Raw genomic sequence first — 56,566 nt, 5'->3', positions numbered from 1 at the left:
GGCACGCTCAACGCCGACCGCTCGAACGCGGTGCTGATCTGCCACGCGCTCAACGCGTCGCACCACGTCGCCGGCGCCTACGCCGGCCAGCCCGGCTCGGAAGGCTGGTGGGACACGATGATCGGCCCCGGCAAGCCCGTGGACACCGATCGCTTCTTCGTCATCGGCGTCAACAACCTGGGCTCGTGCTTCGGTTCCACCGGGCCGATGCACGTGAACCCGGACACCGGCAAGGTGTACGGCGCCGATTTCCCGGTGGTCACGGTCGAGGACTGGGTCGATGCGCAGGCGCGGCTGCTCGATGCGCTGGGCATCCACCAGCTCGCCGCCGTGATGGGCGGCAGCCTCGGCGGCATGCAGGCCCTGTCGTGGACGCTGCGCCATCCGCAGCGCGTGCGGCACGCCGCCGTGATCGCCAGCGCGCCGAACCTCACGGCCGAGAACATCGCCTTCAACGAGGTCGCGCGGCGCGCGATCGTCACCGACCCCGACTTCCACGGCGGCCACTTCTACCAGCACGGCGTCGTGCCCAAGCGCGGGCTGCGCATCGCGCGCATGGTCGGCCACATCACTTACCTGTCCGACGACGTCATGAACGAGAAGTTCGGAAGGCAGCTGCGGGAAGGCCTGGACATCCGCTACACGACCCAGGACATCGAGTTCCAGATCGAGAGCTACCTGCGCTACCAGGGCGACAAGTTCAGCGAGTACTTCGACGCCAACACCTACCTGCTGATCACGCGCGCCCTCGACTACTTCGACCCGGCGCGGGCGTTCGGGGGCAACCTGTCCAAGGCGCTGGCGGCGGCGACCGCGCGCTTCCTGCTCGTGAGCTTCACCACCGACTGGCGCTTCTCGCCCAAGCGCAGCCGCGAGATCGTCAAGGCGCTGCTGGACAACCAGCGCGCCGTCACCTACGCGGAGATCGATGCGCCGCACGGCCACGACGCGTTCCTGCTCGACGACGCGCGCTACCTCTCGCTGGTGCGCGCGTGGTTCGCCCGCATTGCCGGCGAGCTGGGAGCCGCCGCATGAGCCGCACGGCCGCTCCGAAGGCTCATTTCACCGCAGCCCGCAGGGCGGAGGTATTCCTGTGAGCGATCGCGCCACCATGGACTCCATCGCGCGGCTCGTGCCCGAGGGCTCGCGCGTGCTCGACCTCGGCTGCGGCGACGGCGCCCTGATGGACCTGCTTCGGCGCGAGCGCGGCTGCACCGGCTACGGCGTCGAGATCGACGACGCCAACCTGCTCGCGTGCGCCAGGCGCGGCGTCGACGTGCTCCAGCTGAACCTGGACGAGGGGCTGTCGATGTTCACCAACGGCAGCTTCGACGTCGTGCTGCAGATCGACACGCTGCAGAACCTGCGCAATGCCGAAACCATGCTGCGCGAGACGGCGCGCGTGGGCAAGATGGGCATCGTCGCCTTCCCCAACTTCGCGCATTGGCCGAACCGGCTGGCGATCCTGCGCGGGCGCATGCCGGTGACCAAGCGGCTGCCCTACCAGTGGTACGACACGCCGAACATCCGCGTCGGCACGTTCAAGGACTTCGAGGTGCTGGCCACGCGCAACCGGCTGGCGATCCTCGATGCCTTCGGCCTGCAGGAAGGCGAGGAAGTGCGGGTGCTGCCGAACCTGCGCGCCGGCACGGCCGTCTTCAAGTTCGAGCGCGGCTGATGGAGCGACCGGCGCCCGTCCCCTTCGGCGAGGCGCTGCGGTTCTGGCTGCGCCTGGGCTGCATCAGCTTCGGCGGCCCCGCGGGGCAGATCGCGATCATGCATCGCGAGCTCGTCGAGCAGAAGCGCTGGATCTCGGAATCGCGCTTCCTGCATGCGCTGAACTACTGCATGGTGCTGCCCGGTCCGGAGGCGCAGCAACTGGCCACCTACATCGGCTGGCTGCTGCACCGCACGTGGGGCGGCATCGTCGCGGGCGCGCTGTTCGTGCTGCCGTCGGTCGTGCTGTTGATCGCGCTCAGCTGGGTCTACGCCGCGCATGGCCAAGTGCCCTGGATCGCGGCGATCTTCTACGGCATCAAGCCCGCCGTCGCGGCGATCGTCCTGCAGGCCTTGTGGCGCATTGGCGGGCGCACGCTGAAGGACCCGCGCCGCGTGCCGTGGCTGTGGGCGATCGCGTTGTTCGCGTTCGTCGCCATCGCCTGGCTCGGCGTGCCGTTTCCGCTGGTGATCCTTGCCGCTGCCGGCGTCGGTGCGCTCGGCGGCCGTCTGGTGCCCGGCCAGTTCGGTGGCGCGGGCGCCCACGCAGCCACCTCGGCGCCGCATCCGCCGGCGGTGATCGACGACGACACGCCGACGCCTGGACACGCTTTGTTCAGCCGTTCGCGCCTTGCGGCCGTGGCGGGGGCAGGCGCCGCGCTGTGGATCGCGCCGATGGCCGCGCTGGTGGCGCTGCACGGCCGCGACGGCACGCTCGCGCAGATGGGCTGGTTCTTCACCAAGGCCGCGCTGCTCGGGTTCGGCGGCGCGTATGCGGTGCTGCCGTACGTGTACCAAGGCGCGGTGGAGAACTTCCACTGGCTCACCGGCGCCCAGATGATGGATGGCCTCGCCTTGGGGGAGACGACGCCAGGGCCACTCATCATGGTGGTGGCCTTCGTTGGCTTCATGGGTGGCTGGACGCGCGAGGTGCTCGGCCCGTCGCAGCTCTTCGCCGGCGGGGCCCTGGCGGCCTGCGTGGTGACCTGGTTCACCTTCCTGCCCTCGTTCGTCTTGATCCTGGCCGGCGGCCCGCTGGTGGAATCGACGCATGGCCAGTTGCGATTCACGGCGCCGCTGACGGGTGTCACCGCGGCGGTGGTCGGCGTGATCGCCACGCTGGCGCTGTTCTTCCTGGCGCACGTCGCGCAGCCGGTCGCCGGCGGGCCGGTCGACGTGCCCGCGCTGCTGATCGTCGCCGCGGCGTCGGTCGCCTTGCTGCGCTTCAAGGTCGGCGTCATCCCGGTGATCGCAGGCTGCGCGGTGGCAGGGTTGCTGCTACGGGCCGCCGGGCTGGGCTGACGCTATGCTGCCCGCATGAACATCCTGATCACCGGCGGCGGCGGCTTCCTGGGCGCGCGGCTCGCCCGCGCCCTCCTGCAACAAGGCTCGCTGGCTGTGGCCGGCGCCCCGGCCCAGCGCATCGAAAAGCTCACGCTCACGGATCGCGTGGCGCCGCCCGATGACCTGAAGAACGACCCGCGTGTCACCGCGGTCGTCGGCGACTTGAACGACCTGCTGGCGAGCAGGCAGGTGCCGGCGGCGGGCACGACGGTCGTGTTCCACCTGGCCGCCGCCGTCAGTGGTGAGTGCGAAGCCGACTTCGACCTGGGCATGCGCAGCAACTTCGCGGCCACGCACGCGCTGCTGGAGGCCTGCCGCGCGCTCGGCACCAAGCCGACCGTCGTGTTCTCCAGTTCCGTCGCCGTGTTCGGCAAGCGCCCCGGCTTCGCGATGCCCGACCCGATCGAGGACGACACGCTGCCGACGCCGCAATCGAGCTACGGCTCGCAGAAGGCGATCGGCGAAGCCATGATGGCCGACTACGGGCGCAAGGGGTTCATCCGCGCGCGCACCGTGCGGCTGATGACGGTCAGCGTGCGGCCCGGGCGGCCGAATGGCGCCGCCTCCAGCTTCTTCTCGGGAATGATCCGCGAGCCGCTCGCCGGCGTGCGCGCGCAAGTGCCCGTGCCGCCGGAGACCGAACACCCGATCCTGTCGCCGTCGCGCACGATCGCGTCGCTGATCCGCTGCGCCGAAGCCACCGATGCCGAGTGGGGCCCGCTCACGGGCCTGAACCTGCCGGCGCTGCGCTGCACCGTGCGCGAGATGGCGCAGGCACTGGAGCGCGTCGCCGGCCCCGAGGCCACCGGCCTGCTCGACTGGCAGGTCGATCCCGACATCATGAAGCTGGTGAGCACCTGGCCCGGGCACGTGAAGTCCGCGCGCGCCAACGCGCTGGGCCTGCACGCCAACGAGAGCTTCGACGAGGTGATCCGCGAGTACGTGCGCGAGAACCCGCAAGCCATCAAGCTGCCCGTGCGCTGACGCCATGCCGCGCTTCGCCGCCAACCTGTCGATGCTCTACCCGGAGCGCCCGTTCCTCGAGCGGTTCGAGGCGGCCGCGGCCGACGGCTTCGACGCCGTGGAATACCTGTTCCCGTACGAGCACCCCGCGGCCGAGCTGGCGGCGAGGCTGCGCGCCAACGGGCTGCAGCAGGTCCTCTTCAACGGCCCGCCCGGCCGATGGGAGCAGGGCGAACGCGGCCTCACGTGCCTGCCCGGCCGCGAACAGGAGTTCCGCGCCGGCGTCGTGGAGGCGCTGCGCTATGCCGACGCTCTGGGCTGCACGCGCATCCACATGATGGCCGGCCTGGTGCCCGCCGGCGCGTCGCGTGACCAGCTGCGCCCCACCTACGTCGCGAACCTGCGCTGGGCCGCTGCGGAGGCGCAGCGCAGTGGCGTCAAGCTGCTGATCGAACCGATCAACCTGCGCGACATCCCCGGCTTTTTCCTCAACCGCCAGGACGACGCACACGCGCTGGTGGCAGAGATCGGCGCGGCCAACGTGCAGGTGCAGATGGACCTGTACCACTGCCAGATCGTCGAAGGCGACGTGGCGATGAAGATCCGCCAGTACCTGCCCACGGGACGCGTCGGCCACTTCCAGATCGCCGGCGTGCCGCAGCGGCACGAGCCCGACGTCGGCGAGATGAACTACGACTATCTCTTCGAGGTCATCGACGAGCTGTCGGCGCAGGTGGGCTGGGACGGTTGGGTCGGATGCGAATACCGCCCCGCGCGTGGCGCCACGCCTGGCGGCACCAGCGAAGGCCTGGGCTGGCTGCGCCGCTGGCGCGAGCGCTCGCGCTGAGCGCGCGCATGCTGACGCTGCGCACGGCCGTCCACAGCGACCTCACGATCCGCAAAAGCCGCTTCCTCGGCTGCGTCGAGCCCATTGCGGGCCGGCCGGGGGCGTTGGTGCGCGTCGAAGAGTTGCGGGCTCTGCATTCCGGTGCCGCGCACGTGTGCTGGGCGTTGATGGCCGGCGGCCAGTCCGCGGCCAACGACGACGGCGAGCCGGGCGGCACGGCCGGGCGCCCCATGCTGGAGGTGCTGCGCCGCCAGCAGCTCGACGGCGTGCTGGCGACGGTCGTGCGCTACTTCGGCGGCGTGAAGCTCGGAGCGGGCGGGCTGGTGCGCGCTTACACGGATGCGGTCGCGCAGGCGCTGCTGGGCGCGGAGAAAGTCGAGTTGGAAGTCGCCGTGCAGGCGACGTGCGAACTGCCGCTCGCACTCGAGCCGTGGGCGCGCCGGCTGGTGAAGACGCATGGCGTCACGCTGCTGGACGCCGACCACGGCGGCACGCAAGCGCACCTGCACCTGGCCGGGCCGGCTTCGGCCATGGCTGCGTTGCGAACGCACCTGGACGCCGGCGGCCAAGGGCGCGTGCGCTGGCCCGCGCCCGGCGTCACACGGTGAGGATGTACTCCTGGCCGTCGAGCAGCTGCTCGACCTGCGCGGCGTTGGGCCCCACCTGCTCCACGGCGTCCCGCAGTTGGGTCTCGTTGCAGGCGAACCGTTTGGTCCACCAGCTGACCTCGCGCGGATTGCTCATGTCGATCCGGCCACGATCGGCCGGCACCGTGTCGAAGGAAAGGCTCATCGCAGGACTCCCGAAGCGTGTTCTTTGTGACTGCCGACATTGGGCCCCGGACCCAACGCCGGGCTTGCCCGCTGGCGGCGGAACACGCTGTCATCCGGCTCCTACTCCTGCCGAGCCAGTGCGCACCGCCGCAGGAATTCGACCGCGGCGCCCGGCGCGCGTTCCTTCGCCCCGTTGATGAAAAACACCCAGGCGTCGCGGCCGCGCGCGGTCCACGCGCGTGCGCCGGTCGCCCAGTCATCGAGCGCTTCGGGCGGGTAGCCGGTCGCACGCTCGGGCTCGCTGCGCATCAGGCGCAGGTAGGCGAACGGCCCCTGCTCGTCCACGATGTTCGGGTACTTGGGCGAGTCGGTGTGCACGACCACGCAGCCGTGCCGGCGCGTGATGGCGAGCGCCTCGGGCACCTCGAACGTCGGATGGCGCAGGTCCAGCACATGCTGCAGCGGCCGGCCTTCGAGTTCGCGCGGCAGCAGCCGCACGAACGCCTCGAAGTCGATGGCGTCGAACTTCTTGGTCGGCATGAACTGCCACAGGATCGGGCCGAGCTTGTCGCGCAGTTCGACGACGCCGGAGCCGAGGAAGCGCTCGATCGCCTCGCCGGCCGTGCCGAGTTCGCGGCGGTTGGTGGTGGAGCGGTGCGCCTTCAGCGCAAACCGGAAGCCGTCGGGCGTTTCGTCGCGCCACTTCGCAAAGGTCGAGGGGCCGAAGGTGCTGTAGAAGGTGCCGTTGACTTCCACCGCCGTCACCTGCCGGCTCATGTGGTGCAGCTCGCGGCTGTGCGACAGGCCCTGCGGGTAGAAGGTCTGGCGCCACGGCTCGAAGGTCCAGCCACCGACGCCGACGCGGATCGATCCTGCTGCTGTGCTCATGTCCATGCTCCCTGGGCCGGCCTCGGCGGGGGCGTAGAGTAGCGGACTTCCCGCACCGCATCCGACCCATGAACGCTCCCCTGCACCGTGAACTGCCCGCTTCCGTGCTCGACGCCGCGCAGGCGCTCTCGCACGTCAGCACCCAGTGGGACGGCGACATCCTGCGCCAGCTCACCGACTACGTCGCCATCCCCGCCAAGTCGCCCGGCTTCGACAAGGACTGGGCCCGGCACGGCCACATCGACACCGTGCTGCGCAACGCGGCCGGGTGGGTCGAGGCGCAGAAGGTCGAAGGCCTGAAGCTCGAGGTCGTCCGGCTCGAGGGCCGCACGCCGGTGCTGTTCTTCGAGGTGGCGGCGACCAAGCCCGACGCGAAGCAGACCGTGCTGATGTACGGCCACCTGGACAAACAGCCCGAGTTCAGCGGCTGGCGCAACGACCTCGGCCCGTGGACGCCCAAGTACGAGGACGGCAAGCTGTATGGCCGTGGCGCGGCCGACGACGGCTACGCGGTCTACGCCAGCATCGCCGCCGTGCAGGCGCTCAAGGCGCAGAAGGTGCCGCACCCGCGCATCGTGGGCCTGATCGAAACCTGCGAGGAATCCGGCTCGTACGACCTGCTGCCCTACGTCGACGCGCTGCGCCCGCGACTGGGCGACGTCGGCCTGGTGATCTGCCTGGATTCGGGCGCCGGCAACTACGACCAGCTGTGGCTGACGACGTCGCTGCGCGGCATGGCGTCGGGCGTGCTGAAGGTGCAGATCCTCACGGAAGGCGTGCACTCGGGCGACGCGTCGGGCCTGGTGCCCTCGAGCTTCCGCATCATGCGGCAGGTGCTCGATCGCCTGGAGGACAGCGCCAACGGGCGGCTGCTGCCCGCCAGCTTCCATTGCGAAGTGCCGAAGGACCGCCTCGAGCAAGCCAAGGCCACGGCCGCCATCCTCGGCGACGAGGTCTACAAACGCTTCCCGTGGGCGCATGCCGACTGCGGCGGCTCGGTGCAGACCGCGCTGCCCACCACCACCGACCCGGTGCAGGCGCTGCTGAACCGCACCTGGACGCCGACGCTGTCCGTGACGGGCGCCGAAGGCTTCCCGGCGCTGCAGGATGCAGGCAACGTGCTGCGCCCGTACACGGCGTTCAAGCTGTCGCTGCGCCTGCCGCCGCTGGTCGACGCGGCGCAGGCCGTGCAGCAGCTGAAGGCGCTGCTCGAGGACAACGCGCCCTACCAGGCCGTGGTGACGTTCGAAGGCGACCATTCGGCCACCGGTTGGAACGCTCCAAGCACTGCGCCTTGGTTCGAGCAAGCGCTCAACGCCGCGTCGATGGCGCACTTCGGCGCGCCCTGCGGCTACATCGGCCAGGGCGGCACGATCCCGCTGATGAACATGCTCAGCCGGGGCTTCCCGACCTCGCAGATGATGGTCTGCGGCGTGCTGGGGCCGCGCAGCAACGCGCACGGGCCGAACGAGTTCCTGCACGTGCCCTACGCCAAGCGCCTGACCGCAGCCGTCGCCGAAGTCATGGCGCGCATGCCCTGACCGCGCACCTCCGACCTCCGGACGAATCGCGCCGCGGCGCGATTCGCGAAGATGCCGGTGCCATGCACGAGGCGTCCGCGTCGACCCTGTCCACCTACACCGCCAGTGACGGCGAGAACCTCGCCGTCCAGGACTGGCCGTTGCCCGACCGCACGCAGCCGCGCGGGCTTGTCCTGCTGGTGCATGGCCTGGGGGAGCACGCCGGCCGCTACGACCAGGTGGCCGAGCGGCTCAATGCATGGGGCTATGCCGTGCGCGGCTACGACCAGTACGGCCACGGCGAGTCCGGCGGACCGCGCGGCGGACTCACGACGCGCACGCGGCTGGTCGACGACCTGGCCGACCTGGTGGCCAACGCGCGCCAGCGGCAGCCGGGCGTTCCCATCATCGTGCTGGGGCACAGCATGGGCGGGCTGGTGGCGGCGCTGTTCGCGCTGGACAACCCGGGCCAGCTCGATGGCCTGGTGCTGTCCTCGCCTGCGCTCGGCACGCGGGTGCAGGGCGTGCAGAAGCTGTTGCTGCGCACGCTGCCGCGCGTGTTGCCCAACCTGCGCGTGGGCAACGGCCTCGACACGCAGTACCTTTCGCACGACCCGGCCGTCGTGCAGGCCTACCGCGACGATCCACGCGTGCACGATCGCATCAGCGCCCGGCTCGCCGCGTTCCTCACCGGCGAGGGATCGAGTGTCGTCGAGCAGGCGCCGAGGTGGCGCGTGCCTACCTTGCTGCTGTACGCCGGGCAGGACCAGCTGGTGGATCCCGCTGGCAGCCGGCGGTTCGCGGAGTTGGCGCCGCCCGGCGTGGTCAGCGCGCGCTGCTTCGAGCCGCTGTACCACGAGATCTTCAACGAGCTGGATGCGCAGCCGGTGTTCGACGCGCTGCGCAACTGGCTCGACGCGCGCTTCTAGGCCGCGGCGGCGACCGGGGGCCGGCGCGCCAGCCACAGCAGCGCGAGGGTGACCAGCGTCACCGGCAGCAGGGAGCCCCAGTTCAGCAAGGTCCAGCCCTGCGTCGTCACCAGCACGCCGCTGGCCAGCGAGGTGACCGCCAGCGTCGCCATCACGAGAAAGTTGAGCGCGCCCTGCGCCTTGTCGCGCTCCTCGGGCCGGTAGGTGGCGAGCGACAGGGTCGTGCTGCCGGTGAACAGGAAGTTCCAGCCGACCCCCAGCAGCAGCAAGGCGGCCACGAACTGGTGCAACTCGACGCCGGACAGCGCGATGGCGATGCATGCCAGCGTCAGGACGATGCCCGCCGCCATGATTGGCAGCGCGCCCCAGCGCTTGATCAGGTGGCCGGTGAAGAAACCGGGCGCGAACATGCCCACCACGTGCCATTGGAGGACGACGGCGGCGTCGCCGAACGGCAGGCCGCACTGCTGCATTGCGATCGGCGTCGCGGCCATCAGCAGGTTCATCACCCCGTAGCTGAGCGCGCCGGAAGCGGCCGCGACGATGAAGACGGGCTGCCGCATGATCTCGGCGAGCGGCCGGCCTTCGCCGCCGCTGGTGCGGGCGGGTGGCGGCGGGAACCGCACGACGGCCATCAGCAGCATCGCGAGGGCCGCAACGCCGGCGAGCGCCAGGTAGGCGGCGGCGAACGGCGTGGGCAGCAGGTCGCGCGTGCGGGCCGCGAGGTTCGGCCCGGCGACGGCGCCGATCAGGCCACCGGCCATCACGAGGGACACGGCCTTCTCGCGCGCCGCGGCCGGCGCGAGTTCCGCCGCCGCGAAGCGGTACAGCGCGGCGTTCGCGCTGTAGTAGCCGGCCAGGACGGTGGCCGCGCACAGCAGCCAGAAGTTGCGGGTCACCGCCGCGTACGCGCACAGCAGCGCTGCCAGCAGGGCGACGAGCAATCCGGCCTGGAACGAGAGCTGGCGGCCCCAGCGGCGCTGCGTACGCGCGACGATGGTCGTCGACAGGGCGCCGCCGACGACATAGCCCATCACCGGCAAGGTCGCCATCCAGCCGGACGGCGCCAGCGCGAGGCCGACCAGGCCGTTGATGGCGATGAAGGTGACGTTGTTGGTGAGGAACAGGCCCTGGCACACGGCAAGCAGGACGAGCTGCCGGTTCATCGCGCCGCCCCGGCCAGCGTCAGGGCCGCGAGCGCGGCCAGCGGTGCGGTTTCGGCGCGCAGCACGCGCGGGCCGAGCGTCACCGGGGCGAAGCCCGCTTGCCGCGCGGCCGCTTCTTCCTGCGCCGTCAAGCCGCCCTCGGCGCCGGACAGCAGCAGCACCGGGGCATCTCCCGTGGCTGCCTGCAGCAGTGGCACGCCCTCGCGGGCGAGCGAAAGCACCAGGCGCACGACGTCCGTCGGCGGCTGCCACTGGGTGAGCGCCACGGGCGCATGCACGACTGGCACGCGGTTGCCACCGCATTGCTCGCAGGCGGCGATCGCGACGCCCTGCCAATGCTCGCGGCGCCGCGCGGCGCGATCGGCCGCCAGCCGCACGACCGCCCGCTCGGTCACGAGCGGCTGGATGCTCGCCACGCCCAGTTCGGCGGCCTTCTCGACCAGCCAGTCCATGCGGTCGTTCGCGGGAATGCCGAGAGCCAGGTGGACGGCACGCGCGGGCTCGCGCTCGACCGGTTCATGCGCTTGCACGCGCACGTCGACGTCCGACCGGCCCATCTTCACGACGTGCGCGGACCACTCGCCCCCGTTGCCGTCGAACAGCGTGACTTCGTCGCCCGGCTGCAGCCGCAGCACCTGCACGTGGCGCGCCGGTCCCGTCGGCAGCGCCAGCACCTGCCCCTCGCGCAGCGGCCCCGGGCAATGCAGGCGGGCCGGCATGCGGTCAGCCGCGGCCGATGGTGAAGGCGCTGACCAGCTCGGTGCCTTCGACCTGGTCGACCAGCTGCAGCAGCGGCCCGAGCTCGCGGTAGCGGCCCGCGGTGGCGCGGATGTAGGCGATGAAGCGCGGCGCGTCGGCGAGGTACTTGGGCTTGCCGTCGCGCAGCGTCAATCGCGCGAAGATGCCGGCGACCTTCAAATGGCGCTGCAGGCCCATCCACTCGACGCCGCGGTAGAACTCGCCGAAGTCCGGGTCGACCGGCAGCCCGGCCTTGCTGGCCTTCTCCCAGTAGCGCACGGTGATGTCGAGGACGAACTCCTCGTCCCAGCTGAGGAACGCGTCGCGCATCAGGCTGGCGATGTCGTACGTGATCGGGCCGTGCACCGCGTCCTGGAAATCGAGCACGCCCAGGCGCTGCTCGCCGGCGTCCAGCGGCAGCATCAGGTTGCGCGGCATGAAGTCGCGGTGCACGTACACCGCCGGCGACGCCAGGTTGCGCGCCACGATCAGGCCGAACTGCTGCTCGAGCGTCTCGCGCAGCTTGCCTTCGACCGCAACGCCGCGGTGGCGCGCAAGGTACCAGTCGGGAAACAGAGCCAGTTCGCGCCGCAGCAAGGCCTCGTCGTAGGGCGGCAGCACCCCCGGCCTGGAGGCGAATTGCCACGCCACGAGGGCGTCCACCGCACGCATGTACAGCGCCTGGTTGGCGTGCGGCCGCTCGGCGTCGACCACCTCGATCATGGTCTGCCGCCCGAGGTCGTCCAGCAGCATGAAGCCCTGCGGCTCATCCCAGGCGAGCACGCGCGGCACGTGCAGGCCGGCGTCGCGCATCAAGGCGGCGACCTGGACGAAGGGACGGCAGTCCTCCTTGTCGGGCGGCGCGTCCATCACGATGCGGCTGCCCTGCGCGCCGTCGACACGCAGGTAGCGGCGGAAGCTGGCGTCGGCCGAGGCGGGCCGGACGGTGGCGGGATCGAGGCCGTGCGGGCCGGCCACGTCGTGCAGCCAACGGTGGAAGGCGCGCTCGCGCTCGGGATCGGACCAGGCCACGACGGGCCGGTCGCCGGCGGCAGGCGCCGGGGAAAACGCAGAGTCGCTCATGGATAATCGATTCTACAAACGCGCCTGCGGCCGACCTCGGGTCGATGCCAAGGACCCGACCCATCGAGCCTGAACCCACCGGATCTTGCGCAGACGCTTCGAGTTGACTCCCTTGGCGCTGGCGGCCATCGCCGCGCTGCAGGCCGCGCCATCGGCGGCGCAGGTGAATGCCGCCGCGCCGGCCGCCGCCAGCGCGCCAATCGGCCTGCGCACCAGCCCGCTGTTGCGTGAGGACATCCCGTCCGTGGTCCGCAAGGAGCTGCCCACCTTCGTCTACGGCGACCGCATCTCGGGCCGCACCAACCTCGACACGACGATCGAAGGCCATGCGGAACTGCGGCGCGCCGACACCGTCATCCGCGCGGACCGGATGGAGTACTACCAGCCGGACGACCTGGCCAAGGCGCGCGGCAACGTGCGCATCAACCGCGCCGGCAACGTCTACGAAGGCCCGCTGCTGGAGCTGAAGATCGACTCGTTCGAAGGCTTCTTCAGCCAGCCGAGCTACCGGTTCCTGAAGAACAACGCCTACGGCAACGCGTCGCGCGTGGACTTCATCGACGACAAGCGGGCCATCATCCGCGACGTCAGCTACACGACCTGCCAGCGCGCCGACTATCCGGGCTGGGCGCCCGACTGGGTGCTGCGTGCCAACGGCATCCGCATCGACCAGGAAGAGGACGTGGGCGTCGCCAATGGCGCGCTGCTCACCTTCTTCGGCGTGCCGGTGCTACCGGTGCCGCAACTGAGCTTCCCGCTCAGCGACAAGCGCAAGAGCGGCTTCCTGCCGCCGACCATCAGCCTGGACAGCGTCAACGGCTTCGACTACCGCCAGCCGTACTACTGGAACATCGCGCCGAACCGCGACCTCACGCTGTACCCGACGCTGATGACCAAGCGCGGCATCGACGTCGCGGGCGAATTCCGGTACCTGGAACCCAGCTACCGCGGGCAGCTGCGTGCCGATTTCATGCCGGACGACCGGCTGCGGCAGGACAACCGGTGGGGCTACTCCTGGCAGCACTCCGGCACGCTGGGGCTGGGCCTGCCCTCGCCCGTCGGGATGGCGCTCGACCTGAACCGCGTCAGCGACGACAACTACTGGCGCGATTTCAGCCGCGGCACCGGCTCGCTGACGCAGCGGCTGCTCGCCAACGACGGCCAGCTCTCGTGGACCAGCCCCGGCGGGGAAGTCGCCACGTCCCTGCGCACGCTGAAGTGGCAGACGTTGCAGGACCCGCTCGCCCCGATCAGGCCGCCGTACGACCGCCTGCCGCAGCTGAACGCCCGCTACACCCGCAGCGACCTGCCGCTGGGCCTGGTGGGTTTCGTCGAAGGCGACACCACGCGCTTCCATGCCGATCGCCGGCTCACGCTGCAGCCCAATGCGCAGCGCTCGTACGTGCTCGGCTCGATCGAGCGGCCCTGGCAGGCGCCCGGCTGGTTCGTCACGCCGCGGGTGCAATTGCATTCGACGCGCTACAGCTTCGACGCGCCGCTGGCCAACGGGACCGAAGCCGCGGCGCGCACGCTGCCGATCTTCAGCGTCGACAGCGGCCTGGTGTTCGAGCGGCCCGCGAGCTACTTCGGCCGCAGCTTCACGCAGACCCTGGAGCCGCGCGCCTTCTACGTCTACACGCCGTTTCGCGACCAGTCGCTGCTGCCCAATTACGACTCGGGCTTCAATGACTTCAACTTCGCCACCGTGTTCCTCGAGAACCAGTTCGGCGGCAACGACCGGATCTCCGACAACAACCTGCTCACGCTGGGCGCCACCAGCCGCCTGATCGACCCCGACACCGGGGCCGAGGCGGCGCGCTTCGGCGTCGCGCAGCGCCTGCGGTTCAAGGACCAGCGCGTGACGCTGCCCGGCCAGGCGCCGATCAGCGAGCGGCTGTCCGACCTGCTGTTCGGCGCCACGTTGAACTGGACGCCGCAATGGGCGCTGGACACCACCGTCCAATACAACCCGAAGACGGGGCGGTCGGAGCGCTCGACCATCGGTGGCCGCTACAACCCGACGCCCTACCGCGTGATCAGCGCCGCGTACCGCCTGCAACGCGGGCTGAGCGAGCAGATCGACGTCGGCTGGCAGTGGCCGATCAACGACCTGTGGGGCGATCGCGGGCAGGACCTCGGGTCCGGCCGCGGCCAGGGGCCCAACCGCTGGTACAGCGTCGGCCGGCTGAACTTCGACCTGAAGGACCGCAAGCTGGTCGACGCCATGGTCGGCATCGAGTACGACGCCTGCTGCTGGATCGGCCGCGTGGTCCTCGAGCGGCTGCAGAGCGGACTGGCCACCGGCACCACCCGCATCATGTTCCAGGTGGAATTCGTGGGCTTCAGCCGCCTCGGCTCCAGCGTGGTGCAGCCGCTGCGCCAGAATATCCCCCGCTACGAGCTCCTGCGCGATCCCGGCCTCCCGGCGCCCAGCAGGTTCAGCAACTACGACTAGAGACCGCGACCCGATGATCCAACGTGTCCCCGCCCTCGTGCTCGCCTGCGCGACGGCCGTCCTTGCGCTGCCGGTGGCCGCGCAGCTGCGACCCAGCCCGCAGCTGGCCCCGTCCCGCGCCGACACCGGCCCGCGGGCGGCTGACTACATCGTCGCTGTCGTCAACGCCGAGCCGATCACCAACAGCGAGGTGCGCACGCGCCTGCTGCGCTTCGAGCAGCAACTCGCGCAGCAGGGCGCGGCCATGCCGCCACGCGCGGAGCTCGCGCGGGTCGTGCTGGAACGCCTGATCAGCGAGAAGGCCCAGCTGCAGCTGGCGGCCGAGACCGGCATCCGCATCGACGACGCGCAGGTCGACCAGGCCGAGCAGAACTTCGCTCGCCAGTACGACATGAACGTGGCGCAGCTGCGGCGGCAGATGCAGCAGGAAGGCACGTCCCCCGCGTCGTTCCGCGAGGACCTGCGCAGCCAGCTGACGCTGCAGCGCCTGCGCGGCCGCGAGGTCGAGGCCAAGGTGCGCGTCAGCGAGGCCGACATCGACCAGTACATCCGCGAGCAGCAGGGCGCCGCGAACGATCCGTCGAACCTGGAGCTGAACCTCGGCCACATCCTGGTCGTCGTGCCGGAGAACGCCTCCGAGCAGCAGGTGCGCGAACTGCAGTCGCGGGCCGAAGGCATCGCACAGCGCGCCCGCCAGGGCGAGGACTTCACCGGCCTGGCCAAGCAGTTCTCGCAGGCGCCCGGCGCCGCGCAGAGCGGCGGCCAGATGGGGCTGCGGCCGTCGGACCGCTACCCGTCGCTCTTCGTCGACGCGGTGCGCACGCTGCAGCCTGGGGCCGTCGCCCCGGTCGTGCAGTCGGGCGCCGGCTTTCACGTGCTGAAGGTGCTGGAACGGCGGCAGGCCGGGCTGCCGAGCCTGATGGTGACGCAGACGCACCCGCGCCACATCCTGCTGCGCACCGGGCCGCAGCTGACCGAGGCGCAGGCGCGCGAGCGGCTCGCAGACTACAAGCGCCGGATCGCCGGCGGCAGCGCCGACTTCGCGGCGTTGGCGCGCGAGTTCTCGCAGGACGCGAGCGCGTCGCGCGGCGGCGACCTGGGCTGGGTCAACCCCGGTGACTTCGTGCCCGAGTTCGAGGACGTGATGAACGGCCTGTCCCCGGGCGAAGTGTCGGCGCCTGTCGTGTCGCGCTTCGGCGTGCACCTGATCCAGGTCATGGAACGTCGCCAGACCAAGCTGACCGAACGCGAGCAACGCGAGCTGATCCGCAACATCGTTCGCGAGAAGAAGCTGGACGAGGCGTACGCCCACTGGGCGCAGGAAACGCGCGGCAAGGCGTACGTCGAATTCCGCGATCCCCCGACCTGACCACCCGCGGGCGCCGCGGCGCCCGCCACGACCCATGCCGCAGCGGCCCCGCAACTCCGGCGCGCACGTGCCGCGCAAGCGCTTCGGCCAGCACTTCCTGACCGACCCGGCCGTCATCGACGGCATCGTGCGCGCGATCGCGCCCCGACCCGGCGACGCGATGGTCGAGATCGGGCCAGGCCTCGCGGCGCTGACGCAGCCGTTGGTGGAGCGCCTTGGGCGCCTGGCGGTGATCGAACTCGATCGCGACCTCGCCGCGCGGTTGCGCGCGCACCCGCAATTGCAGGTGGTCGAGGCCGACGTGCTGCAGGTGGACTTCCGCGCGCTGGCGCAGGCCGCCGGCCAGCCGCTGCGGGTGGTGGGCAACCTGCCCTACAACATCTCGACGCCGATCCTGTTCCACCTGCTCGGCCAGGTGGACGCGGTGCGCGACCAGCACTTCATGCTGCAGAAGGAAGTGATCGACCGCATGGTGGCGGAACCGGCGACATCCGACTACGGACGGCTGTCCGTGATGCTGCAGTGGCGCTACGCGATGGAGGACGTGCTGTTCGTGCCGCCGGAGGCGTTCGATCCGCCGCCCCGCGTCGACAGCGCGGTCGTGCGCATGGTGCCGCATGCGCAGCCTGCGGTGGTCGACTCGACGCGGCTGTCGCAACTGGTGCAGGCCGCCTTCAGCCAGCGGCGAAAGCTGCTGCGCCACGCCCTGGGTCCCTGGCTCGAAGCCCAGGGCTTCACCGGCAGCTTCGACCTGCAGCGGCGTGCCGAGGAAGTGCCGGTGGCCGAGTACGTCGCGCTGGCGCAGGCGCTCTGACGCGCGGCAATGAAAAAGCCCGGCCGAAGCCGGGCTCGTGGTGGGCTCGCGGGGCGCTTACGCCGCGGCGAGCCAGTAACCTGCATTGAAGGGGCTGCTCATGCGCAGCGCCAGCGGCGAGACGTCCACCAGCTTGTCGGTGGGCATTTTCTCGCCGCCTTCCGTCACCGCGGGAGCGGCGGCGGGAGCTTCGGTGCCTTGGGCCTCGTTGGCCCGTTCTGCTTGGCCGGCTTGTGCAGAACGGGCTACAGAAAAGAATAGAAGCACCTGAATGGCACCTTCCGGTCGGCCCAGTAGTCGGCCGTGTCGCGGAAGATGTCCAGCAGCTGCTCGCGCGCTTCCTTGTCGAACTTCAGGGTCGCCGGGATCTGCTCCAGCACGACGATGAAGCCCGGCTGCGGGCCCGACTTGTGGACCGGGTCGGTCATGCAGTCGTACAGCGCGTCGAAGTTCTTGCCGAAGTGCGCGGGCAGCATGAATTGCTGGGCCAGCAGGTCGAGGACGTCCTGCTTGGTCTGCGCGTTGGCCAGGTTGGCGTAGAGGAAATGCTGGCCGAGCGAGCGCGCCGTGTCCTGCAGGTCCTGCACGCGGAACGCGCGGATCGACTGCACGATGTTGCTGCGCACACCCTTGAGGGGCGTGTCGGCGATGTCGGTGCGAAGGGAAGGATCCATCTCCGCGTCTCTTTCCATGGATGTCAAAAACATGTCCCGCTTCATTTGGGGTCACTCCACGATCTTGCGAAAACTGGCGTAGTGGTCAGCGGTGTAGAAACAAGCGTCCGGCCGCCGTTGCGGGCCGCCGCACACGATGCGCCGGGCCCCCCGGTCGCGCGAACCTGGCGTCGCCACGGTGTATTCGCGCCAGTAACCGCGCGGGGCCGCCGGGAGCAGTCGCTCGCGGTTGCCGAACACCGAGCCGTCCTTGTCGTACGGGAACGGACCGCCTTGGCGGATCAGTTCGTAGGTCGCCCGGCCTTGCCGCGGCAGGTCGGCCACGGCAATCGTGGACGGCTCGCGCGCGGCGCGGTATTCCTGGGATCCCCTCGCCTGCACCGGCGCGAAGCCGGCAAGCGCCGATGCCAACAAGAAGCTAGTGAGCGCGAACTTGATGGCTGCCGAGCGCGGCATGCAGGTGGAGAGGGGGGCCTTCGGGGGTGACCTTGGACGCCTTCCGGGTCGCTCCGAGCGGGGCTTCATGCTCGGGTTAACCCGGAAAATTCAGCCCGCAAGTGTGAACGATCCAGTCACAAAAGGCAAGCGGCTGCCCATTTTTTGGGCAAGGCGAAAGGCCTTTCCCAGCCCGGCAGCGGTCCGCTCAAGTGAGCGCCCGCTCGCCGGTTTGGCTTTAACGTGCCGCGTTGGCGTCGGCGACGGTCAGGGCCGCCATGTTGACGATGCGGCGGACGGTGGTGCTGGCCGTCAGGATATGCACCGGTTTGGCGGCGCCCAGCAGCACCGGGCCGATGGCGATGTTGCCGCCGGCGGCGGTCTTGAGCAGGTTGTAGGAGATGTTGGCCGCGTCGATGTTCGGGCAGACCAGCAGGTTGGCGTCGCCGGACAGGCTGCTGTGGGGCATCAGCTGGTCGCGCGCCGCGCCGTCCAGCGCGACGTCGCCGTGCATCTCGCCGTCCACCTCCAGCCACGGCGCCTGCTCATGCAGCAGCGCAAGGGTGTCGCGCATCTTCACCGCGCTGGGCTGGTTGCTGGAGCCGAAGTTGGAGTGCGACAGCAGCGCCACCTTGGGCTTGATGCCGAAGCGCATCATTTCCTCGGCCGCCATGACCGTGATCTCGGCCAGCTGGGCCGCCGTCGGGTCGTAGTTGACGTGCGTGTCGACCAGGAAGACCTGGCGGTTGGGCAGCACCAGGCCGTTCATGCAGGCGTAGGTCGCCAGCCCCGGCCGGCGGCCGATCACCTGGTCGATGTACTTGAGGTGGATCTCGGTGGTGCCCCAGGTGCCGCAGATCATCCCGTCGACCTGGCCCTTGTGCAGCAGCATGGCGCCGATGAGCGTGAGCCGGCGGCGCATCTCGATCTTGGCCATCTGCACCGTGACGCCGCGGCGGTCCATCATGCGGTGGTAGGTCTGCCAGAAGTCGCGGTAGCGGTCGTCCTGCTCGACGTTGACGACGTCGTAGTCGCGGCCCTGCTGCATCCGCAGGCCGAACTTCTCGATGCGCTGCGCGATGATCTGCGGCCGCCCGATGAGCGTCGGGCGCGCGACGCCCTCGTCCACCACGATCTGGCACGCGCGCAGCACGCGCTCTTCCTCGCCCTCGCAGAACGCGACGCGCTTCTTCGGTCCTTGCTTGGCGGCCGTGAAGATCGGCTTCATGGTCGTGCCGGACGCGTAGACGAAGCTCTGCAGCTTCTCGCGGTAGGCGTCCATGTCCTTGACCGGCCGCAGCGCGACGCCGCTGTCGGCGGCCGCCTGCGCCACGGCGGGCGCGATCTTCATCATCAGCCGCGGATCGAACGGCTTGGGGATCAGGTAGTCGGCGCCGAACGACAGCTGCTGGCCGGCGTAGGCGGCGGCGACGACCTCGCTCTGCTCGGCCTGCGCCAGTTCCGCGATCGCGTGCACCGCCGCGATCTCCATCTCCATCGTGATCGTGGTCGCGCCCGAGTCGAGCGCGCCGCGGAAGATGTACGGGAAGCACAGGACGTTGTTGACCTGGTTCGGGTAGTCGGTGCGGCCGGTGGCGAGGATCGCGTCCGGGCGCACCGCCTTCGCGTCTTCCGGCGAGATTTCCGGGTTCGGGTTGGCCAGCGCCAGGATCAGCGGCGACTTGGCCATCGTCTTGACCATCCCGGGCTTGAGCACGTTGGCCGCCGACAGGCCCAGGAAGATGTCAGCGCCTTCGATCACTTCGGCCAGCGTGCGGGCGGACGTCTTCTGCGCGAACTGCAGCTTGTCCTCGTCCATCAGCTCCTTGCGGCCTTCGTACACGACGCCGGCCAGGTCGGTGGCGAAGATGTTCTCGCGCCGCAGGCCCAGCTTGAGCAGCAGGCCCAGGCAAGCCAGCGCGGCGGCGCCGGCGCCGGAGGTCACGAGCTTGACGTTGCGGATGTCCTTGCCGGCGATCTTCAGGCCATTGAGGATGGCCGCGCCGACGACGATGGCGGTGCCGTGCTGGTCGTCGTGGAAGACCGGGATCTTCATCCGCTCGCGCAGCTTGCGCTCGATCGCGAAGCACTCGGGGGCCTTGATGTCCTCGAGGTTGATGCCGCCGAAGGTGGGCTCGAGTGCGGCGATGACCTCGACCAGCTTGTCCGGGTCCTTCTCGTTGATCTCGATGTCGAAGACGTCGATGCCGGCGAACTTCTTGAAGAGAACGCCCTTGCCTTCCATCACCGGCTTGGAAGCGAGCGCGCCGATGTCGCCGAGGCCCAGCACCGCGGTGCCGTTGGTGATGACGGCCACCAGGTTGCCGCGCGCGGTGTAGCGGAAGGCGGCGGTGGGGTCCTTGACGATCTCCTCGCAGGGCGCCGCGACGCCGGGCGAGTACGCCAGCGCGAGGTCGTGCTGGTTGATCAACTGCTTGGTCGCCGCGATGGCGACCTTCCCGGGCGTGGGGAACTCGTGGTATTCGAGGGCGGCGCGGCGCAGCTCCGCGCGTTTGTCGACCGGCGCGTTGTCCGATTCGGTGGGGGGCATGCTTGTCTCCTCGGGGCGCGCCGCCGCCTGCGGTCCGCGCGGAATGGGCGGCGATTGTAGGACCGCGGTCCTGCCTCGCCGCCCGCGGGGCTCAGGCCCGCATCAGGGCTTCGATCTCGTCGGCGCGCACCGGCACGTCGCGCGTGATCAGCTCGCAGCCGGTGGCGGTGACGATCGCGTCGTCCTCGATGCGGATGCCGATGTTGTGGAACTGCTCCGGCACGCCGGGCGCGGGGCGCACGTAGAGGCCCGGCTCGAGGGTGAGCACCATGCCCGGGCGCAGGATGCGGCTGGGGCGGTTCTTGATCATCTCGCCCGACAGCGGGTCCTTGCGCTCGCTGACCTCGCCGACCTGGCTGGGCTCGACGTAGCTGCCGCAGTCGTGCACGTCCATCCCGAGCCAGTGGCCCGTGCGGTGCATGTAGAACTGGAAGTACGCGCGGCTCTCGATGACGTCGTCCACCGTGCCGACCTTGTTGCGATCGAGCAGGCCGACGTCCAGCATGCCCTGCGCCAGCACCTTGACCGTCGCCTCGTGCGGGTCGTTGAAGCGGGCGCCCTCCTTCGTGACGGCGACCGCCGCTTCCTGCGACGCGAGCACCAGGTCGTACAGCGTGCGCTGCGGGCCGGTGAACTTGCCGTCGGCCGGGAAGGTGCGGGTGATGTCGCTGGCGTAGCCATCGAGCTCGCAGCCCGCATCGATCAGCACCAGCTCGCCGGCGCGCACGGGCGTGTCGGCGGCGCGGTAGTGCAGCACGCAGGCATTGGCGCCGGCGGCGACGATGGAGCTGTAGGCGGGGTACTGGGAGCCGCCCAGGCGGAATTCGTGCAGCAGTTCGGCGTCGAGGTGGTACTCGCGCACGTCCTTGCCCTCGCGCAGCATGCGCGCCGACAGCTTCATCGCGCGGATGTGCGCATGGGCGCTGATGCGCGCGGCGCGCCGCATGATGTCCTGCTCGTGCGGGTCCTTGACCAGGCGCATCTCGTCCAGCACCGCGCACAGGTCCTTCTGGTCCTCGGGGCACAGCGCGCCATAGCGCACGCGGGCGCGCACCTTGTTCAGCCAGCCGCCGACGCGGGCTTCCAGGCCTTCGTGGATTGCGAACGGGTACCAGACGGCGTCGCGGTTCTCGAGCAGCTTCGGCAGCTGCGCCTCGAGCTCGTCGATCGAGCGGGCGGCCTGCACGCCCAGCGTCTCGGGCGCCGACTCCGGGCCCAAGCGGTAGCCGTCCCAGATCTCGCGTTCCAGGTCCTTGGGCGCGCAGAACAGCGTGCTGGCCCCGTCGCCGGTGATCACCAGCCAGGCGTTCGGCTCGGTGAAGCCCGTCAGGTAATAGAAGTAGCTGTCGTGCCGGAACAGGAAGTCGCTGTCGCGATTGCGCTGCCGCTCCGGCGCGGTGGGGACCAGGGCGATGCCGTCGGGGCCGATGGCCCGGGCCACGCGCGCGCGGCGCTCGGCGTACAGCGAGTAGGGAAGCTCGGTGTTCATGGTTGGATTGTCACTCCGATTGCCGCCGCCGCGCCTCAGCGCAGGGCGGCCAGTTGGGCGGGCGTGCCGATGTTGTGCCATTCGCCGTCCCAGCGTTCGACGCTGATGGCGCGGCGCCGCATGCCGTCGAACAGCAGCGGCCCGAGCGGCTCCTTGCGCCCCACCGGCACGTGGCTGCACAGGCTGGCGCGCACCAGCGCCAGGTTGGCGTAGGTCCAGGTCTGGCCGTCGGGGCCGGGGCCGTCGGCCCGGCCGAGCCCGTCGGCGCCGATGCCGAAGTCACCCTTCGCATGGAACGACGGATTGGGCACCAGCCACAGGTGGGCCAGGTGGTCCGTCGCGGCGAAGCGGCGTCTCGCTTCAGCGTCGAAGGTGAAGGCGGGTGCGTGGATGTCGCCGGAGGCGACCCAGAACACGTCCTCCAGCAGCGGCAATGCCTTGGCGATGCCGCCGGCGGTTTCGAGGGCGCCGCCGTGGTCGCGGCCTTCCATCGAGTAGTCGATGCGCAGGCCCCAGCGCGAGCCATCGCCCAGGGTGGCGGGCACCTGCTCCTCGAGCCAGGCGGTGTTGACCACCACGCGCTGCACCCCGGCGCGCGCAAGCGCCTCGAGGTGCCAGACGATCAGCGGCTTGCCGCGAACCGGCAGCAGCGGCTTGGGCGTGGTGTCCGTCAGCGGCCGCATGCGCTCGCCGCGGCCGGCGGCCAGGATGATGGCCTGCGCGCGTGCCGCCATGCTCAGGGCGCCTCGGTGCCGCGGTCCAGCGACCGCTGCTCGGTCCACTCGGGCGCGAAGCGGTTCACCAGCGCGTACATGAGGCCGCGCGCCTTGGCCGACAGGTCGCCCTCGCCGCTGGCCACGTGCACGTCGACGGTGGCGCCGCGTTCGCCGGGCCAGGTGTGGACGCAGACATGCGACTGCGGCAGCAGCAGCGCGACCGACTGGCCGTCGACCAGTTCGCCGCGTACTTCCAGGCCGACCGCCTCCGACGCTTGCCGCGCCCACGTGCCGAGCGCCCCCATGTCGTTGAGCCACTGCGCATCGCAACGGCAGTTGTAGAGATCGGCGGTCAGGTGCAGCCCTCGCATGCGCCCACTGTAGACGAAGGCGCATGCGCGTCCGTGGCGCCGGGGCCGCCCCAACCCGACCGGTAAAATCGCGGGTTTCCCCCAGCCCCACCCCATGCCCACCACCACCGATCCGAAGGCCGTCACCTCCCCTGCATCCACCGCGGATGCGCGCCAGATGGCCAATGCGATCCGCGTGCTGGCGATGGACGCCGTGCAGCAGGCCAATTCCGGCCACCCGGGCGCGCCCATGGGCATGGCCGACATCGCGGTCGCCCTGTGGGGCCGGCACCTGAAGCACAACCCGGCCGATCCGTCCTGGTTCGACCGCGACCGCTTCGTGCTGTCCAACGGCCATGGCTCGATGCTGGTGTATTCGCTGCTGCACCTGACCGGCTACGACCTGCCGCTGCAGGAGCTGAAGAACTTCCGCCAGCTGCACAGCAAGACGGCCGGCCACCCCGAAGTGGGGATCACGCCCGGCGTCGAGACGACGACCGGCCCGCTGGGCCAGGGCATCACCAATGCGGTCGGCATGGCGCTGGCCGAGAAGCTGCTGGCCGCCGAGTTCAACCGCCCCGGGCACCAGGTCGTCGACCACTTCACGTACGTGTTCATGGGCGACGGCTGCCTCATGGAAGGCATCAGCCACGAGGCGTGCGCGCTGGCGGGCGCCTGGCGCCTGAACAAGCTGGTCGCGGTCTACGACGACAACGGCATCTCCATCGACGGCCAGGTCACGCCCTGGTTCGTGGACGACACCCCCGCGCGCTTCCGCGCGTACGGCTGGAACGTGATCGGCCCGATCGACGGCCACGACATCGACGCGGTGGACCGCGCGATCGCCGATGCGCGCCGCAGCGCCGACAACCCGACCCTGATCGTCGCCAGGACCCAGATCGGCAAGGGCAGCCCGAACCGCGTCAACACCGCCAAGGCGCACGGCGAGGCGCTCGGCATCGAGGAGGTCAAGCTGACGCGCGAAGCGCTCGGCTGGCCGCACGAGCCGTTCGTGGTGCCGCAGGCGATCTACGGCGCCTGGGACGCCAAGCGCACCGGCAAGGCGGCGCAGCAAGCGTGGGAGAAGGCGTTCGACGCCTACCGCAGCGCGCATCCCGAGCTCGCCGCCGAATTCGTGCGGCGCATGAAGGGCGAGCTGCCGCGCAACTTCGCGCAACTGGCCGTCGACGCCGCCGTGTCGGCGCACGCCAAGGCGGAGACGGTCGCGACCCGCAAGGCGTCGCAGATCGCGCTGGAGGCGTTCACCGCCGCGATGCCCGAGCTGCTGGGCGGCAGCGCGGACCTCACCGGCTCGAACCTCACCAACACCAAGAGCACGCCGCCGCTGCGCGTCGACCTCGCCGGCGAGGTCGTGCGCACGGCCGAGGGGCAGGTCGGCCGCCACATCAACTACGGCGTGCGCGAGTTCGGCATGGCCGCCGTCATGAACGGCGTCACGCTGCACGGCGGCTACATCCCGTACGGCGGCACCTTCCTTACCTTCAGCGACTACAGCCGCAATGCGATCCGGATGGCGGCGCTGATGAAGAAGCGCGTCGTCCACGTGTTCACGCACGATTCCATCGGCCTCGGCGAGGACGGCCCGACGCACCAGTCGGTCGAGCACGCGGCCAGCCTGCGCCTGGTCCCGAACCTGGACGTCTGGCGTCCCTGCGACACGGCCGAGACCGCGGTCGCCTGGGCCGTCGCGCTGCAGAACGTCGCGCGCCCGACCGCGCTGCTGCTGTCGCGCCAGAACCTGCCGTATGCGCCCAAGGCCGGGCTCGAGGACATCAGCAAGGGCGGCTACGTGCTGGCCGGCGCCACCGAGGTCGGCGTGCGCAGCCGCGAGCAGGCCGTGATCATCGCCACCGGCTCCGAAGTGCAGCTGGCGCTCAAGGCGCAGGAGCTGCTCGCCCAGCAGGGCATCGGCGTGCGCGTCGTGTCCATGCCCAGCACCACGGCGTTCGACCGCCAGAGCGCCGCCTACAAGACCAGCGTCCTGCCCGCCGGCATCCCGCGCATCGCGGTGGAAGCGGGCGTGACCGACTTCTGGTGGAAGTACGGCTGCGCGGCCGTGGTGGGCATCGACAGCTACGGCGAGTCCGCCCCCGCGAACGTGCTCTTCAAGCACTTCGGCTTCACGCCGGAGAACGTGGCGGACACGGTGCTCGCCGTGCTGCAGCGGGACTGACGACGCATGCCGCGGATGGGTTGCGCAACCGCTGAGCCGGACCACGGAAGCGCGCCGATGCGGCAAGATACCCCTGACGATTTTTCATCCTTCGGAGCTTTGCAATGACCATCAAGATCGGGATCAACGGCTTCGGCCGCATCGGCCGCATGGTGTTCCGGGCCGCGGTCCAGAACTTCAACGACATCGAGGTCGTCGGCATCAACGACCTGCTCGAGCCCGACTACCTGGCCTACATGCTGCAGTACGACAGCGTGCACGGCCGCTTCAAGGGCGAGGTCTCGGTCGACGGCAACACGCTGGTCGTCAACGGCAAGAAAATCCGCCTGACCGCCGTCAAGGACCCGGCCGAACTGGCCTGGGGCGCGGTCGGCGCCGAGGTGGTGGTCGAGTCCACCGGCATCTTCCTGACCAAGGAAGGCGCGCAGAAGCACATCAACGCCGGTGCCAGGAAGGTGATCATGTCGGCGCCGTCCAAGGACGACACGCCGATGTTCGTGTTCGGCGTGAACCACGCGTCGTACAAGGGCGAGGCGATCATCTCCAACGCGTCCTGCACGACCAACTGCCTGGCGCCCCTGGCCAAGGTGGTGAACGACAAGTGGGGCATCAAGCGCGGCCTGATGACCACCGTGCACGCGGCGACGGCGACGCAGAAGACCGTCGACGGCCCGAGCAACAAGGACTGGCGCGGCGGCCGCGGCATCCTGGAAAACATCATCCCGTCCTCGACCGGCGCCGCCAAGGCCGTCGGCGTCGTGATCCCTGAGCTGAACAAGAAGCTCACCGGCATGTCGTTCCGCGTGCCGACCTCCGACGTGTCGGTCGTCGACCTGACGTGCGAGCTGAACAAGTCGGCGACCTACGAGGAGATCTGCGCCGAGATGAAGGCGCAGTCGCAGGGTGCGCTCAAGGGCATCCTGGGCTACACCGAGGACAAGGTGGTGGCCACCGACTTCCGCGGCGATGCGCGCACGTCGATCTTCGACGCCGACGCCGGCATCGCGCTGGACGGCACCTTCGTCAAGCTGGTGAGCTGGTACGACAACGAGTGGGGCTACTCCAACAAGGTGCTGGAGATGTGCCGCGTGATCGCCGCCCGCTGAAGCGGTCCTGCACTCTGACGAGAAACGCGCCTCCGGGCGCGTTTTCTCATGGGGCTGCGCGTTGACGCCGCACGTCCGGCGCTCCTAAGGTCGTCCTTCCTTGGCGGGAGGGCGCGATGGACGAGGCGGCATTTCGCCGCTGGCTGGCTCACAAGAGCTGGGCGGCGAGCGTGCGGTACTGCAAGGGCGTGGCGCTGCTGCTGCCCGCCGCGTCGCTGGCGACCGACTGGCCGCTGGTGCAGCGCGGGGCCGACAGCCTGGGCTGGCTGCTCGCCTGGCAGCTCACGTCGTTCACCGTCTGCCTCGCCGTCATCGCGCTCGACCGCTGGTGGCCCGCCATCCGTGGCCGCGAGGCGGCGCTGTACACCTTCTGCACGCTCTTCATCGGCCAGTGCGCCTGGATCGGCATCGTCGACGGCCACTGGCGCGGCGACTATTCGATCTTCGCCGCCGGCCTCACGTTCGGCGCCGCGGTCGTGGGCACGCCGGTGCGCATGCGGCAGCCGCTGTATGCGGCCACGCTGCTCGCGCTGGCCATCCCCGTGTGGCACCGCGAGGGTGGCGACGCCGCGCTGGTCGCGGCGGCCCTCGTCAATCCGTTCTGCGTCGTGGTGCTGTGCCTCTGGCTGGACCGGGTGACCTTCTCGCGGGACGTCGCCCTGTGGCAGCAGACGCAGCGCGCCCTGGCGGAACGCGAGCGGGCCGACGACCTGCTGCACAACGTGCTGCCGCGTACCGTCGCCGAGGAGCTCAAGCGCGAACGGCGAATCCGCGCGCGCAAGTGCGAACAGCTCGGGGTGCTGTTCGCCGACATCGCCGGCTTCACGCAGTACGCCAACCGGCTGCCGCCGGACGCGCTGGTCCTGATGCTCGACGAGATCTTCACGGGCTTCGACGACCTGGTGGAGCGGCACGGCGTGGAAAAGATCAAGACCATCGGCGACGCGTACATGGCCGTGGCCGAGCACCGGATCGATGCGTTGTGCGCGCTGGCGCTGGACCTGCGCCGATCGCTGGACGCATACAACGCGCGCAACGGCACGCAGCTGGCCATGCGAATCGGCCTGCACGTCGGCCCGGCCGTTGCCGGCGTGTTGGGCACCAAGCGTTTCCTCTACGACGTGTGGGGCGACACGGTGAACATCGCCAGCCGCGTCGAGTCCGCCGGGCGCGCGGGAAGCATCCACGCGACGCACGCCGTGGCGGAAACCGTGCAGGCCGGGTTCCGGTTCATCCCGCGCGGCGAGGTCGAACTGCAGGGCCGCGGCCACATGCGCACCTACTGGCTGGAAGACCCCGTGCCCGTGCCGCAAGCCACCGCGCCACGCGAGCCGGCCTGCGCCTGAGCCCCGGCATCGGCGATCATCGGCCGATGCAGATCCGGCGGCTCACCAGCGACGATGCAGTGGTCTACCGCGCGCTGCGGCTGCGCGGCTTGCGCGAGCATCCCGAGGCCTTCACCTCCAGCTGGGAGGACGACGAACGCAAGCCCCTCGCCGCCAGCCACGCGCGCCTCCAGGACCCGGCGACCACGTTCTGGGGCGCGTTCGATGGCGACGCGCTGGTGGGCATCGTGGGGCTGGAACGGCTGCGGCGCCCGAAGGAGCGGCACAAGGCGTGGGTCGTGGGCATGTACGTGCCTGTGGAGGACGCCGGGCGCGGCATCGGTGCGGCGCTGCTCCAGGCCCTGTGCGCGGCTGCCCGCGACGAGGGCTTGCGCGACCTGCTGCTGTCGGTGACCGACGGCAATGCCGGCGCGCTCGCCCTGTACCGCAAGGCCGGCTTCGCGGTCGTCGGCCGCGAGCCGCGGGCGGTGCTCGTCGACGGGCGTTTCCTCGACAAGCTGCAGATGCATCGCGCACTCGACTGAAGTCGCTGCCGGGACTGGGCGGTGCTCGGCACCCGGATCGCGGGCACCGGCTGGTAGGCCTCAGGTCCCCTGCAGGTGCTGGCCGACGATCTTGGCCAGCTCGAACATGCTCACCTGGGGCTTGCCGAACACCGGCCGCAGCTTGTCGTCGGCGTTGATCGCGCGCTTGTCCTTGGTGTCCTGCAAGCCGTTGGCCTTGATGTAGTCCCACAGCTTCTTGATCACCTCGGTGCGGGCCACCGGTTCCGGACCGATCACTGCCGCCAGCGCCGGGCTGGGGGTGAGACCGGGGCCCGCCGCCCGTGCCTTCTTGGCCGCCGGCGCCTTCTTGGCCGCTGGCGCCTTCTTGGCCGCTGGCGCCTTCTTGGCGGGCGCAGTCTTCGCCGCCGCCTTGGCAGGTGCCGCAGCCTTTTTCGCCGCCGCTTTCTTCGCGGGCGGCGCGCCCTTGTTGCCGAACGTCTTGCGCGGCGGGAACTTGCTTTCGCGGGGCTCGAACGCGAAGTTCACCTTGCCCGCTTCCGCATCCCAGGCCAGGAAGGCCTTGAACGGCCGACGGGTGCGCATCGACACGAACTTGTCCAGCAGGTCGGTCTTGCCGGTGGCCAGCAGCTTCTGCATCTGCTCGCGTTCCACCGGCTGCTGCAGGATGACCTGGCCGCTCTTGAAATCGCAGGTGGGCGTGGGCTGCGCAGCGGTGGGCACGGCCTTCTCGCAGACGTAGTTCTTGCCGAACTCGAACACGCGCGCGCCGCACTTCGGGCACGGCCCCAGCGGCTCCTGGCCGCTGAAGTCGACGAGCTCGCCGGTTTCCGCCGGATCCGCTTCGTCGCCGAAGTCGAATTCCAGCTTCCAGTTGCGGTCCTCGTCGCTGTACTTCAGGACCATCTCGGCCGTGAACGGCCAGCCCGCCTTGGACCGGAAGCCCTCCAGCGGCCCGATGCGCTTGTCGCGCAGGAACTGCTCCACCTCGTGCAGCTCGAACGCGCGGCCCGCGGGGATCTTGGTGAACGAGAAGCCGCAGGCGTCGTCGCCGCTGCCGCTGCGCCCTGCGCAGGTGTAGCGCCGGTAGTTCTCCTTCACGACGCCGCCGCAGTTCGGGCACGGCGTCTTCAGCGTCGCGTAGTCGCCCGGGACCGTGTCGCGGTCGTACTCCTTGGCCTTCTGCACGATGTGCCGCGTCATCTCGGCGATCTCGCGCATGAACGCGTCGCGCGAGAGCTGGCCGTGCTCCATCTGCGACAGCTTGTACTCCCACTCGCCGGTGAGCTCGGGCTTGGTCAGTTCCTCCACGCCCAGGCCGCGCAGCAGCGTCATCAGCTGGAAGGCCTTGGCCGTGGGGATCAGCTCGCGCCCGTCGCGCAGCATGTACTTCTCGGCGATCAGGCCTTCGATGATCGACGCGCGTGTCGCCGGCGTGCCCAGGCCCTTCTCCTGCATGGCCTCGCGCAGCTCCTCGTCCTCCACCAGCTTGCCGGCGCCTTCCATGGCACCGAGCAGCGTCGCTTCCGAATAGCGCGCGGGTGGGCGGGTCTTCAGGCCGCGCGGATCCACGCTCTCGGCGCGCACCATCTCGCCCGGCGCGACCGCGACCAGCACCTTGCTGTTCTCGTCGCCTTCCTCGTCGGCTTCCTTGCCCCAGATGGCCAGCCAGCCGGGCTTGACCAGCACCTTGCCGTCGGTGCGGAAGCTGTGGCCCACGACCTGGCTGATGCGGGTGGTGACCAGGTATTCCGCGCTCGGGAAGAACACCGAGAGGAACCGGCGCACGACCAGGTCGTACAGCCGTTGCTCGGCGTCCGACAGCCCGCTGGGGGCCTGCAGGGTCGGGATGATGGCGAAGTGGTCCGAGACCTTCGCGTTGTCGAAGATGCGCTTGCTCGGCTTCACGTAGCCGTCGTCCAGCGCCTGCTTCGCGAACGGCGCGAGATGGCCCATGCCGCTTCCGGCGAGCATGCCCATCGTCTCCTTCACCGTCGGGACGTAGTCCTCCGGCAGGTGCCGCGAGTCCGTCCGCGGATAGGTCAGCGCCTTGTGCCGCTCGTACAGCGATTGCGCCAGGGCCAGCGTCGTCTTGGCCGAATAGCCGAAGCGGCCGTTGGCTTCGCGCTGCAGCGACGTGAGGTCGAACAGCATCGGCGACGCCTGCGTGGTCGGCTTCGATTCCTCGGTGACCGTGGCGGCCTTGCCGCGCACCGCATCGGCGATCGCCTGTGCTTCCTTGGCCGTCCAGACGCGGTCGGCCCGCAGCTCGGCGTCATCCGGGTTCTTCTTCCACTTGGGATCGAACCACTTGCCCGCGTACTCGCCGGCCTGCGCAAGGAAGGTCGCGTGGACCTCCCAGTAGTCGCGGCTGACGAACTTGCGGATCTGTTCCTCCCGCTCGACGACGACGGCCAGGGTCGGGGTCTGCACCCGGCCGACCGTCGTGAGGAAGAAGCCGCCGTCGCGCGAGTTGAACGCGGTCATCGCGCGCGTGCCGTTGATGCCCACCAGCCAGTCGGCTTCCGAGCGCGACCGGGCCGCGCTCGCCAGGCCTTCCATCTGCTTGTCCGACCGCAGCTTGTCGAAGCCGTCGCGGATGGCCTGCGGAGTCATCGACTGCAGCCACAGGCGCCGCACCGGCTTGCGCGCCGCAGGCTTCTTGGCGCCCTTCGCGTCCTCGTCGCCGAACGCGTACTGCTCGATCAGCCGGAAGATCAGCTCGCCCTCGCGGCCCGCGTCGCAGGCGTTCACGAGGTCGGTGACGTCCTTGCGCCGGGCGAGCTTGACCACCGCGTTCAGCCGCGTCTTGGTCTTGTCGACCGGCTTGAGGTCGAAGAACGGCGGGATCACCGGCAGGTGGGCGAAGCTCCACTTGCCGCGCTTGACGTCGAATTGCTCCGGCGCCTGGATCTCGACCAGGTGGCCCACCGCGCTGGTGACCACGTACGTGTCGTTCTCGAAGTACTCGTCGTGCTTCTCGAACTTGCCGGCCGTCGGCGTCAGCGCGCGGACGATGTCCTGCGCGACGGAGGGCTTCTCGGCGATGACCAGTGTCTTGCCTGTCACTTGGCTCCAGGTGCCCGGGGGGCACCCCTTTCATTGTTCCTACAATCCCGCTCTTCACGCGTGCGCGTACGCGCACGCGTGTGCATGCATTCAACTTATCAGAAGTTCTTCATGGCGAACAAAGCAGTCGGCGGCGGCCGAAAAATCCAGACGCGCAGGTCGGGCATTCACGGCAAGGGCGTCTTCGCGGTCCAGGACATCGCCGAAGGCGAGACCATCATCGAATACGTGGGCGAGATCATCACGTGGAAGGAAGCCCAGCGGCGCCACCCCCACAACCCCGACGACCCGAACCACACCTTCTATTTCCACGTCGACGAGGACCGCGTCATCGACGCCCTCCACGGCGGCAACTCCTCCCGCTGGATCAACCACTCGTGCAACCCGAACTGCGAGGCGGACGAGGAGGAGGGCCGGGTCTTCATCAAGGCGCTGCGCAACATCAAGGCCGGTGAAGAACTCAACTACGACTACGGCCTGATCATCGACGAACGCTACACGCCCAAGCTGAAGGCCGAGTACCCCTGCTGGTGCGGCGCCAAGAACTGCCGCGGCACCTTGCTCGCGCCCAAGCGCGGCCGCTGACATGCGCTGGCCGGCCGAAGCGGTCTGGGAGCAGGTCGCGCCGGCCCTGCCCGGGTTCACGGTCGAGGTCCTGCCGGAGCTCGATTCGACGAACTCCGAGCTCATGCGTCGCGCGCGTGACGGCCTGTTCGATCCCGTGCTGCTCGTGGCCGAGCACCAGACTGCCGGCCGCGGCCGCGCCGGCCGGCCCTGGCAGTCGCGGCCGGGCGCGTCGCTGACGTTCTCCCTCGGCCTGCTGCTGCGGCCGCGCGACTGGTCCGGGCTGTCCCTGGCCGCGGGTGTTGCGATCGCGGAGGCGCTGCACCCGGACATCCAGCTCAAATGGCCCAACGACCTCTGGCTGGCCGGCGACCGCAAGCTGGGCGGCATCCTGATCGAAACGGCCAGCACGCCGCTCGATGCGCGGTACGCGATCGTCGGCGTCGGCCTGAACGTCGCGCCGCCGGCCGGCGACGGCCTGTCGACGCCACCGGCGGGCCTGCAGGGCATCGCACCGGGGCTCGACGCCGGCCAGGCGCTGCTGGCCGTGGCACCGCTGCTGGTGCAGGCCTTGCGGCTGTTCGAGCACGAGGGTTTCGTGCCCTTCGCCTCGCGCTTCGCCCAGCGGGACATCCTCGCGGGCCGCGCGGTGCGCCTGACCGACGGCACCGAAGGCACGGCGGCCGGCGTCGACCGGGCCGGCGCGCTGGTCGTGCATACTGCCGCCGGCCCGGTCGCGGTGACCAGCTCCGAAGTGAGCGTGCGGCCGGCCTGAATCCGCATGCTGCGCGTCCTCGTCCTGCTCCTGCTGCTTGCCAATGGTGCCTGGTTCGCCTGGGCGCGCGGCGACCTGCAGGCGTTCGGCCTGGCCCCGGCGGCGCAATCGGAGCCGCACCGCCTGCAGCAGCAGATCCGGCCCGAAGCCATCCGCGTGCTGAGCGCCGACGAGGCCCGTCGCATCGAGACCGCGGCGCGCGGCCCCGAATGCCTGCAAGCGGGCCCGCTAGACGACGCGGCCGCCGGCCCGCTGCGCCAATCGCTCGCCTCGTGGCCGGCCGGCAGCTGGACCCTCGAGCCGGTCGCCGAAGGGGGCCGCTGGATCGTCTACATGGGCAAGTACCCGAACGACGAGAACGTCGCGCGCAAGAAGTCGGAACTGCGCCAGATCGGCGTGGCCTTCGAAACGCTGGCCAATGCCGAACTCGAGCCGGGCCTGTCGCTGGGCGGCTTCCCGACCCAGGCCGAGGCAAACGCGCAACTGGAACGGCTTGCGGCCCGTGGCGTGCGGACCGCGCGCGTCATGCAGGAGCGGGCGCCCGTCAGCGGCTGGAAGCTCACGCTCCCGGCGCTGGACGACGCGCTGCGCGCCCGCGTCGACGACGTCCGCCCCGCACTGGGTGGCAAGACACTGCGGCCGTGCCGCTGACGGGAGATCTGCGATGACGATGAAGCTGTACTTCGCCCCGGGCGCCTGCTCGTTCGTGCCGCACACGCTGCTGGAAACGATCGGCGAGCCGTTCGAGGCGCAGATGGTCAAGCTGCACAAGGGCGAGCAGAACTCGCCCGAGTACCGCGCCGTCAACCCGCGTGGCCAGGTGCCGGTGCTGGTGGACGGCGACGCGGTGATCACGCAGATCGTCGCCATCGTCGACTACCTGGACCGCAAGTACCCGCAGCAAGGCTTCCTGCCCACCGCGCCGCTGGAGCGGGCGAAGGCGCTGGAGACGCTGGCCTGGATGAACAACACAGTGCACCCGACCTTCACGCACGTGTTCATGCCGTTCAAGTTCAGCGACAAGCCGGAGGTGCAGGCGGAGCTGAAGGCGTACAACGCGCAGCTCTATCGCCCCATGCTGGCCGACATCGAGGCAATGGCGGTGCGGGCGCGGGACAAAGGCCACCCGTTCCTGTCCGGCGCGCACTTCGGCCCGATCGACGCCTATGCGCTCACGCTCCTGCGCTGGGGTGGGTTCGCCGGGATCGACCCCACCGGGTTTCCCACGCTGTGGGCGCACGTGCAGAAAGTCGCGGCCCTGCCCGCCGTGGCGCGCGCGATCGCTCGCGAACGCCTGCAGCTGAACGTCTTTCAGGCCGCCTGAGCGGCTTCGGCGGGCGCGACCCCCACGCGCACGCCCGCGAAGCGCACGACCACGCGCGCGCCGGGCGGCACCTGGCCGGGCCGCACGTCCTCGATGCGGATGTCCGCCTCGTGCTGGCGCGCGATCTCGCGCACGATCGGCAGCCCCAGTCCGGAGCCGTCGACGCCGGTGTCGAGCGCGCGGTAGAACGGCTGGAACACCAGCTCGCGCTCGCTTTCCGGGATGCCGGGGCCGGAGTCTTCCACCTGCAACACGGCGACACGCCCGATGGGGTCCGCCAAGACGCGCGCGGTGACCACGGCCGGTGACGCATCGGTCGACGGCGTGTAGTTGATGGCGTTGTCGACCAGGTTGCGGATGAGCTCCTTGAGCAGCGTCGGGTTGCCCTGCACGACGGCGCCGGCGGCGCCGGGCAGCGCGCCTTCGTAGCCCAGGTCGACGCGGCGGTCGAGCGCGCGTGGCAGCAGGTCCTGCACCACTTCGCGCGTGAGCTGCGCCAGGTCGCAGGGCAGGCGCGGCAGCGTCTTGCCGCTGCTTTCCGCGCGGGCCAGCGCCAGCAGCTGGTTCACGGTGTGCGTGGCCCGCATGCTCGAGCGGCCGATCTGCTTGAGCGACTGCTTCAGCTCCTCGGCGTTCGCGCCTTCGCGCTGCGCGAGGTCGGCCTGCATGCGCAGCCCGGCCAGCGGCGTCTTCAGCTGGTGGGCCGCGTCGGCGAGAAATCGCTTCTGCGTCGCAATCGAATCCTTCAGGCGCGTCAGCAGGTCGTTGACCGACGACACCAGGGGCGCGACCTCGAGCGGCACGGCCTTGTCGTCCAGCGGTGACAGGTCGTCGGGCTTGCGCGCGCGGATGCGCTCTTCCAGCTGCGACAGCGGCTTGATGCCGCGCACGAGCGCCAGCCACACCAGCAGCACCGCGAGCGGCAGGATGACGAACTGCGGCAGCATCACGCCCTTGATGATCTCGGTGGCGAGCACGGAGCGCTTCTCGCGCGTCTCGCCCACCTGCACCAGCACCAGCGGATTGCCCGGCGCGTCGGTGCGCACCCAGGTGTACGCGACGCGCACGTCCAGCCCGCGCATGTCGTCGTCGCGCAGCCTGGTTTCGCCGGGGGCGGCGCGCTCGTCGTCGGGCGGCAGCGGGAAGTCGCGCTCGCCACTCAGGACGTCGCCACGGGCGCCGCGCACCTGGTAGTACACCTGGTCCGAGTCGTCGGCGCGCAGCATCTCGCGTGCGGGCTGCGGCAGGTTGAACACCACGCGCTCGCCCTGCACGGCGACGATCTGCGCCAGCGCCTGCACGTTGTATTCGAGCGCGCGGTCGAATGGCTTGCCGGCGATGCTCTGCGCCACCAGCCAGGTCAGCGCCAGGCTGATCGGCCACAGCAGCAGCAGCGGCGTGAGCATCCAGTCCAGGATCTCGCCGAACAGCGAGCGTTGCTCACGCTGGAAGATCTTCATCGGCGCCGGTCCTGCACGCGACCGCGGTCAGCCCGGGATCTTCTCGAGGCAGTAGCCGAGGCCGCGCACGGTGGCGATGCGGATCGGCCCCTTCTCGATCTTCTTGCGCAGGCGGTGGATGTAGACCTCGATGGCGTTGTTGCTCACCTCTTCGCCCCACTCGCACAGGCGCTCGACCAGCTGGTCCTTGCTGACCAGGCGGCCGGCGCGCTGCAGCAGCACCTCGAGCAGGCCGAGCTCGCGCGCCGACAGTTCGACCATCTTGCCGTCGATGGTCGCGACGCGGCCGGCCTGGTCGTACACCAGCGGGCCGTGCTTGATGGTGCTGCTGGTGGCGCCCATGCCGCGGCGCGTGAGCGCGCGCACGCGGGCTTCGAGCTCCTGCAGCGAAAAGGGCTTGGCCATGTAGTCGTCGGCGCCGAGGTCCAGGCCGCGCACGCGTTCCTCGACGCTGTCGGCGGCAGTGAGGATCAGGACCGGCATCGTGGAACCGCGCGCGCGCAGCTGGCGCAGCACCTCGAGGCCGTGCATGCGCGGCAGCCCCAGGTCCAGGATCAGGAGGTCGAACTCGTTGTTGGTCAGCAGCGCGGCGTCGGCCTCGGTGCCGCTGCTGACGTGGTCGACCGCCGCCCCGGAGGCGCGCAGCGTGCGCAGCAATCCGTCCGCCAGCACCTGGTCGTCTTCGGCGATGAGGATGCGCATGCCCGGGTCTCCTGTGGCGGGCCGCGCCGGCCCATGCTGAAAATTCTAGGCGGCGTCGCGCACCGCGCCGCACGCATCATGCCGCCGGGCCGGCATACGCCTCCAGGCCGAGGGCGACGACGGTGGCGATGTCGGCGCCGATCTCGGCGCGGAATTCGTCTTCCGCCTGGCGCACGGCCGATTCGAAGGCGCGCAGCCAGGCAAGACCGGTGTCGGTGAAGGTGACGAGGCGCGCACGGGCGTCGCGCGGGTCCGGGTGCCGGGACACGAGCCCCCAGGCCTCGCATTGCGTGACGAGGTCGCCCATCGCCTGCTTGGTCATCCCGGCGCTGTCCGCCAGTTCGGTCAGGCGCGCGCCCTGCAGCGGCAGGTGCCGCGTGATGTGCACGTGCGCCGCACCCACCTGCCCGCGCGCGGCCAGGTTGGCCAGGGCCAGCGGCACCTCGACGTCGTGCGCCATCAGGTGGAGCACGCGGTCGTCGAAGCGCCGGCTGGCGTGGCCCAGCAGGCGGCCGAGGTGGGCACGCCGCCAGCCGTCATCTGCTTGGGGGACCATTTCGCGATCGTAAGGCAAACTGACCAAAAAACCGGTTTACCGCCAGCGAGCCGTCGCGTTAGAGTACTGGCCATGCATCCAGCCTGTGCATCGAAACAGCTGGATCGGGTGAGCTAAATCATTGATCCACAAGGAGATTGCCATGGATGCGCAAGTCAAGGGAACCAGGATCGCGGCGGCGGACAGCGAGAAGTCCAAGGCCCTGCAGGCCGCGCTGGCCCAGATCGAGAAGCAGTTCGGCAAGGGCACGATCATGCGGCTGGGCGAAGGCGAGGCCATCGAGGACATCCAGGTGGTGTCCACCGGCTCCCTCGGCCTGGACATCGCGCTGGGCGTCGGCGGCCTGCCGCGCGGCCGCGTGGTCGAGATCTACGGCCCGGAATCGTCGGGCAAGACCACCCTCACGCTGCAGGTCATCGCCGAGATGCAGCGCCTGGCCGGCACCTGCGCCTTCGTCGACGCCGAGCACGCGCTGGACGTGCAATACGCGCAGAAGCTGGGCGTCAACCTGCCCGACCTGCTGATCAGCCAGCCGGACACCGGCGAGCAGGCGCTGGAGATCGTCGACTCGCTGGTGCGCTCGGGCGCCGTCGACCTGATCGTGGTCGACTCGGTCGCGGCCCTGGTGCCCAAGGCGGAAATCGAAGGCGAGATGGGCGATTCGCTGCCCGGCCTGCAGGCCCGCCTGATGTCGCAGGCGCTGCGCAAGCTCACTGCCACGATCAAGAAGACCAACTGCATGGTCATCTTCATCAACCAGATCCGCATGAAGATCGGCGTGATGTTCGGCAGCCCCGAGACCACCACCGGTGGCAACGCGCTGAAGTTCTACGCCTCCGTGCGCCTGGACATCCGCCGCACCGGCACGATCAAGAAGGGCGAGGAAGCGATCGGCAACGAGACCAAGGTCAAGGTCGTCAAGAACAAGGTCTCGCCCCCGTTCAAGACCGCGGAATTCGACATCCTGTTCGGCGAGGGCATCTCGCGCGAGGGCGAGGTCATCGACATGGGCGTGCAGCACCGCATCCTCGACAAGTCCGGTGCCTGGTACGCCTACAACGGCGAGAAGATCGGCCAGGGCCGCGACAACGCGCGCGAGTTCCTGCGCGAGAACCCGCAGCTGGCGCGCGAGATCGAGAACAAGATCCGCGCCGAGATCGGCATCGCCGCCCTGCCGCCGGCCGCGGACGGCGGGGACGAAGGCGAGGAGTAAGCCGCGCGATGCCGGTGGTGCAGCTGTCGCTCAAGGGCCGCGCGCTGCGCCTGCTCGGCAACCGCGAGCACACGCGCACCGAACTCGAACGCAAGCTGGCCCGCTACGCGGAGCAGCCGGACGAGCTCGCGAAGGTGCTCGACGACCTGCAGGCCAAGGGGTTCATCAGCGAGCAACGGGTGGTCGAATCGGTGCTGCACCGGCGCGCCGCGCGGCTGGGTGCCGGCCGCATCCGGCAGGAGCTGCAGGCCAAGGGCGTCGACGGCGAACTGGTCGCGCACGCCATGCAGCAGTTGCGCGCCACCGAGATCGCCCGCGCGCGCGACGTGTGGCAGCGCCGCTTCGGCGAACCGCCGCGCGACACCGCCGAACGGGGCAAGCAGGCGCGGTTCCTGGCCGCACGCGGCTTCACCGGCGACGTGATCCAGCGCGTGCTGGCCGGCGGGTTCGATGAGGACGGGGGCTGAGCGGCGCCACACGGGCGTGGCAACTTCCCGCTGGTGCGGGCTCTTACGGTTGAGTTGAGGCGCCGGTTCGGCTAGGGTGGCGCGTCGTCGTCCGGCAGTTCATGAACGACCCCCGCTCTGTCGCTCCCCTCGGGAGCAGCCCTCCACCGAGTCCGCCCATCACGGCCGTCGCGCGCTGGGTCGTGCTGCTGCTTGCGCTCGCCGTCGCGGCGATCGGGCTGCTGATGCCAGCCGGCCCCGAGGCGCAGGACCAGGTCCTCGAGTTGGCGGCAACCGACTACGTCAAGTCGGACAGCCCGCTGCCGCCAACGGGTGCCGTCTGGCAGCCGCGGACCCTGCCGGACGACTGGTCGCGCAGCAATCCGGGGCAGGACGGCCATGGCTGGTATCGCGCCACCTTCACTTTGGCCAGCAGGCCGGCGCAGCCCTGGGCGGTGTACCTGCCGCGAGTGGGCACGAACTACACGCTCTACCTCAATGGTGCCTTGGTGGGCGGCGGGACCCGCAGCAGCCTGGGCGTGCCGCAAATGGACGTGCTCGCGGCACCGTTGCTGCTGCCGGGCCGCAACGAGCTGCACCTGCGCCTGCATGTCGCGCCGAACCTGCGTGGCGGGCTGGGGCCGATCACGCTGGGCCCGCGCGCCGTGGTGCAGCCCATCTACGAGCGCGACTACTTCGCCCGTGTCACTCTGACCCGGTCGCTCAACCTGGCGTTGATCTTCGTGGGGCTGCTCGTGCTGCTGTTGTGGCTGAGGCGCCCAGGGGAGCGGATCCATGGGCTGTTCGCGGCCCTCGCCATCACATGGTCGCTGCGCAACTTCCATTACACGGTCTCGCCCTTGTTCGCGGCCCAGCTGTGGGAAGCATTCATCTTGGGCAGCCTCGGGATGGTCGTCGTGTTGCTGTGGCTGTTCATCCGCTCCTTCACGCTGGCGCCCCGCCGCCCTTTCGAGCGCTGGGCGGCACTGGCGGTCGCGGTCGCGGCAATCGGGATCGCGTTGCTGGACGGCGCGCCGGCCCGCGTCATCCGGATCCCTTGGTATCTCGCCTGCGCGGCGCTCGGTGCGTGGACCATCGTGCTGTTGCTCCGTTTCGGGCTCAAGCCCGGGAACCGGACGCGGTCCGGCGTGTGGGTCATCGTGGCGGCCGAGGTGGTCACTCTGGGGCTCGGCCTGCTCGACCTTTCCGTCACGGCGCAGGTGCTGCCTTTCGGGCCCGCTGCGCGCATGGCGTATGGCGCTCCCTTGATCCTGTGCGCCCTGGTCTACGCGCTGGCGGACGACTACTTCCGCACGTACGACGAAGTGCGCGTGCTCAATGCGAACCTGGAACGGCGCGTGGCCGAGCGCACGGTGGAACTCGAGCGGACCCACGAGCGGCTTCGCGCGCTGGAGCGGGCCACCACGCTCACGGCCGAGCGGGCGCGCGTGATGCGGGACATGCACGATGGCGTCGGCTCGCAGCTGGTCACCACGCTCATTGCCGTCGAGCGTGGCAAGGCGGGGACGCAGGAAGTGGCCTCGATGCTGCGCGAGTGCATGGACGACCTGCGGCTCGTGATCGATTCGCTGGACCCGGACGAGGACTCGCTGGCCGTTGCATTGCGCAACCTGCGGCACCGGATCGAGCCGCGTTTCCTCGCCGCAGGCATCCTGCTCGATTGGGAAGTGCAGGACGGCGTCCGGATGTCCTCGCCGGGCCAGGTGCTGCAGGTGCTGCGCATCGTGCAGGAAGCGCTCACGAACGCACTGCGGCACGCCAGCGCGCGGCGCCTGCGCCTGTTCTGCGGCAACGATGGCGGCGGGCTGCTGCTGCAATTGGAGGACGACGGCGTGGGCTGCGCCAGCCAGGCGGATGCCGGCCGCGGTCGGCGCAACATGGCCGCGCGAGCGCACCAGCTCGGCGGCACACTGGCGCTGCGAGAGGGCCCCACCGGCGGTGCGTTGGTGGAACTGTGCGTTCCTGCCGCTCCGGAGTCCGCACCGGCGGCGTGACCGCGTCGGCCCCGACCCGACTCAGATCCCGAGCATCAGGCGCAGGTTCTGCACCGCGGCGCCGCTGGCGCCCTTGCCCAGGTTGTCCAGGCGGGCCACCAGGATGGCCTGCCGCAGGGCGTCGTCGCCGAACACGCGCAGTTCCATCTTGTTGGTGTCGTTCAGCGCGGTCGCCTCGATGCGGCCACCTTCGAGGGGCGGCTGCACGCTCACCCACTCGCTGCCGGCGTAGTGGCGCGCCAGTGCATCGTGCAGGTCCGCCAGCGTGGGCCGCTTGGGCAGGTCGTCCAGGAACAGTGGCAACTGCACCAGCATGCCCTGCTTGAAGTTGCCCACGGAGGGGATGAAGATCGGGCGGCGCGTGAGCCCGCCGTACTTCATGATCTCGGGCAGGTGCTTGTGCTTCAGGCCGAGGCCGTAGACCTCGAACGGGCCCTGCTCGCCCTTCTCGAAGCCTTCGATCATGCTGCGGCCGCCCCCGGTGTAGCCGCTGACCGCGGGCAACACGAGGGGGAAGTCCGCGGGCACCAGGTCGGCATCAACCAGGGGACGCAGCAGCGCGATGGCCCCGGTGGAGTAGCAGCCGGGATTGCTCACGCGGTCCGCCTTGGCGATTGCCTCGCGCTGGCCAGACGCCAGCTCGGCGAAGCCGAACACCCAGCCCTCGGCCACGCGATGCGCCGTCGACGCGTCGATGATGCGCGGCCCCTTGCCTTGCGAGCGCTGGATGTCCGACACCATCGCGGCCGACTCGCGCGCGGCGTCGTCGTGGAGGCACAGGATCACCAGGTCCACGCCCGCCATCAGGTCGCGCTTGGCGGCCGGGTCCTTGCGGCGCTCCGGCGCGATGCTCACGAGTTCGACCTGCGGCATGGCCTGCAGGCGCTCGCGGATCTGCAAGCCCGTGGTGCCGGCTTCGCCATCGATGAAGACTTTGGGCATGGTGGTGCAGCACTGCGATCCGCTATGGATCGGCTAAGCAATTGCGATGGGTTGGTGCAATGCACCATGATACAGTTCGCCGCTGTTTCTCGCGACCGCCACGGCGCGGCCGCGCTTGCCGGACGGCGGCAGTTCCCACCCCTCCAGAGACATCCATGAAGATCCACGAGTACCAAGGCAAGGAGATCTTGCGCAGCTTCGGCGTGCCCGTGCCGCGCGGCGTGCCGGCTTTCACTGTGCAGGAAGCGGTCGAGGCCGCGCAGAAGCTGGGCGGCCCGGTGTGGGTCGTCAAGGCGCAGATCCACGCGGGCGGCCGCGGCAAGGGCGGCGGCGTCAAGGTCGCCAAGAGCATCGACCAGGTCAAGGACCTCGCGGGCCAGATCCTGGGCATGCAGCTCAAGACGCACCAGACCGGCCCCGAGGGCCAGAAGGTGCGGCGCCTCTACATCGAGGAAGGCGCGGACATCCAGAAGGAGTACTACCTCTCCGTCGTCACCGACCGTGCGACGCAGAAGGTGGCCTTCATCGCTTCGAGCGAAGGCGGCATGGACATCGAGGAGGTGGCGCACAGCCATCCCGACAAGATCGTCAAGGTGTTCGTCGATCCGCTGCAGGGCCTGACTGACGCACAAGGCCAGGAGCTCGCCAAGGGCGTCGGCATGCCGGCGGACTCGCAGGCGCAGTTCGTCGACGTCTGCCGCAAGCTGTACCAGTGCTACATGGACACCGACGCGTCGCTGGTGGAGATCAACCCGCTCAACCGCGACGGCAAGGGCAACATCATCGCCCTCGACGCGAAGTTCAACTTCGACCCGAACGCGCTGTTCCGCCATCCGGACATCGTCGCCCTGCGCGACCTGGATGAAGAGGACCCGGCCGAGATCGAGGCCAGCAAGTTCGACCTCGCCTACATCTCGCTGGACGGCAACATCGGCTGCCTGGTCAACGGCGCCGGCCTGGCGATGGCGACCATGGACACCATCAAGCTGTTCGGCGCCGAGCCGGCGAACTTCCTGGACGTCGGCGGCGGTGCCACGCCGGAGAAGGTCACCGAGGCCTTCAAGATCATGCTGAAGAACCCCAAGGTCAAGGCGATCCTGGTGAACATCTTCGGCGGGATCATGCGCTGCGACACCATCGCCACCGGTGTGATCACCGCGTGCAAGGCCGTCAACCTGAACGTGCCGCTGGTCGTGCGCATGAAGGGCACGAACGAGGAACTCGGCAAGAAGATGCTGGCCGAATCGGGCCTGCCGATCATCAGCGCGGACACGATGGCGGAAGCGGCCCAGAAGGTCGTCGCCGCGGTCAAGGCTTGAAGCAGGAACGGACATGTCGATCTACATCAACAAGGACACGAAGGTCATCACCCAGGGCATCACGGGCAAGACCGGGCAGTTCCACACCGAGAAGTGCCAGCAGTACGCCAATGGCAAGAACTGCTTCGTCGCCGGCGTGAACCCGAAGAAGGCCGGCGAGAAGATCTTCGACATCCCGATCTACGCCTCCGTCAAGGAAGCCAGGCAGCAGACCGGCGCCACCGTCTCGGTGATCTACGTGCCGCCGGCGGGTGCCGCTGACGCGATCTGGGAAGCGGTCGAGGCCGACCTGGACCTGGCGATCTGCATCACGGAGGGCATCCCCGTGCGCGACATGCTGATGGTGCGCAACAAGATGAAGGAGAAGGAGGCCAAGGGTGGCAAGAAGACCCTGCTGCTCGGCCCCAACTGCCCCGGCCTGATCACGCCCGACGAGATCAAGATCGGCATCATGCCCGGCCACATCCACCGCAAGGGCCGCATCGGCGTGGTCTCGCGCTCGGGCACGCTGACGTACGAGGCGGTTGCGCAGCTGACCGAGATCGGCCTGGGCCAGTCCAGCGCCGTCGGCATCGGCGGTGACCCGATCAACGGCCTGAAGCACATCGACGTGATGCAGGCCTTCAACGACGATCCGGACACCGACGCCGTGATCATGATCGGCGAGATCGGCGGCCCCGACGAAGCGGATGCCGCGCGCTGGTGCAAGGCCAACATGCAGAAGCCGGTGGTCGGTTTCATCGCCGGCGTCACGGCGCCCCCCGGCAAGCGCATGGGCCACGCCGGCGCGCTGATCTCGGGCGGCGCCGACACGGCCGACGCCAAGCTGGCGGTCATGGAAGAGTGCGGCTTCAAGGTGACCCGCAATCCGTCGGAGATGGGCAAGCTGCTCAAGACGCTGCTCTGAAGCGCAAGACCTGCGACGCGAAGGGCTGGCGGTGCAAACCGCCAGCCCTTTTTCCATGGCGAGCCGGGCTGCCGTGAAACTGCAACAAAAGGTACAAGGGGTGCGGCAAACTTCCTTGTTCGTGCCGGAGCCGTCTGTTACCGTTCAGCCCGGAACCCTGCACCCTTGAGTCGGTCGCGGGCGTGGCGGCGTCCCCACCGGTGCCGCGAAACCTTCGGGCGAGGGGCGGAAGTGAGCACATCTTCATCGGCAAAGCGGCGCCAGGTCTGGCGCGCTGACTGGTTCATCGGCGCCGCCATCGTCGTCGCCGTGTGCATCCTGTGGGCCGTCACCCCGCTCCGCGGCCTCGAGCAACGCTTCTACGACGCAGCCAGCAGCTCGAACTCGCGAACGCCGTCGGACCGCATCGCCGTCATCGCGATCGACGACGCCAGCATCAACAACATCGGCCGCTGGCCGTGGCCGCGCGACGTGCATGCCGAGCTGATCGACAAGCTCGCGGATGCCAAGGCCAAGACGATCGTCAACACGACCCTCTTCCTCGAGCCGCAGACCGAGCGCGGGCTCGTGTTCATCCGCAAGATCAAGGAAGCGCTCGGGGCCGCCGCGGGCCAGAACGAAGCGCTCACGAGAGTGCTCGCCGAAGCCGAGCAGACCTTGGACAACGACGGCAAGCTCGCGGCCAGCATGGCGAAGGCAGGCAATGTGCTGGTCGGCGGCGCCTACAAGCTTGGAGAGCCGCTCGGCCGCCCCGACACCGACCTGCCGGCAGCGGCGGCGAAATCCTCGATTCCCACCAAGGGCGCTTTGCTCATTCCGGCCCTCGCGGGACAGTTCCCCATCGACCCGATCGCCAAGGCCGCGGCGGCGGTGGGGCATGTCGCGCAGACGAACGATCCCGACGGGGCGATCCGCACCGACCCTGTCTTCATCGACTACTACGGCCACGCGGTGCCGTCGTTGTCATTGCTCGCCGCTGCGCGCTCCCTGAACCTTGGGCCCGGCGACATGCGGCTGCTCCCCGGCGAAGCGGTGCAATTGGGCAAGCTGAGGATCGCGACCGACGCAGCGGGCAAGATGCGGCCGCAGTTCTACCGCGGCACCGACAGCAAGCCCGCGTTCCAGGTCGACTCGTTCTACGACGTGCTGTCGGGGAAGATTCCGGCGACGAAGTACGCGGACAAGATCGTCATCATCGGCTCCACGGCCCAGGGCCTCGGCACCACGTTCCCCGTTCCCGGCTACGCCGCGCTCAGTCCGGCGGAGATGATGGCGCACGTCACCTCCAACATCCTGCAGGAGCACTTCGTCGTCGAGCCGGTGTGGGCCGGCGTGGCGTCGCTCGCGATGGTGCTGTTGGTCGCCGGTTACCTGGTCGCGGGCCTGCCGCGGCTTTCCGCGGGACCCGCGGCAGCAGTCACTGCGGGCTTGCTAGTGGTCATGCTTGCGACCGAGTTCGTGCTGCTCTCCGGATCCGCGACGTACGTGCCGCTCGTGTTCCCCGCCGCGCTGCTCGTCATCGGCCACGCCGCGCTCACCACCAAGCGCTTCCTCGTCACCGAGGCCGGCAAGGTGAAGTCGGACGAGGAGTCGGCCGAGACCAACCGCATGATGGGCCTGGCGCTGCAGGGCCAGGGCCAGCTGGACATGGCGTTCGACCGCTTCCGCCGGGTCCCCATGAGCGATCCGCTCATGGACAACCTGTACAACCTCGCGCTGGACTTCGAGCGCAAGCGCCAGTTCAACAAGGCGCAGGCCGTGTACGAGCACATGGCCACGTACAACAAGGACTTCAAGGACCTGCAGTCCAAGCTCAATCGGGCGAAGAACCTCTCGGAAACCGTGATCCTCGGCGGCGGAGGCGCGCACCCGGGCGGCACCATGCTGCTGGATGGCGGCGCCGTCGAGAAGCCGATGCTGGGCCGCTACCAGGTCGAGAAGGAACTGGGCAAGGGCGCGATGGGCGTCGTCTACCTGGGCAAGGACCCGAAGATCGGCCGCGTGGTCGCCATCAAGACGATGGCGCTGTCGCAGGAGTTCGAGGGCGAGGACCTGAACGAGGCGCGCGAGCGCTTTTTCCGCGAGGCCGAGACGGCGGGCCGCCTGCAGCACCAGAACATCGTCACGATCTTCGATGCCGGCGAGGAGCACGACCTCGCCTACATCGCGATGGAATTCCTCAAGGGCAAGGACCTCGCGGACTTCTGCAAGGACGGCCACCTGCTGCCGCCGCCGCGCGTGCTGTCGATCGTGGCGCGCGTCGCCGAGGCGCTGGCCTACGCGCACCGGCAGAACGTGGTCCACCGCGACATCAAGCCGGCCAACATCATGTACGAGTTCGACTCGGACACGGTGAAGGTCACCGACTTCGGCATCGCGCGCATCACCGACTCCAGCAAGACCAAGACCGGCCTAGTGCTGGGTACCCCGAGCTTCATGTCGCCCGAGCAGATCGCCGGCAAGAAGGTCGACGGCCGCTCGGACCTGTACTCGCTCGGCGTGATGCTGTTCCAGATGCTCACCGGCGTGCTGCCGTTCCGCGGCGACTCGATGGCGGAGCTGATGTACAAGATCGCCAACGAGGAAGCGCCCGACATCCGCTTGATCCGCAAGGACTTCACGGAGCAACTGGCGATCGTGGTCGCCACCTCGCTGGCGAAGAAACCGGAAGCGCGGTTCCAGGACGGCGATGCCTTCGCGCACGCGCTGCGCGAGGCGGCGGCAGCGTTCGGTGGCCAGCCGGTGTCGCCGGCGCCCGCGTCCGCCGATCCGGACAAGACCATGGCGTTCTCGCTGGCCGCCGCCGCGCAGGCGCAGGCAACGGCGGAAAAGACGCTCGTCATGGCGGCGGGCGCCGCGGCAGGCAACGGCTATGATGCGCCGCCAAAGGGCGGAGGAGCCGGGGGCGGCGAGTACGAGAAGACCGCGGTGTTCGGCCGGAGCGACGATCCGACCAAGCCGGGCGGTGGGCACGATCCCCAGGCATGAGGCCCGGCAATCCATGAATTACGAGTTCTGCATCCGCACCGACCCGGGCCTGGCTCGCGAGAACAACGAGGACTCGGTCACCTTCGAGGAGGCGACCCGGCTCGCGATCCTCGCCGACGGCATGGGCGGCTACAACGCCGGCGAGATCGCCAGCGGGATGGCCACCACGTTCATCAAGTCGGAGCTCGGGCGCTGGCTCTCGCAGGCCGGCCGCCAGGCCAACGCCCGCGAGGTGCGACGCGCGATGGAGATCTGCGTCGACAACGCCAACCGCTCCATCTTCAACGCGGCCAACTCCAACCCGCAGTATTCCGGCATGGGCACGACCCTCGTGGTCGGCGTGTTCCAGGACGGGCGCCTGATGCTCGGCCACATCGGAGACTCGCGCTGCTACCGCCTGCGCGCCGGCGAGCTGGCGCAGATCACCAAGGACCACTCGCTGCTGCAGGAGCAGATGGACGCCGGCCTGATCACGCCGGAGCAGGCCGCCGTATCGACCAACAAGAACCTGGTGACGCGCGCGCTGGGCGTCGAGGACGCCGTGCTGCTGGAAGTCAACGAGCACCGCGTCGAGCCGGGCGACATCTACCTCATGTGCTCGGACGGCCTCTCGGACATGGTCGACGACCACGGCATCGCCGCCATCCTGCGGGACGAAGGCACGCTCGAGGACAAGGTGGGTCGCCTGGTCGATGCCGCCAACGCCAACGGAGGGCGCGACAACATTTCGGTGCTGCTCGCGCAGGCCGACCTCGAAGCGAAAAAAAAGGGCCTCATCTCCCGATTGCTGGGAAAATAAGCAGCGAACTTTCGGTTTGAGGACAGAAATCAACAGGAGTGGGCCATGCCGAAAATGATCGTGTCGATCGACGGCGTCGTGATCAAGGAAGTCCAGCTGACGAAGGACCGCACGTCGCTGGGCCGCCGCCCGTACAACGACATCGTCATCGACAACCTGGCCGTCAGCGGCGAGCACGCGGTGTTGCAGATGACCGGCAACGAGGTCTACCTGGAGGACCTCAATAGCACCAACGGCACGTACATCAACGGCAAGGCGGTCAAGAAGCAGCTGTTGCAGAACAACGACACCGTCGAGATCGGCAAGTACAAGATCAAGTACGTCAACGAGGCGCCCGGCGCCACGTACGAGAAGACGATGATCATGAAGCCGGGGATGGTGCCCCCGGTTCCCGCCCCGGGTGCCGCGGCTCCGGCCGCCGCGGGTGCGCCCGCCGCTCCCGCGCCCGAACTCAATGCCGTCAAGGGCGCGATCAAGGTGCTGTCCGGCGCCGCCGCCGGCCGCGAAGTGCCGCTGGTGAAGGTCGTCACCACCATCGGCAAGCCCGGCGTGGCCGTCGCGGCCATCACCAAGCGCCCGCACGGCTTCGTCGTCGCGCACGTCGAGGGCGGCAACAAGCCCACCATCAATGGCGCCCCGATCGGGCCCGAACCGGTGAACCTGAAGAACGGGGACCTGCTGGAACTGGCGGGCACCCAGATGCAATTCATCCAGGGCTGAAGACGCCCCGGCCCGGGCAAGTCGGAAGGAACCGGGCATGGGCTTGCTCGCGAGACACTGGACCCGCATCGCGGTCACGCTGCTGCCGCTGCTGCTCGCCCTGCTGCATGCGACCGGCACGGTGCCGCTCACCGCGCTCGAGCGGCTGGACCTGGCGCTCTACGACGCCCGCCTGCGGGCGACGATGCCCAAGACGATGGACCAGCGCATCGTCATCGTCGATCTCGACGAGAAGAGCCTGGCCGAAGTCGGCCGCTGGCCGTGGAGCCGCAACCGGCTCGCCGAACTGACCGACGAATTGTTCGACCGCCAGCAGGTGGCGATGCTCGGCTTCGACGTGGTGTTCGCCGAGCCGGACGACAGTTCCGGCCTGTCTCGCCTTCGCCAGCTCTCGCAAGGGGAACTGAAGGACCAGGTCGGCTTCACCGATCGCTTGAACCAGCTGGCCCCGAGCCTGGACTACGACGGGCTGTTCGCGAAGGCGCTGAAGAACCGGCCCGTGGTCCTGGGCTACTACCTGACCAGCGATCGCGATGGCCGCACCTCCGGCGTGCTGCCGGCGCCGGTCCTGCGGCGCGAGCAGTTCCAAGGCCGTCCGGTCCGCCTGTTCTCCTGGACCGGCTACGGCGCCAACATCGAAACCCTCGCCAAGGCGGCGCCGCTGGCCGGCTACTTCAACCCCGTGTCCGACCTGGACGGCGTCGTCCGCGCCGTCCCCCTGCTCGCGGAATACAACGACCAGTTCTACGAACCACTGTCGCTTGCCATGTTCCGGGTGCTTGCGGGCGGGCCGTCGGTGGAGCCTGGCTTGCCGAAGGAGAAGCTGGCCGGCCGCAGCTACCAGGGCCTGGAAAGCGTCAACTTGCGGCTGGGGCAGAAGACGCTCGGCCTGCCGATCGATGCGCGCGGCGCCACCCTGATCCCGTACCGCGGGTACGGCGGCCCGAACGGCGGCTCGTTCCGCTACGTCTCGGCATCCGACGTGGTCCACAAGCGCCTGCAACCCGGCGAGCTCAAAGGCAAGATCGTGCTGGTGGGAACGTCCGCCCCCGGCCTGCAGGACCAGCGCAGCACGCCCGTCGGCGAGAGCTATCCCGGGGTGGAGGCGCACGCCAACCTGGTCGCCGGCATGCTCGATGGCAACCTGCCGGCGAGCCCCGATTACGCGGCGGGCTACGACGCGGTCATGCTGCTGGTGGCTGGGCTGCTGCTCGCGTTCCTGCTGCCGCTGATCTCCGCGCCCCGGGCCATCGCGTTGAGCGCCGGCGTGCTCGCAACGCTCATCGGCCTGAACCTGTGGCTGTACGTCGGATCGGGCCTGGTCATGCCGCTGGCCGCCAGCATCACGATGACGTTCACGGCCTTCGCGTTGAACATGAGCTACGGCTACTTCATCGAGAGCCGGTCCAAGCGCGAACTCGCCAACCTGTTCGGCACCTACGTGCCGCCGGAGCTGGTCGACGAGATGGTCAAGGACCCGGACAGCTATTCGATGAAGGCGGCCAACAAGGAACTCACGGTGATGTTCTGCGACATGCGCGGCTTCACCAAGATGTCCGAGCGGATGGAGCCGGTGCAGCTGCAGGGGCTTCTCAACGAGGTGTTCAACCGCCTGACGGACATCATCCGGCGCAACCGCGGCACCATCGACAAGTACATGGGCGACTGCGTGATGGCGTTCTGGGGCGCGCCGGTGGAGACGGCCGAACACGCGCACCTGGCCACCAAGACGGCGCTGGAGATGGCCAACGAGGTCCGCCACATCAACGAGGAGCACCGCGCCAAGGGATTGCCGGAGATCGGCGTGGGCATCGGCCTGAACACCGGGATGATGTGCGTCGGAGACATGGGCTCCGACATCCGCCGCAGCTACACCGTGATCGGCGATTCGGTGAACCTGGGATCGCGCCTGGAAGGCCTGTCCAAGGCGTACGGCGTGGACATCGTCGTCAGCGAGTCCACCCGCAAGCTGGCGCCGGACTTCGCGTGGCAGGAACTCGATCGCGTGCGGGTCAAGGGCAAGGAACAGGCCGTCGCCATCTACTGGCCGCTCGCGCCGGCGGACCGCGTGGAGAGAACCCACCAGGACGAACTCAAGGCCTGGGGCGCTTTCCTCAAGGCCTACCGCTCGCAGGACTGGGACCAGTGCGACGTGCTGCTGCTCAATCTGCAGCGCATGAACCCCAAAAAGTACCTTTACGAGCTGTATTCCGAACGTGTAGCCTCGATGCGGCTCCTGCCGTTCGACCCCGCGTGGGACGGCGCCACCAACTTCGAGACCAAGTGAGACCAGCCTGGGATGCCTCCAGCAACGCCCGCGCGCACGCGTGCGGTGGCGGACGGCCGCGCCCGCCGGCACGGAGGGCAACATGAAGGTGCGCGTGCTGGGGTGCTCGGGCGCGATCGCGCGGGACTGCCGCACGACGTCGTTCCTGCTCGACGACGATGTCCTGGTCGACGCGGGCACGGGCGTGGGCGACCTGTCGCTCGCCGAGATGGCCGCCATCGGCCACGTGTTCCTCACGCACTCGCACCTGGACCACATCGCGGCGCTGCCGCTGATGATCGATTCCATCGCCTCGCAGCTGGCGCGCCCGGTGCGCATCTACGCTCTGGCCGGCACCATCGCGGCGCTGAAGCAGCACGTGTTCAACAACGTGATCTGGCCGGACTTCAGCCGCATCCCGACCGCCGACAAGCCCTTCATCGCGTTCCAGGAAGTGCAGGTCGGCCAGCTGCTGGAAATCGGTGGCAAGGTCATCGAAGTCTTACCGGCGGTGCACACGGTGCCCGCCGTGGGCTACGCGGTGTCGCGCGCCGCAGGCAAGCCTTGCTGGGTCTTCACCGGTGACACCGAACGCAACCCCGCGTTCTGGCGCCGCCTGAACGCGATGAACGTCGCCGCCCTCGTCATCGAGACGGCGTTCAGCAACCGGGAGAAGGAGCTGGCCCGCAAGAGCCTGCACCTGTCGCCGCACGCGCTGGCCGAGGAGCTGGACTGCATCGACAAGGGCAAGTCCTTCCCCATCTTCATCACCCACACCAAGCCGGCGGAAACCGACCTGATCATGGCCGAGATCCAGCGGTTCGACCAGACGCAGCCCTTCGGCCCCAACGTCTCGCACGACATCCGCTGGCTGCGCGCCGGGCAGGAGTTCGAGCTGTGAACGCTGCGTCGCACCCGCGGAGGACCACCCCATGAGCGCCGTGCTCAGACCAGAACGCGACTCGCAAGCCTTCTTCGATTCCCAGCAGCTGCCGCCGGACAAGCGCGGCGTCAGCTTCGAGGCATTGTTCTTCCGCCAGCTGCAGCTGGTCACGACCCGCGTCCACGAGACCGAGAACATCGACCAGATCATGCTGGAGTCGAGCCAGGAGATCTGCAAGCTCCTGAACGCCGACCGCCTGACCCTGTACGCGATCAGCGAGGACCGCACCGCGATCGTCTCGAAGATCAAGACCGGCCTGAACACGGCCAAGGAACTGAAGCTCCCGATCTCCACGCAGAGCATCGCGGGCTATGTCGCCTTCTCCAAGCAGCTGGTCAACATCGCCGACGTCTACGACGACGAGTCGCTCAAGCGCATCCACCCGGGGCTGACCTTCCTGAAGGAAGTCGACAAGCGCTCGGGCTACCGCACCAAGCAGGTCATGGTGCTGCCGATCCTGGATGGCGACGTGCTGCACGGCGTGCTGCAGGTGATCAACAACAAGAGCGACGTGCCGTTCGGCGACCTCGAGGTCGAGGGCGCGTCGCAGCTTTGCAAGACGCTGGCGACGGCCATCCGCCAGCGCATGCAGAAGGAGCTGGAGACCCAGCGCCGCCGCGCCACCAAATACGACGGCCTCCTGAAGGACGGCGTGCTGACGCAGGAGGAGCTGCAGAAGTGCATCCTGAAGGCGCGCGAGGAAGGCAAGCCGGTCGAGCACGTGCTGATGGCCGATTTCCAGATCCGCCCGGCGCAGATCGGCCCGTCGCTGTCCAAGTTCTTCGGTGTCCCGTACGAGCCGTTCAACGCCGGCCGCATCAAGTCCGAGATGCTGCAGGGGCCGCTCAAGCGCGAGTTCGTGCAGGAGCAGGGCTGGATCCCGCTGGAGGAATCGCCCGACGGCCTGGTGGTGATGTGCATGGACCCGGAAGCCGTGCGCGGCTCGCGCATCGTGCCGCAGGTGTTCCCGCGCTTCGCCAAGTTTGCCTACCGCGTCACGACGCAGACCGAGTTCGAGGAGACGCTCGCGCAACTGTATGGCGGCGACCAGTCGGAATCCATCGACGAACTGCTGGCCGACCTGAACGCGCCGATCGACGACGACGGCGACGAATCCGCGCTGGAGTCCGCCGCGTCGGACAACGAACTGGTGAAGTTCGTCAACAAGGTCATCATCGACGCCTACAACCAGCGCTGCTCGGACATCCACATCGAGCCGCTGCCGGGCAAGGGCAAGACCGGCATCCGCTTCCGCATCGACGGCAGCCTGATGCCGTACATCGAGGTGCCGTCGCACTTCCGCCAGGCGCTCGTCACGCGCCTGAAGATCATGTGCGACCTCGACATCTCCGAGCGCCGCAAGCCGCAGGACGGCAAGATCAAGTTCAAGAAGTACGGTCCGCTCGACATCGAACTGCGCGTCGCGACCATCCCGTCGGCCGGTGGCGTGGAGGACGTCGTGATGCGGATCCTGGCCTCCGGCGAGCCGATCCCGCTGGACAAGCTGGGCCTGACGCAGCACAACCGCGAACGGGTCGAGAAGACCGTCAGCAAGCCCTACGGCCTGTTCTACGTCTGCGGCCCGACGGGCTCGGGCAAGACCACCACGCTGCACTCGATCCTGAAGTTCCTGAACTCGCCGGAGACCAAGATCTGGACCGCCGAGGACCCGGTCGAAATCACGCAGAAGGGCCTGCGGCAGGTGCAGATCAACAAGAAGGCGGGCATCGACTTCGCCCTCGTGATGCGCGCGTTCCTGCGCGCGGACCCGGACATCATCATGGTGGGCGAGTCGCGCGACAAGGAAACGGTGTCGATGGGCGTGGAAGCCTCCCTCACCGGCCACCTGGTGTTCTCCACGCTGCACACCAACTCCGCGCCGGAATCCATCATCCGCCTGCTGGACATGGGCATGGACCCGTTCAACTTCGCGGACGCGCTGCTGGGAATCCTGGCGCAGCGCCTGGCCAAGCGCCTGTGCGACTGCAAGGAGGCCTATTTCCCCGAGCAGCCGGAGATCAAGAGCTTCATCGCCGAATACGCCGAGGACCTGCGCCACACGGCGCCCTGGAAGGCCGACCCCGGCGGCGAGGCGCAGTTGCTGTACCAGGCCTGGACGGAGTCGTACGGCGAGAACGGCCGCCTGCGCTTCTACCGCGCCAAGGGCTGCGACAAGTGCGGCAACAGCGGCTACAAGGGCCGCGTCGGCCTGCACGAACTGCTGGTCGCCGAGGACGAGATCAAGAAATTGATCCAGGAACGGGCCCGGGTCGCCGAGCTGTTCGTCTCGGCCGTGGGCAGCGGCATGCGCACCCTCAAGATGGACGGCATGGAGAAGATCATGATGGGCCTGACCGACCTGAAGCAGGTCCGCTCGGTCTGCATCAAGTGACGCACTGGTCGGCTTGTCGGACAAGTCCGACAAAGCTGGGCTACAAAAATGTCAGGCTCAGCCATTCTGTGTCAGTTGAGGGCCGCCAAACGGTCGGAAACCACGGTTGAGCGGCTGGCACAGCAATTGCACGATAAGCCTCGCTTCTTCCACAGGAGGTCCTCATGAAGCGTCAACTGCAAAAGGGTTTCACCCTGATCGAACTGATGATCGTCGTTGCGATCATCGGCATTCTGGCTGCCGTCGCCCTGCCGGCTTACCAGGACTACACCAAGCGCGCGAAGATGTCGGAAGTCATCCTGGCCGCGTCGTCCTGCCGCACCTCGATCACGGAAGTGATCCAGTCGGCCAGCACGCTGCCCGCCGCCAACGGCTGGGGCTGCGAGCAGACCGCCGCCGGCGGCTCGTCGCAGTACGTCGCGCTGGTCAATACCGACGGCACGGGCATGATCACCGTCACGTCCAAGGCCATCCCCAACAAGGAAGACGGCACCGAAGGTGGCAAGGTCACCCTGAAGCCGTTCCTGGCTGACGGTACGACGGCCCCGACACCCGGCACCACGGTCGGCAAGTGGCGCTGCGGCTCCACGACGGACGGCACCGACGTCGCCCTGAAGTTCCTGCCCGGCTCCTGCCGCGGCAACTGATGACGGCAGCTGCCCCGCCCGCGTCCTGCGGTGCGGCGGCGGCTGGCCAGTCCAACGAGCGGCTCCGGCCGCTCGTTTCGTTTTGTCTCCGAGTCCCAAGCTTGTCCCTCCCATGGCCCTCGTCGCCGACCAGCCGCTGACCGAAGCCGGGGCGCAAGCGCCTGCCGCGCTCGAATTGACGGTCCTGATGCCGTGCCTGAACGAGGCGCGCACCGTCGTTGCCTGCGTGGACGCCGCGCACCGGTTCCTGCGGACGGCCGGCATCGCCGGCGAAGTCCTGGTCGCGGACAACGGCTCCAGCGACGGGTCCCAGGCCGCGGCCGCCGCCGCCGGGGCGCGCGTGGTGCAGGTGCCGCGCCGCGGCTATGGTGCTGCACTGCAGGCCGGCATCGAGGCGGCGCGTGGCCGCTTCGTGATCATGGGCGACTCGGACGCCAGCTACGATTTCTCGGCCCTCCGGGCTTTCGTCGACGCGCTGCGCGGCGGGGCCGACCTCGTGATGGGCAACCGGTTCAGCGGCGGCATCGCGCCGGGCGCGATGCCCGCGTTGCACCGCTATCTCGGCAATCCGGTCCTCAGCTTCGTCGGCCGCCTGTTCTTCCGCGTCCGCATCGGCGACTTCCATTGCGGCATGCGCGGCTTCGCCCGCGACGCCGTCCGGCAACTCGGCCTGGTGTCACCCGGCATGGAATTCGCCAGCGAAATGGTGGCCAAGGCCGCCCTCGGCGGATTGCGCATCGCCGAAGTGCCGACCACCTTGCGGCCCGATGGCCGTGGCCGCCCGCCGCACCTGCGGACCTGGCGCGATGGCTGGCGCCACCTGCGATTCCTCCTGCTGTTCTGCCCGCGCTGGTTGTTTCTCTATCCGGGCCTGCTCCTCGCGGTGCTGGGCCTCGGGGGCTTCGCGTCCGAGGCCGCCGGCGTCTTGCACGTGGGCATCCACTCGCTGCTGTACATGGCCGCCGGCACGGTGCTCGGCGCGCAGCTGATCGCGCTGGCGTTGCTCACCAAATGGGTCGGCGTGCTGTCGGGCGTGGTCCCCCAGCAGCGCTGGCTTCAGCGGCTGTCGCCGTCACTCAAGCTCGAACACGGGTTGCTCGCTGGCCTGCTGCTCGCGGGGCTCGGCCTGCTCGGGTCCGCGTGGCTCACATGGGACTGGGGCTCCATGGGCTTCGGCGCTCTCGATCCGACGCAGACCATGCGCGTGGCCATTCCCGCGGTCACCTTGATGATCCTGGGCGCGCAGGTCATCGCGGGCTCGCTGTTCGCCGGCGCCGTCCACTTCAGCTGGGTGTCCAGCGGCCGGGGTCCGTCCGAGTGAACGGCACCTCGTGGCTGGACCACCCTGTCGCGCCCGCGTGGGCACGCTGGGAAGGCATGCTGCTCTGCGCAATCGCGTGGGCATCGCTGCTGGCCATTCCGCTGTCGATGGGTGAGCTGGGCCTGGGCTGGGACGCGCTCAACCACCACATCTACCTGGGCTGGACCGCGGAGCACCCGCGCTTCGACCAGGACTTCGTCGGTGCCGGCTACCAGTCCTTTCAGGCGCCCTACCTGTATTGGCCGCTGTACCGGATGGCGGTCGGCGGCTGGGCTGGCGTTCCGGCCGCAGCCGTGCTCGCCACGCTGCACGTCGCGGTGCTGTGGCCGCTGTGGATGCTGGTGCGCACCTGCGTGCCGGGCGCCTCGGTGCACGACGCCGCGATGCGCGCCTGCGCGATGGCGCTCGGCCTGCTGTCGGTGGTGGTGCTGTCGGCCTTCGGTTCCACGATGAACGACGTGCTCGCGGCCGCGCCGCTGCTGGCAGCGCTCGCTCTCGGCCTGCAGCCGGCAGCGCAGCCGGGTGCCATGACGCAGCGAACTGCATGTCGCTACGTGCTGGCCTCAGGTGCGTGCGCAGGGATCGCCGTCGCGCTGAAACTGAGCCAGGGGCCGCTGGCCGTCCTGCTGCCGGCGCTCTGGTGGTTCGCTGCGCACAAGCTGCTGGCGCGTGCGCAGGCCGTGCTCGTGGGCGGCGCCGCCGCCGTCGCAGCGTTCGCCTTGGCTTACGGTCCCTGGGGCTGGCAGCTGTGGCGCCACTTCGGCAATCCGATCTTCCCGTTCCACCATCACTGGTTCGCGCCGCTGCGGGCCGCGCTGGGCTGGGCTGGCTGACATGCGCTTCGAACCGGACTCCTGGCTCGACGCCGTGCTGCGACCGCTGGCGATGGCCGCGCCTGACGCGAATGTCTACGTCGAGGCGATGGCGCCCGACTTCCGGTTCGTGTTCGCGCTCGGCCTGCTGCTCGTGCTGGCGGTGATCGCGCTGCGCAAGCGCGCGGCCGGCGCAGGAACAACGCGAGCCGCCGGAGCGCGGCCCGTGCTGCTGCTGGCCGCCGCCCTGGCGCTTGCCTTCGTCCCCTGGCTGGCGACGACGGGCAATGGCCGCTACTTCGTCGTGGCGCTGCTCGCAGTTGGCCCGCTCTGCGTCGGCCTCGCCCAGCTGATCCCGATGACGCGCGCCGCGCGTCTGGCGCTTGTCGCCGGCATGGTCGCCGTGCAGGCGTTTGC

49 protein-coding genes and 1 pseudogene (2 of these 50 only partly in view) are annotated in these 56,566 nt (G+C 69.3%); 34 read left to right on the top strand and 16 right to left on the bottom strand.

Annotated elements, in window-relative coordinates; all coding sequences use genetic code 11:
• The 6 genes in view from metX to I8E28_RS01860 are tightly spaced (at most 58 nt apart) and all read left to right on the top strand, a layout consistent with a single transcriptional unit that may run on beyond the window.
• On the top strand, positions 1-1,035 hold the 3' portion of the coding sequence (gene metX, locus I8E28_RS01885) for a homoserine O-succinyltransferase MetX (protein WP_200786155.1). 102 nt of this gene lie to the left of the window's left edge; only the last 1,035 of its 1,137 coding nucleotides appear in the window; its start codon lies off the left edge, out of view; its stop codon occupies positions 1,033-1,035.
• A 58-nt stretch (positions 1,036-1,093) separates the two neighbouring features.
• Complete coding sequence (gene metW / locus I8E28_RS01880) at positions 1,094-1,678, top strand: methionine biosynthesis protein MetW (RefSeq protein WP_200786154.1); 585 nt, start codon at positions 1,094-1,096, stop codon at positions 1,676-1,678.
• The gene (gene chrA / locus I8E28_RS01875; RefSeq protein WP_200786153.1) at positions 1,678-3,018 is read left to right on the top strand and encodes a chromate efflux transporter; all 1,341 of its coding nucleotides are present in this window, start codon (positions 1,678-1,680) and stop codon (positions 3,016-3,018) included. Before metW ends, chrA begins: the two co-directional genes overlap by 1 nt.
• Positions 3,019-3,033: 15 nt before the next feature.
• A complete protein-coding gene (gene denD / locus I8E28_RS01870; protein WP_200786152.1) occupies positions 3,034-4,044 on the top strand; it encodes a D-erythronate dehydrogenase in 1,011 nt (336 codons plus the stop codon).
• A 4-nt stretch (positions 4,045-4,048) separates the two neighbouring features.
• Positions 4,049-4,870, top strand: coding sequence for a 2-oxo-tetronate isomerase (otnI, locus tag I8E28_RS01865; protein ID WP_200786151.1), 822 nt, complete (start codon positions 4,049-4,051; stop codon positions 4,868-4,870).
• 8 nt (positions 4,871-4,878) lie between these two features.
• Complete coding sequence (locus tag I8E28_RS01860; protein ID WP_200786150.1) at positions 4,879-5,478, top strand: IMPACT family protein; 600 nt, start codon at positions 4,879-4,881, stop codon at positions 5,476-5,478.
• On the opposite strand, the gene I8E28_RS01855 is transcribed toward I8E28_RS01860, so the two are convergent.
• Positions 5,468-5,662, bottom strand: coding sequence for a DUF3606 domain-containing protein (locus I8E28_RS01855; protein WP_200786149.1), 195 nt, complete (start codon positions 5,660-5,662; stop codon positions 5,468-5,470). The genes I8E28_RS01860 and I8E28_RS01855 overlap by 11 nt on opposite strands.
• Positions 5,663-5,763: 101 nt before the next feature.
• Positions 5,764-6,531, bottom strand: coding sequence for a DUF72 domain-containing protein (locus I8E28_RS01850; protein WP_200786148.1), 768 nt, complete (start codon positions 6,529-6,531; stop codon positions 5,764-5,766).
• A 68-nt stretch (positions 6,532-6,599) separates the two neighbouring features.
• Between I8E28_RS01850 and I8E28_RS01845 the strand changes: the two genes are divergently transcribed.
• Positions 6,600-8,072 carry a M20 family metallopeptidase gene (locus I8E28_RS01845; protein WP_200786147.1) on the top strand — a complete coding sequence of 491 codons (1,473 nt, stop codon included), beginning with the start codon at positions 6,600-6,602 and terminating at the stop codon, positions 8,070-8,072.
• Between the two features lie 62 nt (positions 8,073-8,134).
• Positions 8,135-8,980, top strand: a complete 846-nt coding sequence (locus I8E28_RS01840; RefSeq protein ID WP_200786146.1) for an alpha/beta hydrolase — start codon at positions 8,135-8,137, stop codon at positions 8,978-8,980.
• Here I8E28_RS01840 and I8E28_RS01835 read toward each other — a convergent pair.
• From I8E28_RS01835 to I8E28_RS01825, 3 genes are read right to left on the bottom strand one after another with little or no spacing between them, the layout of a single operon-like run.
• Positions 8,977-10,146 carry an MFS transporter gene (locus tag I8E28_RS01835; protein ID WP_200786145.1) on the bottom strand — a complete coding sequence of 390 codons (1,170 nt, stop codon included), beginning with the start codon at positions 10,144-10,146 and terminating at the stop codon, positions 8,977-8,979. The two genes, I8E28_RS01840 and I8E28_RS01835, sit on opposite strands and share 4 nt — an antisense overlap.
• Positions 10,143-10,865 (bottom strand): 16S rRNA (uracil(1498)-N(3))-methyltransferase, encoded by a 723-nt coding sequence (locus I8E28_RS01830; RefSeq protein ID WP_200786144.1) that lies wholly within the window; start codon positions 10,863-10,865, stop codon positions 10,143-10,145. The genes I8E28_RS01835 and I8E28_RS01830 overlap by 4 nt, the downstream gene beginning before the upstream one ends.
• 4 nt (positions 10,866-10,869) lie before the next feature.
• A complete protein-coding gene (locus I8E28_RS01825; protein ID WP_200786143.1) occupies positions 10,870-11,967 on the bottom strand; it encodes an aminoglycoside phosphotransferase family protein in 1,098 nt (365 codons plus the stop codon).
• An 85-nt stretch (positions 11,968-12,052) separates the two neighbouring features.
• Here I8E28_RS01825 and I8E28_RS01820 point away from each other — a divergent pair, with 85 nt between their 5' ends.
• From I8E28_RS01820 to rsmA, 3 genes are read left to right on the top strand one after another with little or no spacing between them, the layout of a single operon-like run.
• Positions 12,053-14,422, top strand: coding sequence for an LPS-assembly protein LptD (locus tag I8E28_RS01820; protein ID WP_207793996.1), 2,370 nt, complete (start codon positions 12,053-12,055; stop codon positions 14,420-14,422).
• 13 nt (positions 14,423-14,435) lie between these two features.
• Positions 14,436-15,791 carry a peptidylprolyl isomerase gene (locus I8E28_RS01815; RefSeq protein WP_200786142.1) on the top strand — a complete coding sequence of 452 codons (1,356 nt, stop codon included), beginning with the start codon at positions 14,436-14,438 and terminating at the stop codon, positions 15,789-15,791.
• Between the two features lie 34 nt (positions 15,792-15,825).
• Positions 15,826-16,605: a 16S rRNA (adenine(1518)-N(6)/adenine(1519)-N(6))-dimethyltransferase RsmA gene (gene rsmA / locus I8E28_RS01810; protein WP_200786141.1), complete on the top strand. Its 780-nt coding sequence runs from the start codon at positions 15,826-15,828 to the stop codon at positions 16,603-16,605.
• Between the two features lie 245 nt (positions 16,606-16,850).
• On the opposite strand, the gene I8E28_RS01800 is transcribed toward rsmA, so the two are convergent.
• From I8E28_RS01800 to I8E28_RS01775, 6 genes are all read right to left on the bottom strand, one after another.
• Positions 16,851-17,279: a barstar family protein gene (locus I8E28_RS01800; RefSeq protein ID WP_200786139.1), complete on the bottom strand. Its 429-nt coding sequence runs from the start codon at positions 17,277-17,279 to the stop codon at positions 16,851-16,853.
• Positions 17,280-17,330: 51 nt separating this feature from the next.
• Entirely contained in the window at positions 17,331-17,735 is a 405-nt protein-coding gene (locus tag I8E28_RS01795) for a guanyl-specific ribonuclease (RefSeq protein ID WP_200786138.1), read from the bottom strand.
• Positions 17,736-17,952: 217 nt separating this feature from the next.
• On the bottom strand, positions 17,953-20,265 hold the full coding sequence (locus I8E28_RS01790; protein ID WP_200786137.1) for an NADP-dependent malic enzyme: 2,313 nt from the start codon (positions 20,263-20,265) through the stop codon (positions 17,953-17,955).
• Between the two features lie 91 nt (positions 20,266-20,356).
• On the bottom strand, positions 20,357-21,754 hold the full coding sequence (locus I8E28_RS01785; RefSeq protein WP_200786136.1) for an aminopeptidase P N-terminal domain-containing protein: 1,398 nt from the start codon (positions 21,752-21,754) through the stop codon (positions 20,357-20,359).
• Positions 21,755-21,789: 35 nt separating this feature from the next.
• Positions 21,790-22,488, bottom strand: a complete 699-nt coding sequence (locus tag I8E28_RS01780) for a nucleotidyltransferase family protein (RefSeq protein ID WP_200786135.1) — start codon at positions 22,486-22,488, stop codon at positions 21,790-21,792.
• 2 nt (positions 22,489-22,490) lie between these two features.
• The gene (locus I8E28_RS01775; RefSeq protein ID WP_200786134.1) at positions 22,491-22,841 is read right to left on the bottom strand and encodes an S-adenosylmethionine decarboxylase family protein; all 351 of its coding nucleotides are present in this window, start codon (positions 22,839-22,841) and stop codon (positions 22,491-22,493) included.
• A 94-nt stretch (positions 22,842-22,935) separates the two neighbouring features.
• Between I8E28_RS01775 and tkt the strand changes: the two genes are divergently transcribed.
• The 4 genes from tkt to I8E28_RS01755 all read left to right on the top strand — a co-directional run bounded on the left by tkt (position 22,936) and on the right by I8E28_RS01755 (position 27,990).
• A complete protein-coding gene (tkt, locus tag I8E28_RS01770) occupies positions 22,936-25,014 on the top strand; it encodes a transketolase (protein WP_200786133.1) in 2,079 nt (692 codons plus the stop codon).
• 104 nt (positions 25,015-25,118) lie between these two features.
• On the top strand, positions 25,119-26,120 hold the full coding sequence (gene gap / locus I8E28_RS01765; protein WP_200786132.1) for a type I glyceraldehyde-3-phosphate dehydrogenase: 1,002 nt from the start codon (positions 25,119-25,121) through the stop codon (positions 26,118-26,120).
• Between the two features lie 116 nt (positions 26,121-26,236).
• The gene (locus tag I8E28_RS01760; RefSeq protein ID WP_200786131.1) at positions 26,237-27,466 is read left to right on the top strand and encodes an adenylate/guanylate cyclase domain-containing protein; all 1,230 of its coding nucleotides are present in this window, start codon (positions 26,237-26,239) and stop codon (positions 27,464-27,466) included.
• 26 nt (positions 27,467-27,492) lie between these two features.
• Positions 27,493-27,990, top strand: a complete 498-nt coding sequence (locus tag I8E28_RS01755) for a GNAT family N-acetyltransferase (RefSeq protein ID WP_200786130.1) — start codon at positions 27,493-27,495, stop codon at positions 27,988-27,990.
• A gap of 60 nt (positions 27,991-28,050) precedes the next feature.
• Here I8E28_RS01755 and I8E28_RS01750 read toward each other — a convergent pair whose 3' ends face one another.
• Positions 28,051-31,038: a DNA topoisomerase III gene (locus I8E28_RS01750; RefSeq protein WP_200786129.1), complete on the bottom strand. Its 2,988-nt coding sequence runs from the start codon at positions 31,036-31,038 to the stop codon at positions 28,051-28,053.
• A gap of 111 nt (positions 31,039-31,149) precedes the next feature.
• On the opposite strand from I8E28_RS01750, the pseudogene I8E28_RS01745 reads away from it, so the two are divergent.
• The 4 genes and pseudogenes from I8E28_RS01745 to I8E28_RS01730 form a co-directional block, all read left to right on the top strand.
• Positions 31,150-31,617: pseudogene (locus I8E28_RS01745) on the top strand (SET domain-containing protein); the annotation flags it as partial.
• Between the two features lie 7 nt (positions 31,618-31,624).
• A complete protein-coding gene (locus I8E28_RS01740; RefSeq protein ID WP_200786127.1) occupies positions 31,625-32,377 on the top strand; it encodes a biotin--[acetyl-CoA-carboxylase] ligase in 753 nt (250 codons plus the stop codon).
• Positions 32,378-32,383: 6 nt separating this feature from the next.
• Complete coding sequence (locus I8E28_RS01735) at positions 32,384-33,028, top strand: SPOR domain-containing protein (protein WP_200786126.1); 645 nt, start codon at positions 32,384-32,386, stop codon at positions 33,026-33,028.
• 13 nt (positions 33,029-33,041) lie between these two features.
• Positions 33,042-33,701 (top strand): glutathione S-transferase family protein, encoded by a 660-nt coding sequence (locus I8E28_RS01730; protein WP_200786125.1) that lies wholly within the window; start codon positions 33,042-33,044, stop codon positions 33,699-33,701.
• Here I8E28_RS01730 and I8E28_RS01725 read toward each other — a convergent pair.
• From I8E28_RS01725 to I8E28_RS01715, 3 genes are all read right to left on the bottom strand, one after another.
• On the bottom strand, positions 33,689-35,161 hold the full coding sequence (locus I8E28_RS01725) for a sensor histidine kinase (protein ID WP_200786124.1): 1,473 nt from the start codon (positions 35,159-35,161) through the stop codon (positions 33,689-33,691). The two genes, I8E28_RS01730 and I8E28_RS01725, sit on opposite strands and share 13 nt — an antisense overlap.
• A 27-nt stretch (positions 35,162-35,188) precedes the next feature.
• Positions 35,189-35,863, bottom strand: a complete 675-nt coding sequence (locus tag I8E28_RS01720; RefSeq protein ID WP_200786123.1) for a response regulator — start codon at positions 35,861-35,863, stop codon at positions 35,189-35,191.
• A gap of 76 nt (positions 35,864-35,939) precedes the next feature.
• Complete coding sequence (locus tag I8E28_RS01715; protein WP_200786122.1) at positions 35,940-36,419, bottom strand: MarR family winged helix-turn-helix transcriptional regulator; 480 nt, start codon at positions 36,417-36,419, stop codon at positions 35,940-35,942.
• 142 nt (positions 36,420-36,561) lie between these two features.
• Between I8E28_RS01715 and recA the strand changes: the two genes are divergently transcribed.
• From recA to I8E28_RS01700, 3 genes are all read left to right on the top strand, one after another.
• Entirely contained in the window at positions 36,562-37,632 is a 1,071-nt protein-coding gene (gene recA / locus I8E28_RS01710; protein ID WP_200786121.1) for a recombinase RecA, read from the top strand.
• 8 nt (positions 37,633-37,640) lie between these two features.
• The gene (gene recX / locus I8E28_RS01705) at positions 37,641-38,099 is read left to right on the top strand and encodes a recombination regulator RecX (protein WP_200786120.1); all 459 of its coding nucleotides are present in this window, start codon (positions 37,641-37,643) and stop codon (positions 38,097-38,099) included.
• Between the two features lie 101 nt (positions 38,100-38,200).
• The gene (locus I8E28_RS01700; protein ID WP_200786119.1) at positions 38,201-40,093 is read left to right on the top strand and encodes a sensor histidine kinase; all 1,893 of its coding nucleotides are present in this window, start codon (positions 38,201-38,203) and stop codon (positions 40,091-40,093) included.
• Between the two features lie 21 nt (positions 40,094-40,114).
• Here I8E28_RS01700 and argC read toward each other — a convergent pair whose 3' ends face one another.
• Positions 40,115-41,035 carry an N-acetyl-gamma-glutamyl-phosphate reductase gene (argC, locus tag I8E28_RS01695; protein ID WP_200786118.1) on the bottom strand — a complete coding sequence of 307 codons (921 nt, stop codon included), beginning with the start codon at positions 41,033-41,035 and terminating at the stop codon, positions 40,115-40,117.
• Positions 41,036-41,190: 155 nt separating this feature from the next.
• Between argC and sucC the strand changes: the two genes are divergently transcribed.
• The 12 genes from sucC to I8E28_RS01635 all read left to right on the top strand — a co-directional run.
• Entirely contained in the window at positions 41,191-42,354 is a 1,164-nt protein-coding gene (gene sucC, locus I8E28_RS01690) for an ADP-forming succinate--CoA ligase subunit beta (protein WP_200786117.1), read from the top strand.
• Positions 42,355-42,367: 13 nt separating this feature from the next.
• On the top strand, positions 42,368-43,261 hold the full coding sequence (gene sucD / locus I8E28_RS01685; RefSeq protein WP_200786116.1) for a succinate--CoA ligase subunit alpha: 894 nt from the start codon (positions 42,368-42,370) through the stop codon (positions 43,259-43,261).
• A gap of 231 nt (positions 43,262-43,492) precedes the next feature.
• Entirely contained in the window at positions 43,493-46,249 is a 2,757-nt protein-coding gene (locus I8E28_RS01680) for a protein kinase domain-containing protein (protein ID WP_200786115.1), read from the top strand.
• Positions 46,250-46,262: 13 nt separating this feature from the next.
• The gene (locus I8E28_RS01675; RefSeq protein ID WP_200786114.1) at positions 46,263-47,048 is read left to right on the top strand and encodes a Stp1/IreP family PP2C-type Ser/Thr phosphatase; all 786 of its coding nucleotides are present in this window, start codon (positions 46,263-46,265) and stop codon (positions 47,046-47,048) included.
• 45 nt (positions 47,049-47,093) lie between these two features.
• On the top strand, positions 47,094-47,768 hold the full coding sequence (locus tag I8E28_RS01670; RefSeq protein ID WP_200786113.1) for an FHA domain-containing protein: 675 nt from the start codon (positions 47,094-47,096) through the stop codon (positions 47,766-47,768).
• Positions 47,769-47,805: 37 nt separating this feature from the next.
• Positions 47,806-50,055 (top strand): CHASE2 domain-containing protein, encoded by a 2,250-nt coding sequence (locus tag I8E28_RS01665; protein ID WP_200786112.1) that lies wholly within the window; start codon positions 47,806-47,808, stop codon positions 50,053-50,055.
• Between the two features lie 82 nt (positions 50,056-50,137).
• Positions 50,138-50,935 (top strand): 3',5'-cyclic-nucleotide phosphodiesterase, encoded by a 798-nt coding sequence (locus tag I8E28_RS01660; RefSeq protein WP_200786111.1) that lies wholly within the window; start codon positions 50,138-50,140, stop codon positions 50,933-50,935.
• Positions 50,936-50,966: 31 nt separating this feature from the next.
• Positions 50,967-53,369 carry a GspE/PulE family protein gene (locus I8E28_RS01655; RefSeq protein ID WP_200786110.1) on the top strand — a complete coding sequence of 801 codons (2,403 nt, stop codon included), beginning with the start codon at positions 50,967-50,969 and terminating at the stop codon, positions 53,367-53,369.
• A gap of 164 nt (positions 53,370-53,533) precedes the next feature.
• Entirely contained in the window at positions 53,534-54,016 is a 483-nt protein-coding gene (locus I8E28_RS01650) for a pilin (protein ID WP_200786109.1), read from the top strand.
• Positions 54,017-54,128: 112 nt separating this feature from the next.
• Complete coding sequence (locus I8E28_RS01645) at positions 54,129-55,337, top strand: glycosyltransferase family 2 protein (protein ID WP_200786108.1); 1,209 nt, start codon at positions 54,129-54,131, stop codon at positions 55,335-55,337.
• Between the two features lie 56 nt (positions 55,338-55,393).
• On the top strand, positions 55,394-56,170 hold the full coding sequence (locus I8E28_RS01640; protein ID WP_200786107.1) for a hypothetical protein: 777 nt from the start codon (positions 55,394-55,396) through the stop codon (positions 56,168-56,170).
• A gap of 1 nt (position 56,171) precedes the next feature.
• On the top strand, positions 56,172-56,566 hold the start of the coding sequence (locus I8E28_RS01635) for a hypothetical protein (RefSeq protein WP_200786106.1). The gene runs 805 nt beyond the window's last position; only the first 395 of its 1,200 coding nucleotides appear in the window; the start codon lies at positions 56,172-56,174; its stop codon lies off the right edge, out of view.

The organism is Ramlibacter algicola (assembly GCF_016641735.1).
Classification (GTDB): domain Bacteria; phylum Pseudomonadota; class Gammaproteobacteria; order Burkholderiales; family Burkholderiaceae_C; genus Ramlibacter; species Ramlibacter algicola.
Note: the sequence above shows the minus strand (reverse complement) of the source record. Positions and strands in the feature narration are given on the sequence as shown.

Excerpts from the sequence above, each read along its gene's own strand:
- chrA (WP_200786153.1), top strand. The coding sequence starts at position 1,678 with ATGGAGCGACCGGCGCCCGTCCCCTTCGGCGAGGCGCTGCGGTTCTGG.
- denD (WP_200786152.1), top strand. The coding sequence starts at position 3,034 with ATGAACATCCTGATCACCGGCGGCGGCGGCTTCCTGGGCGCGCGGCTC.
- otnI (WP_200786151.1), top strand. The coding sequence starts at position 4,049 with ATGCCGCGCTTCGCCGCCAACCTGTCGATGCTCTACCCGGAGCGCCCG.
- I8E28_RS01860 (WP_200786150.1), top strand. The coding sequence starts at position 4,879 with ATGCTGACGCTGCGCACGGCCGTCCACAGCGACCTCACGATCCGCAAA.
- I8E28_RS01855 (WP_200786149.1), bottom strand. The coding sequence starts at position 5,662 with ATGAGCCTTTCCTTCGACACGGTGCCGGCCGATCGTGGCCGGATCGAC.
- I8E28_RS01850 (WP_200786148.1), bottom strand. The coding sequence starts at position 6,531 with ATGAGCACAGCAGCAGGATCGATCCGCGTCGGCGTCGGTGGCTGGACC.
- I8E28_RS01845 (WP_200786147.1), top strand. The coding sequence starts at position 6,600 with ATGAACGCTCCCCTGCACCGTGAACTGCCCGCTTCCGTGCTCGACGCC.
- I8E28_RS01840 (WP_200786146.1), top strand. The coding sequence starts at position 8,135 with ATGCACGAGGCGTCCGCGTCGACCCTGTCCACCTACACCGCCAGTGAC.
- I8E28_RS01835 (WP_200786145.1), bottom strand. The coding sequence starts at position 10,146 with ATGAACCGGCAGCTCGTCCTGCTTGCCGTGTGCCAGGGCCTGTTCCTC.
- I8E28_RS01830 (WP_200786144.1), bottom strand. The coding sequence starts at position 10,865 with ATGCCGGCCCGCCTGCATTGCCCGGGGCCGCTGCGCGAGGGGCAGGTG.
- I8E28_RS01825 (WP_200786143.1), bottom strand. The coding sequence starts at position 11,967 with ATGAGCGACTCTGCGTTTTCCCCGGCGCCTGCCGCCGGCGACCGGCCC.
- I8E28_RS01815 (WP_200786142.1), top strand. The coding sequence starts at position 14,436 with ATGATCCAACGTGTCCCCGCCCTCGTGCTCGCCTGCGCGACGGCCGTC.
- rsmA (WP_200786141.1), top strand. The coding sequence starts at position 15,826 with ATGCCGCAGCGGCCCCGCAACTCCGGCGCGCACGTGCCGCGCAAGCGC.
- I8E28_RS01800 (WP_200786139.1), bottom strand. The coding sequence starts at position 17,279 with ATGGATCCTTCCCTTCGCACCGACATCGCCGACACGCCCCTCAAGGGT.
- I8E28_RS01795 (WP_200786138.1), bottom strand. The coding sequence starts at position 17,735 with ATGCCGCGCTCGGCAGCCATCAAGTTCGCGCTCACTAGCTTCTTGTTG.
- I8E28_RS01790 (WP_200786137.1), bottom strand. The coding sequence starts at position 20,265 with ATGCCCCCCACCGAATCGGACAACGCGCCGGTCGACAAACGCGCGGAG.
- I8E28_RS01785 (WP_200786136.1), bottom strand. The coding sequence starts at position 21,754 with ATGAACACCGAGCTTCCCTACTCGCTGTACGCCGAGCGCCGCGCGCGC.
- I8E28_RS01780 (WP_200786135.1), bottom strand. The coding sequence starts at position 22,488 with ATGGCGGCACGCGCGCAGGCCATCATCCTGGCCGCCGGCCGCGGCGAG.
- I8E28_RS01775 (WP_200786134.1), bottom strand. The coding sequence starts at position 22,841 with ATGCGAGGGCTGCACCTGACCGCCGATCTCTACAACTGCCGTTGCGAT.
- tkt (WP_200786133.1), top strand. The coding sequence starts at position 22,936 with ATGCCCACCACCACCGATCCGAAGGCCGTCACCTCCCCTGCATCCACC.
- gap (WP_200786132.1), top strand. The coding sequence starts at position 25,119 with ATGACCATCAAGATCGGGATCAACGGCTTCGGCCGCATCGGCCGCATG.
- I8E28_RS01760 (WP_200786131.1), top strand. The coding sequence starts at position 26,237 with ATGGACGAGGCGGCATTTCGCCGCTGGCTGGCTCACAAGAGCTGGGCG.
- I8E28_RS01755 (WP_200786130.1), top strand. The coding sequence starts at position 27,493 with ATGCAGATCCGGCGGCTCACCAGCGACGATGCAGTGGTCTACCGCGCG.
- I8E28_RS01740 (WP_200786127.1), top strand. The coding sequence starts at position 31,625 with ATGCGCTGGCCGGCCGAAGCGGTCTGGGAGCAGGTCGCGCCGGCCCTG.
- I8E28_RS01735 (WP_200786126.1), top strand. The coding sequence starts at position 32,384 with ATGCTGCGCGTCCTCGTCCTGCTCCTGCTGCTTGCCAATGGTGCCTGG.
- I8E28_RS01730 (WP_200786125.1), top strand. The coding sequence starts at position 33,042 with ATGACGATGAAGCTGTACTTCGCCCCGGGCGCCTGCTCGTTCGTGCCG.
- I8E28_RS01725 (WP_200786124.1), bottom strand. The coding sequence starts at position 35,161 with ATGAAGATCTTCCAGCGTGAGCAACGCTCGCTGTTCGGCGAGATCCTG.
- I8E28_RS01720 (WP_200786123.1), bottom strand. The coding sequence starts at position 35,863 with ATGCGCATCCTCATCGCCGAAGACGACCAGGTGCTGGCGGACGGATTG.
- I8E28_RS01715 (WP_200786122.1), bottom strand. The coding sequence starts at position 36,419 with ATGGTCCCCCAAGCAGATGACGGCTGGCGGCGTGCCCACCTCGGCCGC.
- recA (WP_200786121.1), top strand. The coding sequence starts at position 36,562 with ATGGATGCGCAAGTCAAGGGAACCAGGATCGCGGCGGCGGACAGCGAG.
- recX (WP_200786120.1), top strand. The coding sequence starts at position 37,641 with ATGCCGGTGGTGCAGCTGTCGCTCAAGGGCCGCGCGCTGCGCCTGCTC.
- I8E28_RS01700 (WP_200786119.1), top strand. The coding sequence starts at position 38,201 with ATGAACGACCCCCGCTCTGTCGCTCCCCTCGGGAGCAGCCCTCCACCG.
- argC (WP_200786118.1), bottom strand. The coding sequence starts at position 41,035 with ATGCCCAAAGTCTTCATCGATGGCGAAGCCGGCACCACGGGCTTGCAG.
- sucC (WP_200786117.1), top strand. The coding sequence starts at position 41,191 with ATGAAGATCCACGAGTACCAAGGCAAGGAGATCTTGCGCAGCTTCGGC.
- sucD (WP_200786116.1), top strand. The coding sequence starts at position 42,368 with ATGTCGATCTACATCAACAAGGACACGAAGGTCATCACCCAGGGCATC.
- I8E28_RS01675 (WP_200786114.1), top strand. The coding sequence starts at position 46,263 with ATGAATTACGAGTTCTGCATCCGCACCGACCCGGGCCTGGCTCGCGAG.
- I8E28_RS01670 (WP_200786113.1), top strand. The coding sequence starts at position 47,094 with ATGCCGAAAATGATCGTGTCGATCGACGGCGTCGTGATCAAGGAAGTC.
- I8E28_RS01665 (WP_200786112.1), top strand. The coding sequence starts at position 47,806 with ATGGGCTTGCTCGCGAGACACTGGACCCGCATCGCGGTCACGCTGCTG.
- I8E28_RS01660 (WP_200786111.1), top strand. The coding sequence starts at position 50,138 with ATGAAGGTGCGCGTGCTGGGGTGCTCGGGCGCGATCGCGCGGGACTGC.
- I8E28_RS01655 (WP_200786110.1), top strand. The coding sequence starts at position 50,967 with ATGAGCGCCGTGCTCAGACCAGAACGCGACTCGCAAGCCTTCTTCGAT.
- I8E28_RS01650 (WP_200786109.1), top strand. The coding sequence starts at position 53,534 with ATGAAGCGTCAACTGCAAAAGGGTTTCACCCTGATCGAACTGATGATC.
- I8E28_RS01645 (WP_200786108.1), top strand. The coding sequence starts at position 54,129 with ATGGCCCTCGTCGCCGACCAGCCGCTGACCGAAGCCGGGGCGCAAGCG.
- I8E28_RS01640 (WP_200786107.1), top strand. The coding sequence starts at position 55,394 with ATGCTGCTCTGCGCAATCGCGTGGGCATCGCTGCTGGCCATTCCGCTG.